This is a genomic window from Paenibacillus sp. FSL M7-1455 (assembly GCF_038004655.1).
Lineage (GTDB): Bacteria > Bacillota > Bacilli > Paenibacillales > Paenibacillaceae > Paenibacillus_AQ > Paenibacillus_AQ cookii.
In genome coordinates, this window is sequence record NZ_JBBORO010000001.1 from 4,492,672 (window position 1) to 4,550,342 (window position 57,671).

Here is a 57,671-nt window from a genome sequence, read left to right on the forward strand (position 1 = left end):
TCCTTGAAGTCGCCCGTTGCCATGCCGACAACCTGCTCTTCGAATCCAGGAATGAACGTGCCGCTTCCAAGCTCGAGGGAATAACGTTCTGCTTTGCCGCCTTCGAACGGATTGCCGTCCACGTAACCGTCAAAGTCGATAACGGCGATGTCGCCGTTTTGAGCCGCGCCTTCGTCGATCACGACGAGTTCCGCATGACGCTCTTGCAGGCGTTTCAATTCTTCGTTCACTTCTTCGTCGGTTACTTCGACTTTTTCCACAGGCACTTCTACGCCTTTGTATGCGCCAAGCGTAACTTCAGGTTTAACCGTTACTTTGGCTTTGAACTTGAAGGCTTGTCCTTTGGCGAATTGGTCGATTTCGACTTCAGGGCGGTCTACAGGGAAGATGTCCGTTTCGTTAACGGCTTCCGTGTAAACTTCCGGAAGAAGGATGTCGATGGCGTCTTGGTACAAAGCTTCCACGCCGTAGCGCGCTTCGAAAATCGGGCGCGGCACTTTGCCTTTGCGGAATCCAGGCACGCTCGCTTTTTTGACTACTTTATTAAAGGCTTTGTCAAGAGCCTCGGATACGCGTTCCGCTTCGACTTCGACTTCAAGAACGCCAAGGTTCTTCTCTATTTTTTCCCAGGTTGCTTTCATTTTATGCTTTCCCCTCCAAAAATATTTCACATGGTCATTGGTTTAACACGCACAGAATAACCACTATAGTATAAACAAGATTGTACCCTTTTTCAAGGGCATCCCTAAGGCAAAGTCTTCAGGCAGGGCTTCCTGTTTTTTCTATGTATCGGTTCCTGCGGCCGCAAACTGTCTCATCGTGCGATATGCCTGTTCAAAACGAAAGCGCATCGTGTCGGTCACGCCGTACAAATGCCTGATGTCCTCGTCGCTGCGGCTGCCCGTCAGCGTTTCGGATACGATCTGGTGCAGCGCGGCCGCCCAGATGTCGATCGTTTCGTCATCATGTTCGTCGACGATGGAATAGTAGTCGTCCGTTCCGTATATGGCCATAATAAACTGCGTCCACATCTCCTGCGCAAAATAATAGAGCGTGGGCTCCTGTACTTCCGTTTGTTCGGCTACCCGTTCCGTAATAAGCCCGATTTGTGGCGGAAACTCTTCGGGACTCAGCGGCACGGCTTCGAGGTCGATGTCGGCCCGCTCCTGCCCGCGGAGCAGTTCGATGCTTCCCTGCGTCCCGCGTTTGCGCAGCGTCTGCAGGACGCGGAATTGCAGCAGCGGATGCAAGGGCCGGCTCTGCAGCCAATCCACGAGCGCTTGGTCGATATCTGCGCCTTCGAGATAGGAAAGCTGCTCAAGGGCAAGCAGATTTTGCTCGCTGAACGGTTCCTGCTGGGCCGTATGCAGCAGCTTATCGGCATAAAAGCGGTCTTCCGCAAGCTTGGCCCGGACGTTCTGCCGTTTCATGTCGTCCTCGCTCGGTTCTTCTGCGGCCTCTTCCGCATCTCCGGGTCCTTTTTTTCCTTGCCCCGAATGGGGAAAGGCGGCTTCGAGCCATTCCAGCAGCGCGCGCCATTCGTCGTAATGCCGCTGATCCTGCCCCTGACACTGGAGCAGAAAACGCAAAAGATCCATGGCTTCCCCGTACCGTTCGTTTTCCAGCATGACCGTCAGCTGAATCTGATAGAAGTCGAGCGTCTTTGGAAAGAGGATGATGTTGTCTTTTACGGGGAATTCGGATTCGTTGATAGGGGATTCCTCCTTTCTGTCCGTTTAGCCTCAATTAATTGTTGATTATAGCATAACCCTGCCGCACATGAAAAAAACGGCCGGAAATCGATGCGATTTTTCATCATGCCGGGTAACAGGATGCCGGAATATAAAAGAATTGCGTTCCAAATCGATGCCGGGCTTAAGGTGCCGTTCTTTTTGGATGGACTGAACATATTATAGAACATAATGATCATGCCCTGTTATGGAAAAATCTCTTCTATAATGATTTTAACCCTAAATTTTTTTGCTAATTTATATCAATTTCATATTGTAAAACTCTCGTCCATATGTTATGATATTTCTTGCTTGAAATTTTTTATGTCCCAGTAGCTCAGCAGGATAGAGCAACGGCCTTCTAAGCCGTCGGTCGGGGGTTCGAATCCCTCCTGGGACGTACAAAGCCACTCATTGGAGTGGCTTTTTTTAGTTTCCGGGGGATTCGAACCCGGGTTCGTCGGAGCGTAATCTTCGTAAGCTTCCGCTTCGCAGTCAGCCCGGTGGGCTGTATCCCGACCTGGGACGATAGCCACTCATTGGAGTGGCTTTTTTCATTGAAAAGGACGCGCCATTCAATATTATTTGCGCAACTAGACAAGTGTCCATTATTCTAAGTGCCTTTGAGAATATAATGGATCAAATATCACTGCGTCAAAGGAGGAGGACCGCTTGAAGATACGCAAAGCGATCATTCCGGCAGCAGGTTTTGGAACGCGGTTTCTTCCGGCCACAAAAGCAATTCCCAAGGAAATGCTTCCGATCATCGATAAACCCACCATCCAATTTATCATCGAAGAAGCCGCCGCTTCCGGAATTGAGGAAATTTTGGTCGTCACCGGAAAAGGAAAGAAGGTCATTGAAGATCATTTCGACTTTGCCCATGAGCTCGAATATTATTTGGAGCAAAAAGGAAAATTCGAGGACCTTCGCAAGGTAAGGGAATTCATGGGGAAAGCAGACATTCACTATATCCGCCAATCGGAACGCAAAGGACTTGGGCATGCCATCAGCGTCGGCAGAAAATTTGTCGGAGATGAGCCTTTTGCCGTTATGCTCGGAGATACCTTCTTCGAGGCGGAGCCCCCGGCCTTAAAACAGCTCATCAAAGGATTTGAAAGGTTTCAAACCTCGATTTTGGGGGTGCAGACCGTGGCGGCAGACAAGGTTTCGAGCTACGGAATCGCGGATGCCAAGCCGTTGATCGAATCGTTTGCTTACGTGAACCGGTTAGTCGAAAAGCCTCCGGTCGGTACTACGCCCTCGCGGCTGGCCATTGTCGGCCGGTATATTTTAACCCCATCCATCTTTCATGTTTTGGAGATACAAGCGCCGGGAGTCGGAGGCGAAATCCAGCTCACCGACGCTTTGAACCGGCTGTTGGCCAAGGAGGCTTTATACACCTGCGAAATCGACGGCCGTTGGCATGACGTAGGGGATCCGCTTGGTTATGTAAAAGCGATATTGAACATGACGGGACAACGGGAAAACCTGAAGCATGACCTTCAGGACGAAATCACCCGGCTTTTGAAAGACAACCATCCGGAATAAACACCTGCGAAAAGCACTGATTAAAAATGATTTAGGGAGAGGTGAGGGACCAAATGATCGAATTGGCTTTAGCTTTTAATGATAAAGATGGAAGCTACTCGGAGCATGCCGGCGTGGTTCTCGCATCGGTTTTCCGCCATACGGGTTCTCCGGTCAACGTTCATATCCTCCACGACGAGACCTTAACGGAAGAAAACAAGAACCGGCTGACGGAGTTGGTTTCCGGATTCAACAACAATATTCATTTTTATCCGGTGACTATTCCTCCGGAAATGGCTGAGGCATTATCGGGAACAGGTTCGCTGGACCGGTGGACATGGGGAAGCTTGTACCGGCTGCTGTTGCCGTCCTTGATCCAAGCGGATAAGGTTATTTACCTGGACTGCGATGTTTTAGTGAATATGGACATTGCGGAGCTGTGGAATATTGATTTGAACGGCTATTATTTGGCGGCGGTCCGCGACCAGGGGATCCTGGGCATTGCAGGACTCGTCATGACCTACGGGCTAAATCCGGAAACCTATTTTAATTCCGGGGTCATTGTATTCGCGCTGAACAATATACGCCAAAAAATGAACTGGTATGAAGAGACGTTACATTTTTGGCGGAGCTATCCCGGAACGACCATGCCGGATCAGGATGCATTGAATCATGTGTTCGGAGGAAATTCCCTCCTGCTGGATGAGCGCTTTAACTCGTTCTGTCTCCCGGGCAGCGGGCAGGACTTAAACAACAAAATCGTCCACTTTGCCGGCGATACAAAAATGTGGGATCCCCTATCCGAAGGATATGGCCTGTATCAGGAGCTCCTCGGTCTGACCCCTTGGAAAACGCCGGTTGTCCCGCCGGCAACACCTAGAACAATCAAAAAAAGAAGGGTTGGCGCCCATGGAAGATATTACTTGGCAAAACCCGGAAACCGGAAGAAGCGTTTGGAAAGACGCCGACCGATGCAAAAAACCAAACGGGTAAGAAAAATCAAACCTGCGGGAACGAAACGTCTTAAAACGATACGCTTTTCCTTGAATGCCCAGGCTCCGGGTACACGCCGAAAATCGAAAAGAACGGCAATGGCTCCCCGGATCTACCACGGGCGTATTCGAAGCAAAAAACAAGGCCCGAACCATATTCTTTGGTCTTCCAAAATGCCTGCCCCTCCCTTCCTGGACTTGAGGTAACGATCATGTCAAAGGCCCGAAGCAGTGATGCATAGCAAGCCTTCCCTAAGCTGCTAACCGGGCCCGATCCAACATAAAAGCCGCTTCCGGTCGTACCGGAAACGGCTTCTCTTTTTGAAGGAAAAACGAAAAGTGTCCCGCATCATTCCTCCTCCGACGCCTGCCTTGCGTGGTGGTACAGCTGCTCGTAATAGCCGTGCATGGCGATCAGCTCCTCATGCGTGCCCTCCTCCACCGCCCGGCCGTTTTTCATGACCAGGATGCGGTCGGCGTGCATGACCGTCGATAACCGGTGCGCGATGATCAGCGTCGTCCGGCCTTCGGATACGGTTTGCAGGGCGTTTTGCACCAGCTGTTCGGTCTGGGAATCCAGATGCGCCGTGGCCTCGTCCAGAATGAGAATTTTCGGCTCAAAAACCATGATCCGGGCAAAGGAGATCAGCTGCCGCTCGCCGGCCGACAACCCGCTTCCCCTTTCGGACAGCTTCGAATCGTAACCTTGGGGCATCCGCATGATCATGTCGTGAACGCCGACCTGCCGGCAGGCCTCCATGACCTGCTCCCGGGTGATGTCATCTTGGAAAAGCCTTACGTTATCCAGCACGCTGCCCGAAAACAGAAACGGCTCCTGCTGGATCAAACCGACCAGACGGTGCAGCTGCCGCTGCGGGATGTCGCGGATATCGACGCCGTCGATCCGGATGCTGCCCCGGTTGACGTCGTAAAAACGGTTCAGCAGGCTGATCAGCGTGCTTTTGCCGGCCCCCGTCGTTCCGACGATGCCGACCATCTCGCCTGCGGTCAAATGAAGATCCAAGTCGGGAATCACCGGGTCCGCCGGGTTATATCCGAAAGTCACATGGTTAAAATCCACCTTGCCGAGCGCCGTACCGGCTTTCAAATCCGCTTTGCGCTCGGGCCGCGGATCTTTGACCTCCGGCTCGGTGCTGAATATTTTCCAAATCCGGTCCATGGACACCATCGTCGATTGAAACGTGTTCCATTGCATCGTAATCTGGTTGATCGGCTGGAAAAACTGGCGGATATAGCTTGTAAAAGCGTATAAAACGCCCACCTCGACCGCATGGTCGAACACGGCCATGCCGCCGAGCCAGACGACCAGCACCAAAGCCAGGTTGCCCAAAATATCGAAGGTCCGGTTAAAAAGGACGTTGGCCCGCACCTCTCGCATATTGCCTTCCCAATAGCTCTGATTATGCTCATCGAACCGGCGCGTCTGCTCTTCTTCCTGCCGGAAGGCCTGGATCAGCCCCATGCCGGACAGGTTTTCGGCGATAAAGCCGATCAGACGCGACAGGCGGCTGCGGGTCACCTGGTAAGCTTCGCGGAGATAGCGCCGGAACAGGAAGGCCACGAGGCCGATGACCGGAAGGATCGTCAGCGAATACCATGCCAGCGTCGCGTCGAGGCGGAACATGAAGTAAATGATGAGGACAAGCGTCATGCCGTCGCGGATCAGGCTGAGAAGCACCTGCGTGAAAAATTGGCTGATCGTCTCCGTATCGCTGGATACGTTCGTGACCAGACTGCCGCGGTGGACCTTATCGAAATACGACATCGACATTTTGGAGATATGATGGAACAAATCTTTCCGGAGTTTCGCCACGATGCTTTGTCCCGCAAACTGCAGCAGGTTGTTTTGCAAATAGGAAAACAAAAAGCTGACGATCGAGATTCCCAGGTATATGCTTGCCATCATCGCGATGTATCCGAATTCCGCCTGGCCTTTGGCCAAATGGTCGTCAATGACGATTTTGACGAGATACGGCTGCACCAAATCCGCCGAAATCCCCAGCAGGGCGCAAACGAAAATGGCGGCAAACGTCAGCTTATGCGGCCTGGCATATTTGAAGACATGTTTAAACGCATCCAGCGACTTGCCTTTCTGTTCATGGGAGGTCGTTCTGCCGGCCGTCGCGGCAGCCGAAGAATTAGGCATGCTGCAATCCCTCCTGCTGCATCCGGTACAAGGAGGCGTACAATCCGTCGCGGCGGGCCATCAGCTGCTCATGGCTGCCGCGCTGCACGATGCGCCCCTCGTCCAGTACGATGATTTCGTCCGCGTGCTGCACGCTGCTGATCCGGTGGGCGATGATCAGGGTCGTTTTCCCCCGCCGTTCCCGGATCAAATTCCTCAAAATCCCCGACTCGGTGAGCGTATCCACCGCGCTCATGCTGTCGTCGAGAATAAGCAGCTCCGGCTTTTTCATCAGGCCCCGCGCCAGGCTGGCCCGCTGCCTTTGTCCGCCCGAAAGGGTCAACCCGCGTTCGCCCAGTTTGGTCTGAAACCCCTCCTTGAATGTATTCACGCTGTCCAGCAGCAAAGCCTGATCCGCTGCGCTGCGGATTTGCTGCATATTCGCCGAGCGGTCGCTGAACGCGATGTTGTCCGCGATGTCGGTGCTGAACAAAAAGCCGTCCTGCGGAACATAGCCGATTTTGCGCCGGAGCGTGTCCAGGGATACTTCCCTGATATCCTCGCCGCTCACGCGGATGCTGCCTGCGGGAGGTTCGTAGATCCGAAGCAGCAGCTTGGCAAGGGTGGACTTGCCGCTGCCGGTCCGGCCGATCAGGCCGATCGTGCGTCCTTTGGGAATCGTAAAGCTGACATCCTTCAGCGCTTTGTCCGAAGCGCCGGGATACGCAAAATCCAAATGTCTGATTTCGATATCGCCGATGGAGCTGAGCTCGACCGCCGAATCATGGTCCCGGACGCTCGGCACCTCCGCCAGCAGGCGGTTCACCCGTTCCAGCGACGCGCCCGAACGCTGCATCATATTAATGACGTTGCCGATTTGCTGGAGCGGTCCCATCAGCATCCTTAAATAAAACGTCAGCGCCACGAAGCTGCCGAGCGACAGCTGATGCCGAATCGTCATGTACCCGCCGACCAGCAGCGACACGACCAGGGACAATGCCCCGAGAAACGGCAATATCGCCTGAAACAACGAAGACATCCGCACCAAGCGCAGCTGCGCTTCCCGGACGCCGTCCACGGTGCCGTCAAACCTCCGCTGGGCGGTCTCCTCGATGGCGAACGTTTTCGTGACCCGGATTCCGCCGATCTGCTCATCGGCCGATTCGGTCATCGTCGCCAGATTCTCCTGAACCCTCATCGACCGTTCCCGGATTCGCGGGCCGAAATAGATGACCAGAAACGGGATCGCCACCAGCGGACCGACGCTGACCAGGATCAACGTGATCGGTATGCCCGTAATGAGCATCATCGCCACGCAGGAAATCACCATAAACACCGCGTTGGTCGTTTGCGTCACGCCGAAGGAGATCGCCTCGCGCACCGAGGTGACGTCGTTCATCACGTAACTGAGCAGCTTCCCGGTTCCCTGCCTGGAGAAAAAATCCTCGCTCAACCTGGAAAACTGGGCAAAAATGCGTCCGCGGGTCATAAACTCGAACCGCCGTCCGAGCCTCATGATCGTATACTGCCCCAGCCCGAACATCACCCCGTAGGATACCGCGATGGCCAGCAGGATCAGGCTGTACTGAATGATTCCGTCCCGTCCCAGCGTCCCGTCCTTCAGTCCATCCGTTACCTTTCCCAGCATCTGGGGAAGCAAGGACTGGTCTACGTTGGATAAAATGATCAGAAGCACGGCGGTCAAGTAGAGCAGCTTGTTTTCCTTCAGATAGCGGGTGAGAAGTTCAAAGTTGTTCAAAATGATCGTCCCTCCTCATGCTGGATGTGTTATGTTCCCTTATCGATTCTTCACCTAAAATATAGCACAATTAAAAAAATCCGGGCCGCCGCCAAGCCGGCGACGCGGCCGCAAACCGTTGATGCGGCTCGGTTTTTTCGCGGCAAAAAAAATTTGCGGCTTATGAAAACGCTCTATTCTCGCTGTTCTTAGAAAAGGAAACGAGGGCACCGCTTGCATACGGCCGCAGCCGGAATTCGTGTGCGACTCAAATTGGATAGCGGCAACGAATAAACAAAAAAGGACCCGCGCTCCGCAGGAAAGGAAGTGGGCGCATGCCCATCCCTTCCATGCAGGGGAAGTCCTTTTTCCATCACAGGGTTTCAAGGTGACGATCGGGGATTACACCGCCGTTTTTTTGGCGACGGGAATCCAGATTTCGCTCCGGAATGCCGGCGAGGAAGTGTCCTTGCTTTCGTTCCACAGCAGTTCCGGGCCTTCAACGGCTTCATACCCCGAAGACGGGAACCATTCGGAATAAATCCGCCCCCATACCGATTGAAGCGTTTCGGGAAAAGGACCGACCGCTTCGAACACGGCCCACGTCATGGCCGGCACCTCCAGCATCGACAGATGCTCCGGGCATTCGGCGGTTGTGGCCGCCCCGATGTAATGATCAAGCTCGCCCTGCTCTTCCATGCGGCCCTCCGAAAAATTGGCGGAGGCGCTGATCAGCCCCTGAGGTTCAACGTTGGACAGCCTTTTCAGCAGGGTAATCGTCTTTTCGTCCAAGCCGGCCCACATGGAGGCGATTTCCGGATTGACGCCGCTGAATTGGATCGGGACCCTTTTCTTGAGCCCCACGATGCGAAACGCCTCTTTTTCCTCCAAACGATAGTTCATTTCTTCTCCTCCTTCAATGGATAAACGGAAGGTCATGGGGGGAAATGCTTTTAACGAACGTCCTTGATTTCGCGCTTCGGACGGCGTGATTCCATGCAGCTGCTGGAACGCCCTGGCGAACGAATCCGGCGAATGATACCCGTATTTGACGGCGGCATCGATCACCTTCATTGCTCCGGCGGCCAGGTCGATCGCGGCCAAAGTCAGGCGCCTGCGCCGAATGTATTCGGACAACGAAATCCCGGCCAGGAACGAAAACATTCTTTTAAAATGATATTCCGAGCACAACGCCAGCCGTGCCGCTTCTTGATAGTCGATCTCGCCGTCCAGGTTCTCTTCGATGTACCGGAGCGCCCGGTTCAAGTTTTGCAGCATATCCATTGGTTATGACCTCCTTTAATCTCATCCTAACAGGATCAAGAAACGGGCATCCGACAATCCATGCACCGTTTTGCAGGGGCTCCTGGTCAGCAGAGACCTGCGTTTGTCTCTAAAATAAACGGCAGCCCCTATGAAGATGTTACCTCTTCCGGGCTGCCGTCGTTCATTACTTATCTCCGATATAACGATTGCTTCCGGCTCCCCAACCCGCAAGCATATAGATGATGCCGGCCGCCATCAGCAAGATGATGGCTACCGTCCAGCTTCCGGTTACGTCGTGGACGAATCCGAACAGCAGCGGGCCGACCGCGGCCAATAAATAGCCGATCGATTGCGCCATTCCGGACAGCTCGGCTGCCTGCTGCGAATGGTGGGTGCGAAGCACGAAAAACATCGTGGCCAGGCCAAAAGCGGACCCCGTCGCCATGCCGATCGGAATGACGGCGGCAGGCACCAGCGCCGCGACGCCGGTCATAAGCAGCGAGAATCCGATCATGAAGCATAGGAACGTAAGGAACACAAGCAAACGCTGGTTCTTGAGTTTGGCTGCCAGTACGGGCACGATAAACGTAACCGGCACGCTGAACAACTGCAGCAGGGACAGCATCCAGCCTGCCGTCGAAGGACTCATGCCTCGTTCGGTCAAAATTTCGGGCAGCCAGGCGACCACGGAATAAAATACGAAAGATTGCAGTCCCATGACGATCGTGACCTGCCAAGCGAGCTTGGAGCCCCAAACGCCGCTTTTGCCCGAAACCTGCGCCTCGCCCGCCTGATGGCGGGAGCGCAGCTGCGGCAGCCAGACCAGCATCGCGACGGCGGAAAAGATGCCCCACATGACAAGCGATCCCCGCCACCCCGAATGCAGATGGGAAGCGACCGGGACGCTGATCCCCGAAGCCACCGCCGCAAAAATGTTCATCGATACCGAATAAATCCCCGTCATGACGCCCGTCCGCAGCGGGAAGTCCCGTTTGATCAAGCTTGGAAGCAGGACGTTGCTGAGCGCGATGCCGACGCCAAGCAAAATGGTCCCCGCAAACAACGCGGCCAGCGACGGGATAAAGCGTAATAACACGCCCGCAGTCACGGCGAACACGCCGAGAAACAACGTCCGCTCCATCCCCCAGCTGCGCGAAATTTTGGGCGCGAGCGGAGAAATGACCGCAAAGGCCAGCAGCGGAAACGTGGTCAGCAATCCGGCAAGCGTGTGGGACATGCCCATATCGCTGCGGATCGTTTCGATCAGCGGTCCCACCGCCGTGATCGGCGACCGGAGCGTCGTGGCGATCATGACGATCCCGAGCAGCAGCACCGCCGCCTTCACGCCGGTGGATGCGGCAGGATCGGTGTTTTGTTGAAATTTCGTTTCGGTTGCGTTATTCATGATGTGTTTTGTCTCCCCCTTGTATCTCTTTTAGCAATACGGTGCGCGAAGCGTCAAGATAGTCGCGGACCGCCTCCGCCGATCGGCTTTCGTCCTGTGCGACGATGGCTTCGATCAGCCGGGCGTTCAGCTCCGAATGAAGCTCCAACAAGCACAGGTGGCCGCTGCCGTAACTCACCACCTGCCGGACGGATTCGCTGATGGAATCGTACAGGTCGCTCAAAATCGGATTATGCGCGGCCGCGATCATCTCTTTGTGAAATTCGTAATCCGCCCGGATGTAACCTTCGATATCCCCGGCAGCTTCGGCACGGATGCATGCCTCATAAGCCGAACGGATTCGGACGATATCCTCGGGCGTACGCCGGAGCGCCGCCAAACGGGCTCCCTCCTGCTCCAAAGCCGACCGGACTTCGAGCGTATCGCTCAGCTTCGACCGTTCCAATCTCCGCGTCAATGCCGGCGCCAGGCTGCTGGCAGAGCACACATAGGTTCCATCCCCCTGCCTTGTCCGGAGCATGCCCGCATGGATCAGCGCGTGAATCGCTTCGCGGATCGTGTTCCGGCTGACGCCAAGCTCCTTGACGAGCTCGGGTTCCGCGGGAATGCGTTCGCCGACCGGCCATGTCCCGTCTTCGATAAGCTGCTCAAGCTGGGCGGCGATTTGTTCGACCAACGTTTGTTTCGTCGGGCGTTGAAGTGTCATCGGCAAATCCTCCAAACATCGGATGTTTGGTTCGATTATAACACTATTTTCATATCCATGCTATATTTCAGAAAAAATTTCAAAAATACGATGTAAATAACAAAAAAAAGACCGCTTTTCAAAGCAGCCTTTTTCAAAGAAATGGGTCCTATTATGCCTGGAATTCTCGGCGTTCCGCCGCCACTTTGTTTTTATGCAGGGCAGGAAGCTTGATGAACAGGAAATTGTAAATTTCGACAAGAGCGATCGCGCCGATGACGTCCATGATGACGTGCTGTTTGATAAACAAGGTCGATAAAATAATAAGCAGCGACATGCCGGTGATCAAAGAGACGTTTTTGCGGTTGCGCGCCGGGCTTTGCCATATCATCCGCATCACCATGTAGCTGGAGAAGCAGTGAATGCTCGGAAAACAGTTAAACGGTTGGTCCCGTTTGTAAATGAACCGCATAAGCATCGCAAACGGATCGTCTCCGACGACGACGGGCCGCGGCACGGTCGTTTGAAACACCAGATAAATGACGTAACACGTAAGGGCGCAGACCGTGTACAACAAGATGGAACGGTAAAACGACGGCCGGTCCTTGAAAAAGAAATACACGATGCACACATAGATGTAAAAAATCCAGACTCCGTACGGGAGCGCAAAATATTTAATGAACGGCGTTGCCTGGTCCAATGGCGTGACAAGCGAATAGACGTTGTCCGTCGGCTGGTTGACCAGTTGATAAAGGCTCCCGAGCACGGGAAAAACAAGCATCAATAAAAGAGGAGCCCAGTGTTGCATCGGCCTAGGGATCCAGTTTTTTAGCCAAGACATGGGATCAATACCTTTCCAATTTCGAAATCGGGTCATCGGACAACCGCTTTTATCCAAAACTCACTGATTCATTGTACTCCGCCATCCGCCATCATTCAACACCGATAAATGTAGATATTTCGTGAAGTTTTCGTGCTTTTCGGCGGTTCCGAAAGATTATCGCGCGCAAAACGCAAAAAAGCCCCCGTACCTTGCAGGCACGAAGGCTTCCTGAATGTTTCCTAACGTTTTAGTTTGCGGTTGTTGATCCACAGCGGAATGCGGAAAAGCAGGTTGATGAGCAAAACGACGACGACCAGCACGGCCGCGGACCGCTGCGCGATCGATGCGGCATCTTCCACGATCGCTTCCGACTGCACGTACCACAGATGGACGGCAAGCGTTTCGCCGGGCGCAAACAGGTTGAAATCCCACATTTCGCCCGACGTGCTGAGGCCCGACGTGAGCAGAATGACGGCCGATTCGCCGAAGGCGCGGCCCGCCACCAGGCAGATGCCCGTTATGATGCCCTGCAGCGCGATCGGCAGCACGACGGTGCGGATGCATTGGAACCGGGTCATTCCGAGCGCATAGGAAGCATTTTTAACGTCATGGGGCACGGCGCGGACCGCTTCTTCGGTCACCCTGGCCAGCATGGGCAAATTGAGGAAGGCAAGGCTGACCGCCCCGCCCAGGATCGTCAAGCCGATTTGGAAATACTCGGCGAAAATCGCGAGACCGAGCATGCCGAAAACGATCGACGGAACGGATGACAAGCTCTCCACGCAGATGCGGAGCACCTCGGTCAGCTTGTTTTCGGGCGCGTATTCGGCCATGTAAATGCCGGCTCCGACCCCGATGGGGATCGAAACGACCAGCGACAAAAACAAAATGTAGAAGGAGTTGAACAACACCGGGCCGATGCCGCCCCCCGGGTCGATATCCTCCGGCACTTTCGTCAAAAAATCCAGCGTCAGGCCGGGGAGCCCTTTGCCGAGAATCGTAAGCAACAGCCAGACAATCAGCAGCAGCACGAGCGCCCCCAATCCATAAAAGGCGGCCGTGGCAAGCTTGTTATACGCAAGCGACCCTTGCATTTTTCGGCTTTGGGCCGTCGGCGTCATGTTTGGTCACTTCCCTTCCGTCCAAGATAACGGATCAACAGGATGAGCAGGAACGAAATGGCCAGCAGCAGCAAAGCCATCATATGAAGCGCGTAGTTCCAGGTCGTATCGAATTCGACGTTGGAGATTTGCATGACGATGTTGCTCGTCAGGACGGATGCCGGAGTGAATAACGTCGTGGCAAGCTGCGCGGTATTCCCGATGACCATGACGACCGCCATCGTTTCCCCGATCGCCCGGGTCATCCCCATAATCACAGCCGCGACGATTCCCCGTCCCGCCGCCGGAATCACGCCCCTCATCGTCACCTGAAGGCGCGTCGATCCAAGCGCATACGCCGCTTCGCGGTACTTCTTCGGCACCATCGAAATCGCTTCGTCGCTGATCCGGCAAATGGTCGGAAGCACCATCAGCGCAAGCACCAGAGCCGCGGCAAGCAGCCCGTCGCCCAAATTTTCCCCGCTCATCCGGCGCAGGACCGGAATCAATACCGTGAGGCCGAGATAGCCGTAAACGATGGACGGAATGCCGACCAGCAGATCCAGCACCGGACGCATCATGTTCCGCAGCCATTTCGGAGCGATTTCGGCGATCAGCACGGCCATGCCGACCGCAACCGGCACCGCCATGGCCAACGTCAGCGCCGTCAAAGATAACGTATTGACGATGATGCCGGCCGCCCCGAAGCTTTCGTTTTCCGGCGTCCAATCGAACGACAGGAAAAAGTCGGCCAGGGAAATATGGGCGAAGGTCAATAACGCCGTTTTGCCGATAAAAAAGATGACGAGCCCGAGCACGAAGCAAAGGGCCAAAATGCTGAACAGGAAATAATACTTAAACAACCGATCCGCGAAACGGGCGCGAACGTAACGGCCGAACCGTCCGTCCGCCGGCTTCGCGAGCGAACCCGATTTATCGGGCATCGTTGGCCGGGCAGAGATGCTCACTCAGGTTTCCTCCCATAAAGCGGCCAGCCCCGTGATCAGGGCTGGCCGCTCGCTATTCCTTGTTAAGGCATCAATCACGTACCGCTTACGGTATTAGCGCATCGCCGAAATCGGAATGAATTTCAGCTTTTTGAGCGATCCCTGCTGAAACTTCGGGCTTTGCACGTATTCGATGAACGCTTTCGTCGCGCCTGTCGGTTGTCCTTTGGTCATGTAATAACCGTACGCCCAAATTTTGTACGTGCCGTTGATGACGTTGTCGGTCGTCGGGGCCACGCCGTTGAAGCTGACGGCTTTTAAGTCGCTGTTCACGTATACCAGGTCGATGTAGCCGATGGCGTTCGGCGTCGTCGCCACGGCTGTTTTCATGTCGCCGCTGGAGCCGACTTCCTTGTAGTTTTTGTCCTTTTTCACGATGTCGCCGCCTCCCAGCGCCTTGGCCTGGTAGTTGACGCGCGTGCCGGAGCCGAAAGCGCGGGTGATGACGACGATGTCCGCATTGTCTCCGCCGACTTCCTTCCAGTTGGTGATTTTGCCGGAATAAATGCCTTTCAGCTGCTCGGTCGTCAGGTTGTTGACCTTCACGTTTTTGTTCACGATCGTTGCGAACGGAATGACTGCAACTTTGTTGGCGACTTGGCCGTCAAATGCTTTGAAACCGGGGACGTCCATGCTGGCGTCCCAATCGCAGGCGCCGATGTCAGCGATGCCTTTTTTCACGGCCTGAGGTCCGGTCACGGAGCCTTTGCCGGAGGCGGCGATTCTGACTTTAGGGTTCAGCTTTTGAAATTCCTTGGCTGCTTGCAGCGTCAAAGGAAGAAGCGCCGTCGACCCGTTGATCGTAATTTTGCCCGACAATCCCGAAGCCGCCGAAGCGGAGCCGACGAGGGTGGATACGGCCACAAGCGAGGCTGCGGCCACAAGCGACATTTTTTTGAACCATTTCATACGTATAATCTCCTCTCGATATGACGCAAATTATTTGGTAAGCTGGTCGGTTTTACCGTTTTGAACCAGGATCACTTTGCCGTCCGCGACGACGGCCACGCGGGTGCCGTCTTCCGAAATGGCCAGGCCGGTAACGTCCGCCTGGGCGGCGTACACTTCGGTTTTGACGCCTGATACCAGGGCGTAGACCTTGCAGCTTCCGTCGGCAGCCACGCCGGCGGCAGCCAAATGGCCGCTTGGGCTCGAAGCGCTGAGCAAGAAGTCCGCGTCCGCGATCAAATCCCGGGTACCGCCGCTTGCGGAAACGACTTTGATCGTTCCTTTGGCATTCGCTTGTTCCGGATCGGCGCTCAAATACGCCAAGCTGCCATTGCCCAGGAAGGCGGGATACAGTTTGTTGTCCCCGGAGGCCGTCAGCGCTGCGGGTTTGGCGTCCTTCACGCCGAGATCCAACGTATAGATCTGCTCCCCGGCGCCGGAATAATCGATTTTGAGGGAATCTTCCGTGCTGTCTTTGTCGTTTTGCGCAACGCCCGTCGCGGTGACGATATAAGCGATTTTCTTCTCGTCGGCCGAAACGCGGACCTCGGATTTATTTTCGACCTTGTCAGCCAAAATTTCGGTGATTTGACCCGTGTCCACGGAGACGCACGAGATTTTTTCCTGTTTGTCGCCCTGAATGAAATAGATTTTTTTGCCGTCGGCCGTCCAGGCCAGATCCGTCTTCACGGAGGTGTCCGCACCCAGTTTGTACGGCTCTCCGCCGTTCAGGCTGACGAGGTACAGCTGTCCGGTTTCGTCGGTGTACGCGGCGAGGTCGCCGTTCGGAGAAATTGTCATATTCGACGCGTTCGGATTTGAAAATAATAAACGTGAGCTGTAGTCTGAGCCAAGGCTGTACAATTGGGCCGGATCGGCATCCTCCTTCACGGCGACGAGTCGGCCTTTGGCGTCGAAAGAAACGGAAGCGAAACTTCCCTCGATTCTCCCCGCCGTCAGGATTTGCAGCGAATCCCCGGCAGCGATGACTTCGCCTCCCAGAGCGGCTACGACGGGCTTCAGCTCAACGAAAGCACGATTGTCCTGAATGACAGGAGCGGCCGTAAAGGTCTGTGCTTCGCCGTCAAGCTTGAAGGTTTTGGAACCCGATTGCAGCTGCAGGGTATGCCCGTTTTTGCCGGTCTTTACCGTGATGAGGCCCTTGGTGGAAGTTGCGGCCGCGCCGTACATTTTAGCGAGATCGCCCAGCGCGATCAGCTTCCCGTTCCCGGCTTTCAGCATGGAGACGGTCATGTTTTGGCCGTTGACGCGGATGCTTTCGCTCGCTACCGCGAATTTGGCCGGTGAGACTTGGGATGCAGTACTTTGGTCCTGCGCCCGCAATGCTTTGGCCTCCGGCGCTCCCGCCGACAGCGCGGCCGTCACGAAAGCCGCTGCGGCAATGGTCTGCAGCATTTTATTGGTTTTCAAATCGCTCACCCTTTTCTTCCCTTTTTTCTTCGCTTCGGTGAATCTAGGTCTATTTTCATATAGATTTGTTAGATTGGTTTGTTTGGTATGTTATGGAAACATAAAATATTTACCGTTGTCATTTGGAAAAATAGGTATTATCCTAGTTAAAAATAAAGCTTTTCCAAGAAACATGGCTAATGATGGGACTTTATGTATTAACCCATTGTTAACTGAAGTGATGGAGGCCAAAAACGTGTATGTAATCGCATTTATTTTATCGCTTGTCATCGTGCTGGCATTGATTCCACCCCTGCGAAAGCTGGCCATCCGGGTCGATTTCGTTGACAGGCCGACAAGCCGGAAAATCCATAAAGAACCTGTCCCCCATTTGGCGAGCATCGCCATTTTCCTGGGATTCATGATTCCGTACCTCATCCTGAGCCGTCATTGGGATTCGGAAATGGCCGGCATCATCGCCGGTTCGCTCCTCATTCTCGGCATCGGCATGGTGGACGACTGGTACAAAACGCGCGGCAAAGACTTTCCGGCGCTGCCGAAAACGGTGGTGCAGGTGGGAGCGGCCGTGATCGTCTACTTTTCCGGCATCTCCTTCGTCGGGGTGACGATTCCGTTTGCCGGGCATATGATCGTATTCCCTGAGTGGCTCCAGTTCATCCTGACCATCCTTTGGATTTTCGGCGTTACGACCGTCATCAACTTTATGGACGGACTGGACGGGTTGTCGGGAGGCGTAGCCGGCATTTCCGCGCTGACCTTGTTTATCGTCGCGATTTCCAAAGGCCAGACGCAGTCGGCGATCATGGCGATCATCCTCGTGGGGGTGGCGCTCGGCTACTTGAAGTACAACAAGCCGCCGGCCAAAATTTATATGGGGGACGCGGGTGCCACGTTTATCGGCTTCATGCTCGGCATCATCGCGCTGGACGGTGCCTTCAAGCAGGTTACCGTCATCTCGATCCTGGTTCCGGTGCTGGCGCTCGGCGTGCCGATCTTCGACAACATTTACGTGATCATCAAACGTTATTTGAACGGAAAACCGGTATACAAGGCCGACCGAAGCCAGATTCACTACCGGCTGTTGTCCTGGGGGCTGAGCCCGAAGCAGGCCGTCTTGTTCATCTATTTGATCAGCGCCTGCCTGTCGCTTTCGTCCATCATTCTAATGCTGCTGAGCAAATCTTCGTAAACAGCCAAAAGCTCCATGCCTGCAAACAGGCATGGAGCTTTTTTTCGTGTTACGCAGGCGACCGCTTGCGCAGCATCGACCGGAAAATCGCCTTCAGCAGCGGCGGAACCGCCAGGAAGATAAACAATGTCCTCAACAGCCGATAGCAAATGACAACCGACAGATCGGCTCCGGCCTCTTTGCCGATGATGCTGCTGCACGTGTACGTCTCTTTTTTCGAAAACAATCCCGCCGTCGGCGCCTATGCCAAACAGCTCAGCTTTATGTTTTGAACGAATAGCCATAGCAAAATGACCCGAATACGAGGACCATGGACGGTTTGCCTCGATTCGGGTCATTTTAATGTTAACGGGATGCGCCCTTGACGGAAGGCTTCCCCACGGATTCGCCTTGGATGAGCGTTACGTAGATGCGCTCATGCTCGACTTTTTCGCCGGAAATGATTTTGATGAGCTGCTCCGACGCGAGCGCCCCCCATTTCCGTTTGGAATAGTCGATGGTGGCCAGCCTCGGCTGCATATACCGGGTCAGCTCGATATTATCGAAACCGATCAAATGGATCTGCTCGCCGATCCGGAACTCCGTATCGGCCAGCCGGTTGCACAGGCCGATCGCCATCTCGTCGTTCAGGCAAAACACCGCGACGGGTTCCGTATACTCCCGCATGATTTGTTCGGCGGCCTTCTCGCCCCCGCTTTTTTTGAAATCGCCTTGAATTTCGATCCATTCGATGTCGCTGCGCCGGTCCGCAACCATTTTGACGGCTTTCATGCGCTGGATCGAGTCGAAGGACCCTTCGGGCCCGGATACGATATAGATCTTTTTATGGCCTTGCTCCACCAAATATTCGGTGGCCAAGGTCGCCCCGGCCTTATTGTCGAGCAAAACCTGATTGATGTTCGGATGATCCAGCTCGCGGTCGAGCACGACGATTTTATGGTTGCGGTCCGCGTACTTCAGCAGTTCCTCGCTGGAGAACGTATGATCCAGTATGACCGCGCCGTCGATCAGGCGCTCCGGCAGCATGCGGTGGGACTGCTTGCCGCTGCAGACGATGAGGTCGTAACCCTGCGAGTTGCAGACCTCCTTCATGCCGTCCAGCAGTTCCCCGTACACATCCCCTTTGAAGTCCGTCAGGAATACGCCGAGAATTTTCGTCTCCCGTTTTTTCAGCGTTCTGGCAGCGGCGTTCGGAACATAGTTCAGCTCTTTGGCGATCGCCAGTATTTTCGCGCTGGTTTCGTCCGTCACCTTGCTGCTGCCGTTCAGGGCATAAGATACCGTTGAAATGGAGACTCCGGCTTTTTTAGCGATATCCTTTATACTTACCAATTTGTCCTCGCTCCTTATCGTTGTTCGCCGGGGAATTTTGCAGGCGAGGCGCTTGCTGGCGCCCCTTTCCCGCAAAATCCCGTTCATTCTTGGATGAATCGGATCCTATGGAAAATGGCGATCCGTTAAGATCGCCTAAAAATTTACATAAAAATTTCAACGACGTTATGATCGTCCTTCATCGCCTGCTCAAAGGCTTCCTTGTTGATGCGCAAGCCGCCCTCGCGGTAAGGATTGGCCACCCGCTCCGCCTGGAGCGGATTGCCGTTTAGCGTCACGCGGCTGACGGAAGCGCCGGTTATATGATAAACGAAGGTAACCTTGACCCCGTCGTATTCGAAATCGAAATGCATTCCGTTCAGCGACGCCGGCAGGACCGGGTCGATCGTCAGTCCGCCTTGGTCCTGGCGAATGCCGAGGGCGTTCGAAATCAGCTGGTTCATGTAAATCCCCGGACCGCTGGAATAAATCCGCCATCCGCCTTTCACCTGCACCTTGCCGCTGCGGAGGTCGTCAAACTGCGTCTGCGCCTCGTAGCGGTTGTTGAACTTGCCGTCCGAGCTGCTGAAATACGCGTTGCTCTGCCGCATTTCCGCATTCGGCACGACGTCGCGGATGCCGACCGGGTTAATGACGTTAAGCCCGTTCCATACGTCGTCCGCATGTCCCAGCTTCGCCATCGCTTCGATGAACCGGATGTGGGCATGGACATATTGAAGCCCGACCTCGCGTCCGAAATTCGAAGCCTGCTCCGCCCGTTTGAAATGCGTGCTGACGCCTCCGGCGTACTGGGCGGGACGGTTCATCAAACGAACGCCGTCAGGGAAGAACAGCTTTTCCTTGATCAATGCGTAATGCGATTTCGCGCGCTCCGGATCGAGCAGTTCCGCGATCATGCTGCGCGTCATCGGCAGCAGGCGGTATTGGATACCCGTTTCGGTGTCCGTCGGATGCAGCATCAGCTTGGCGTTAGCAGGGTCTTCCATATAGAGGAAGCCCGGAATAACGTCGGTTTGCAGCATATACCGGCGGTAATCGCGTTTGATGCCGTCCGCCATTTCCTGCAGCTCCGCCGCAAAGGACGGTTCTTCCGCCAGCAGCGCAGCGGACAGCTGGGTAAACGTCTGGTACGTCAGGGCCACCGTCCAGCTGCTGACCATGTATTTCTTGAGCTGGGCGTTCGCCGGCTGCAGCGTATCGTCCCAGTCCCCGTCGCCGTAAGACGACAAGTACGTATCATGCAGGAAGTGGCTGCGGATGTAGCCGATTTCCTTATGCACATGCTCGAGCAGCGTGTATGTTTGTTCCGTGAACTTGAAGCTTCCTTTAACGGTATAGGAAACCTTTTCCTTCAAAATACTGTAATCCCGCGTAGCCGTCAAATAATCGCTGAGCACCTTGAGCGGCCAGACGATAATGTCGCCGTGGCTTTCCTCCTGCTGCACCGGGGCATACCGGTCGAACATGAACCATTGCGGCCAGTTTCCGTCATCCTCGTATTGATGGGAATATACCGTAAGCAAAATATCCCGGACCTGACCGAATTTTTGCGTGGCCATGAAGTACTCCGACGGTCCCTGGCACACGTCGCGCGTTCCCCATGCCGCGCCGCCGTATTGCTCCAGGCCATGCGGAACCGAATAATGGACGAGCATGTTATGCGTGTACCACCAAGCCAGCGCGTTCACCTTGAAGAAGTCGGCGCCCTCGGCTCCGTCCCCGCCGGTAAGGCGGAATCCGTTCATGACCTCCCGATAGAATTCGCGATATTTGGCGATCTCTTCCTCGACGTTTTTGTCTTCGGCCGGCAAGTGTTCGCCGTTCAGCAAACCTTGCACCGTCAGGGTCCACTCGCGGGTTGCCTCGATTTGCATCGTGTAGAGCGACGCGCAGCCGGCCGGTACGCCTTCCGCAAGCACGGTCTCGTCGCCGATCTCGGCCGCGGCGCCATCCAGCCACATGCGGTATTGCAAGTTCGGGTAGGCTTCCTTGCGGAGGTCATCCTGCCCGCCGAAGAAGGTAAGGACGCCGTTTTCGTTCGTCATGCGAACCGGCGCTTCGTATTCGTTGACGTTCATCGTCACTTGGCTTGTCACGAGGAAACGGTACGCCTTTCCGCTTTCGGAACGAACGTTCAGCCGCACTTCCGGCGTGTCCACGGTCGTAAAGTTCGTAATGACCAGCATGTCGTCGGCCGTTTTGTAATACCAGCGCACATAGTTAAAACCGATTTCGAACAGCGATGGCATCGTCAGCAGCCGGTATTGCCCGTCCACTTCCACGTAAATCCGCTGTCCGGCCGTTTTCGGCACGTTTAGCGCGTTTCGGGCGTTGCTCATCATTTTGTTGAAGTTCGTGTTGCCCACGACCAGATGCGAGTTGAAAATGCCGTACATGTAAGACGTGGTCGTGATGACCGTCGCCCCGAATTCAACGTTGTTCCCGCTCATCAAAATATGGCCGTGCGGACGTTCAACCAGCAATTCTTTTTCTTTGCATACGATATGTTCGTAGGAATCCGTGAAAAACGAAAGGAGTTGTCCGCCTTCGCGTTCTTCCTGTTGTCTCTTATGTTCCGGGAAACGCGCATCGATTTCCTCCGCCGACATGGAGAGGGTTTGCAGCGGTTCGCCGATGGTTCCGTTAAACCGAACGGCGGGCAGCTGCCGCAGCGTTTCCTTGTCGCCTTCGACCAAATAAGCCTCCCAAGCCTGCCGAACCTCGGCTTTATACTCGAGCTCGGTTACCGCGGCCGGATGGTTTTCTTTGAACAGGCCGTAAAATACGAAACGCGCTTCGCCGTCAAGCGTCACCCGCTCGGATTGCAGCGCCGTGTACGCAAACTCGTATTGATAGATTTCATTGGCCAGCCCGGCCTTGCTCAGGCAGGAAGGCACGTTTGTTTCCTTGTAGGACAAACCGAAAAATTGGAAGCCGTCCGTCGAATAGCCGGCAGCGCGCGTCAAGGCGCCTTGCTGGATATATGGGAACGCTCCGCCGCTTTGCGGCATGTTTTGTCTGGAGCAAACGACGTAACCGAAATCATCGTCCTCGAAAACGGTATGGTCGATATATTGGGACAAATAGGCTTCGTTGCTGCGCACCGCCCCGATGTCGGCATTGCCGAGATCCTGTCCGTAGATGATGTCGATGCTTGCCCCTTCGCCCCGGGCCACCACGTCCCAGAACCAGACGCCGAGCGGAGACACGGCAAAAGTCACGCGGTATTCGACGCCGTCGGCGCTGCCTTCCCAAAGAATCCGGCGTTGCCCGGCGCTGACTTTGCTTTGGGAACGGATGCCGAGCAGAGGGTAAAACGAAATGCCCGACTCGCGGTGAATACGCAGGTACAGGTTATTCAAAGCTCCTTCGATCGGGCTTGCCACCAGTTGGTTTATCATGGTTTGGCCGCTTAGAGCCTGGTGCAAATCGCCGCTTTCCCAAAAGGTAAAGCTCAAATCACCCGCTTGGATGTTTAGCTTAGAGTTCGTAATCGTGGCTGTCATATGTTGTTAATTCCTCCTAACCCTTGAAATAAACCTGCGAGCGCGGTGTCCGGATCGTGCCGGAGAGGCCGTCAGGCCCCTCGCACGGTCCGCCTTCATTCACGTTCACCTGTTTCGATTAAACCAGCTTAAAGGACGCTTCCAGCGTGTCGCGGCTGTTCGCCCCCACGAATACCCGGAAGGAACCGGGATCGCTTGCGAAACCGAGATCGGAATGATGGTACCGCAGCTGCTCTTCCGTCAATGTGAAGGTTGCGGTTTGGCTCTCGCCCGGCTGAAGCTCCAATCGTTCGAATCCTTTAAGCTCGCGGAGCGGACGGACGACCTCTCCCGCCACGTCGCGAACGTACAATTGAACCGTTTCGATTCCGGCCCGTTCTCCCGTATTGGTTACCTTCACTTGCACCGTGATCGGTTCATCCGCCTTCATTTCCGGGCTCGACAGGGTCAAATCGCTGTATTCGAAGCTCGTGTACGAAAGGCCGAACCCGAACGGCAGCAGCGGATCGTTAGGGCTGTCGATATATTTGGATACGTAACGTTCGTCCGATTTGGAAGGATCCATCGGGCGTCCCGTATTAAAATGGTTGTAGTAAACAGGCACTTGGCCCACCGATTGCGGGAAGGACATCGTCAGACGCCCGGACGGGTTCACGCGGCCGGTCAAAATGTCGGCGATCGCCGCCCCGCCTTCGCTGCCCGGGAACCAGGCTTCAAGCACCGCATCGGCCTCGTCGAATATGCCGTGCAAATCAAGCGGACGGCCGTTGAAAATGACGGCTGCCATCGGCTTGCCAAGCTTCTTCAGCCATTTCACCAGCTCGAGCTGCGCCTGAGGCAGGCGGATGTTCGTTCTGGAGCCGCCTTCGCCGCTCATCGCGGATTCTTCGCCCAGGGCCAACACGACGATGTCGGCGCTGCGGGCCGTTTCGAGCGCCGCCTCCAGCTGCTCCGGCGTCATGCTGTCGATGCCGCAACCTTCGCTGACGACAAGGGTTCCGGTGAAACGTTCCTTGAGCGCCGAAGCGAGCGGAGCCGCATCTTCCTTCTCCCCTACGCAGGACCACCAGCCGAGAATATCGTTGCTCTCCGCGTACGGGCCGATCAATGCAACGCGGGCATCCTTTCGCAGCGGCAGCACGCCGTCGTTTTTGAGGAGAACGCTCGATTTGGCAGCCAGCTCATAGGAAACCCGGCGATGTTCCTCGCAGAAAAGAATTTCCTTCTCGCGCTCCGGGTCTGCCGCGCGAAGCGGATTCTCAAAAAGTCCGAGTTTGTCTTTCAGGCGCAGGATGCGCAATACGGCTTCGTCGATGAGCGCTTCGTCCACCTTGCCGCTCTCCACGAGCTCCGGCAAATGGCGGACGTAACAAGGGGTCATCATCTCAATGTCGACGCCGGCCCGGATCGCCCGGTATGCCGCTTCGCGGTCGTCTTCGGCCGCGCCGTGCGCGATCATCTCCCGAATGGACGCCCAGTCGGAGATCAGCACGCCGTCGAATCCCCATTCGTCGCGCAAAATGCCGCGCATCAGTTTTTCGTTGCCGGTCGCCGGAATGCCGTCCACCGTGTTAAACGATGTCATGACCATTTCGCAGCCTTCGTCAAGCGCCGCTTTATAGGCCGGCAAATATTGCTCGCGCAGCTGCCGCTCGGACATGTTGACCGTATTGTAGTCCCGTCCGCCCTCCGGCGCGCCGTAAGCCGCAAAGTGTTTCACGCAAGCCGCCAGTCGGTCGGTTTCCTCTTTCAGATTGCTTCCCTGATAACCTCTGACGAAGGCGCGGGCAAACATTCCGTTGAGATAAGGATCCTCTCCGGTCGTTTCCATGACTCTTCCCCAGCGCGGATCGCGCACCAGATCGACCATCGGCGCAAACGTCACGTGAATGCCGGATACGGCCGACTCTTTGGCGGCGATTTCCGCGCTTTTCTCCGCCAGCTCCAAATCCCAGGAGCAGCCGATGGCGAGCGGGATCGGGAAAATGGTTTTAAAACCATGCACGACGTCCGCCATAAACATCAGCGGGATTCCCAGCCGGCTTTTTTTCAGGTACGATTGCTGCACGTCGATGACCGCCTGCGCCCCGGAAAGGCCAAGCACGGAACCGCTGCCGGTAACCATCGGCTCGGTAATTCCCATTTCCTCCATCGGTCCGGTCACTTGACTTTCGTTGTCCGTGCCTTCGTGAAAATGGGCGGTAAGCTGAAGCAATTGAGCGATTTTCTCTTCCAGCGTCATTTGTTGTATAAGGCCTTTTAATTGCTGAATATCCATACAGTTCCCTCCACTACCTGCTCAAACATTCAAGCGGGTTTTTTCTCTTTTTTTGCTGTACAGGCGCCTGGGCCGAAAATTGCTTCATTATATATGAAAGATTTATAGAACGCCGCGAGCCGCTTGAAGACTCCGGCATTCTTTCTTCTTTCTCAGGAGCTTGCGCAACATCCGTCGCCCCGGAAGCGGGCAGGACGGATCGCTTTTTGTTTCCATCCGCTTGTGCAAACTCCTCAATCAGAAGAGAGGGGATAACTTCGTCTCTTTCACGAGGCCGGAAGCCTGCCGTCCCAGCTGGAAAATAGAGGTCTTTCCGGCCGTCATGAAGAGAAGAACCCGGCTGCACCCTAATGCTGCACACCGGGTTCACGGACGGGGGTTTGGGTAAAACCCCTCGCCCATCGTCCTTTTTAGAGATATCTTTACTTGGCGAATTTGCTGTTCAATTCATCCAGCACCGGTTGAACGAGGGATTGCTTGCTTTGCACCCATTTCTTCCAGTTGGTTTCCAGATCGCCGCTTTGCAGAATCAGGTTGGCATACTCGTTTTGATATTCGAACGTTGCTTGGCTTTTTGCCTTGGAATCATACAGCTGTACGTCCCAATCGTAAGTCGCCAGCTTGCCGCCTTCTTTGCCGAGTTTCGCTTTTTCTTGGAAAAGCTGCACGGCACGGTCGCGGTATTCCTTTTTGATCGCCGGGTTCACGACGCTGAAGTCGTCGCCCAGGACATACAGGCCTTCAAAACGTGCAGGATATTTGTCTTCGAGCGTCGTTCCTTCCGGAAGCAGGCTCACCAGCTCGTTTTTGTCGTCGTATTTCCAGTCTTTGCCCTCGAAGCCCATGTTGACGAGCAATTGTCCTTCTTTGCTTGTCGAGTAATCGAGGATGTCCATGATGCGTTCAAACTTCTCTTGGCTGATGTTCGGCGAGAAGATCAGGGACGACCAGAAATTAACCTGCTCCAGGTTGCGGTATTTGCCGTCATCGCCGAGAACGATGGCCGTGTGGACCAGATCGTCGCTGCTGACGCCCAGGTTTTTCTGCATGTTTTTGTCCAGATCTTGTCTGTACGATGCCAGGCCGCCGAGGGACATGATGCCGGCTACGCCTTTGACTCTGAAGTTGTCGGTGCCTTCGTTGTTTTTCCATGTGTAAAACTCAGGATTCAGCAGGCCTTCTTTATACGCCTTTTGCATCAGCTTCAGGCCGGTCAACGTTTCCGGATCCGCCGGACCCCAATGGAATTTGCCGTCTTCGCCTCTGTAGAATGCGGATTCCACGCGGGAGTGTTCGCTGTTGGCCATGATGATGTTCGTCAGGGCATCGTCCGCGTTATAAGACATCGGAACCAGCTTGGAGCCCAGTTTCCCCGGATCCTTCTCTTTGATCAGCTCGGCATAATGGATCAGCTCGCTTGTCGTGTATGCGTCCTTCAACTCGAATCCGACGGCTTTCGCCCAGTCCTTGCGCAGCGCGATGACGCCGATTTGGTTCACGAGCGGGTCGGCCGGTTTGTTTTGGTAGTAGACCGGTTTCGGCAGGATGTACGTGCCGCCCGTCAGCTCTTCCAGTTTGTCGCCAAGGCCCGTCAGCTTGTAGGCTGCGGCTACGTTCGGCCAGCGTTCCTTCCAGTCATCCGGAAATTTGTACAAAAGTCCTTGGTCCACGTAATTCATGAAATCGCCGTGCACGTAGTTCCAGCTTGCCACGTCAGGCAGGTCGCCGGAGTTGATCCACAGGCGGAGTTTTTCCGGCCAGGAATCCCATTGCACGTAGTTGTAATCCCACTCGACGTTGAACTTGTCCATCCAATATTTGTGGAATTCGTTGTCCAGCACGCCGTCCTTCACTTCGGTCGTCTGCGCGACGGAGATTTTCAGCTTGTCCTTGTAGTTGCCGTCCGCGTCTTTTTCGTTGCCGCCGGATGATGCCGAGTCTTTCGAGCAGGCAGTGACCGTCACCATAACCGCCGACAGCGCGACGGCCAGGAGAGGTTTAAGCAGCTTTTTGGTGTTCATGTTTTTCCCCCACTTTGATCAGATTTTTGCAGTTCAGGCTTTTGCAAAATTCGATTCCGGCCGCTCCAGAGTACAATATATGGAGGAATGAAACCGTTTCGCTCTATATATTGCTGATAGGAAGTGCTCTTTTTGAACTTTTGCAAAATCCTCAGTTAAAAATCTATTGTGTAATCAGGTCTTGATAGCCCCTGTCAACACCCCTTTGGCGAAGTGCTTTTGCAGCATCGGGAAGAAGCACATAATCGGCACCATCGATACGAAAACCGAAGCCATCTTCATTCCCGTGGAAAAACCGGATTTGTTCAGGGCGTCCACGCTGGACGCGTTCGAAACGTTTGTCGAGGATTCGACGATGATCGTTCTTAGGACGTTTTGCAGCGGCAGCATCTCCGCCTTTCGCAGGAAAATCATCGCGTCGTACCATCCGTTCCAGAAGGCGACGCCGTAGAACAGCGTAATCGTTGCCATGATCGGCGCGGCCAGCGGCAGCACGATGGAGAACAGGATCTTCCATTCCCCGGCTCCGTCGAGTCTGGCGGATTCCATCAGCGATTCCGGGAGGCCTTGGAAATAGTTCATCATCAGGATCATGTTGAAGGCGCTGAAGCTCCCCACCAGGATGACGGACCACAAGGTACCGGTCAGGTGAAGCGACTTCATGACCAGGTAAAGCGGTACGATGCCGCCGTTGAAAATCATGGTGAACAGGACCAGGAAAAAGATCAGCTTTTTGCCCGGAAACTTGTCCCGGCTAAGGCCGTAGGCCATCGTGCTTGTCAGGAACAAGCTGAGCGGCAGCCCGACGACGAGAATTTTGATCGTATTCCAGAAGCCCGTCAAAATCCTTCCGTCATTCAACAACGCCTTATAAGCGTCCAGCGTCGGATGCTTCGGAAACAGCATCATCGGGTTATCGGCGTATTCTTTTTGCGAAGCGAACGAAATCGCGATCACGTTGATGAACGGGATGAGGATCATCAAGGACAAAATGATCAGGACGACCAGCAGCGCATAGTCGAGAAAGGTCATTTTGCCGATCCGGTATTTATGCCGTTTTGCGGTAGCGGTACTCATCTGTTATTCACTCCTTTCCTAGCGGAACAAGCCGTCTCCGCCCATCATTTTTGCCACTCGGTCGGCGGCCAGCAACAGGATCATGTTCACCAGGGAACGGAACAAGCTGACGGCGGTCGAGAACGAGAAGTCCGTCGAGGACTGGAACGTAATGCGGTAAATGTATACGTCGAGCACCTGGGACACGTTTTGCGTGGCTGCGTTCGCCAAGTTGAAGATCTGGTCGAAGCCCGCGGACATCAAACCGCCCACGTTAAGAATGAACATGACGGTAACGGTCGGAAGAATGTTCGGCAGCGTAATTTTGAAAATTTGCTGCATCCGCGAAGCGCCGTCGATTTGGGCCGATTCGTACTGGTCCTGGTCGATGCCGGAAATAGCCGCCAGGAAGATGATCGCGCCCCAGCCGGTCGACTTCCAGATGTCGGTTAGAATCAGCATCGGCAGGAACATTTTTTCCGAACCCAGGAAGTTGATCGTCGGCAGCCCCATCAGCTGCAGCGCGCTGTTCAGCAATCCGTCATAGGACAGCACGTTGATGACGATCCCGGAAACGATGATCCAGGACAAAAACTGCGGAAACGTAAATACCGTTTGGAACAGCTTTTTGGTTTTGCGCATCCGCAGCTCGTTCAGCAGCAGCGCAAGAAGGATCGGGAACGGGAACGTGATGACCAGCTTGATGATGTTGACGTACAGCGTTCTCCACACGGCCTGCGCGAAGGTTGGATCGCGGAAGACGTATTTGAAGTTTTCGAAGCCGACCCAAGGGCTTCCCCAAATGCCCTCGTTGGCCTTGTAGTGCTTGAACGCCAGCGACAGGCCGCCCATCGGCAGGTAAGCGAACAAAATCAACCAAACCAGGCCGGGAATCAGCAGGGTATAGGTCATTCGGTGCTTCCAGATTTCCTTGTACCAAGGAGTCGCGGAACGCGCTCGTAATTTTTTGTCAGGCCCTAAGGCTGCGGGTTTCAATTTGCATCGCCTCACTCTACTTATTTCTTTTCGTTGAACAGGAAGTCGAAAGCCGTTTTCAGGTGCCTTTCCCAGAAAAGCCAATCATGGGCTCCCGGGCCTTCCACGTACGCGAATTCGAACGGCGTGTTCCGCATGTAATCGGCGAACTCCCGGTTCATCCCGATAAAAGGATCTTCGGTTCCGCAGCAGCAAAGGACCGAAGGGAGCGGCCCGCCTTCATCGATACGTTTCGCAGCCAGCGCGTACAAGTCCTGGTCCGGCTTGACCTGAAGGTCCGGTCCGAATACCGCCTGCATCTCCTTCGCCATCCCCGCTTCCATGTTCGGATCGCGGAGTCGCTTTTGGATATCGGTAACGCCGGATAAGGATACCGCTTTCGCATACCGGTCCGGATAGGTCAGGGCGCATTTCAAAGCACCGTACCCGCCCATCGACAAGCCGGCCACGTAGGTTTTCCCGGGATCCTCGTTCAGCCGGAGCAGCCGGCCGCAAAGGTCCGGAAGCTCCTGCGTCACGTAGCGGAAATACTCGAGACCGTATTCCATGTCCGTGTAGTAGCTTCGGTTGGCTTCCGGCATGATGACCGTGCAGCCGTATTTGGCCGCATACAGCTCGATCGTCGTCAGGCGGTGCCATGTACTGGCGTTGTCTCCGGCCCCGTGAAGAAGATAAAGCGTGCTGCTTGCCGGAACGCCGGCATCGACGGGCGAGATGACATGAATGTTGGTGGTCATCCGCAAGGCAGGCGAGCCGGTATCCATCGTTATATGCGCCATATGTAACCCCTTTCAATCGCGTCGTTTTATAACATACAGTTGCAAAATCGGCTTTATTGTCTTTCGTCTTTGATTAAACTTGCAAAATTCGACAAAAATCTCGGACGGCTTGGCGAAACGTTTCTTTTATGCTCAAACCTCTCCCACAAACGTCCAAATAATGCCTATTTCCCTGTAATGTTCGACCTTAGAGCCTCTGGCAATCCATCATTCCAGATATTTCATATAGACCGTTTTTTGGTTTGTAAGCGATTCATTCGAATCGTTTCGATAACATCATAATCCTCTTGTCACCTCATGTCAACTATCTTTTTCTAAAACCTCTTTCCATGACATGGAATGTTCATCATTCTACTAAAACGATCCATTTCTGGTCTTGATTTCAGCAGGAAAGCGATTGCCGAGGGAAGTTGACAGGGGCATTCTCTTGTAATAAATTCTAGTTTAAAAGAATATCATGGAAACGTTTCTATGAAGAAGAAAGAAGGCTTAACATGTCCATATCGTTATCCGGTTTCGTGGATCGCATATCGAGCCAACGTTTAAACGTGCTTTCGGCGCGCGTGCTTCAACATGGAGCGCCTGCCGCGGCATGGGACTTGACCCGGGATGAGCGCCGGCTGCAGCATTCGGTGAGCAAATCCTTTACATGCATGGCCGTCGGGCTCGCGATTGCCGAAGGCAAGCTGTCCCTTGACACGAAGCTGAAAGATTTTTTTCCGCAGCATGCCGGAGGGCATGTTGGCGCGCCCCCGGACATGCAGCCCGGGGAACTGACGCTTTACAATCTGCTTCGGATGTCTTCGGGCCATGATTCGCCCCCGCTGTGGGCCGAAGAAAGAGCGTCCCTCCAGGAAAAGGATTGGGTGAAATATTATATGTCCTTGCCGCTGGACAGGCCTCAAGGGGAAAAATTCACGTACAGCAGCGGCGACACGTTCGTGGTCTCCGCCCTGGTGCAAGCCGCTGTCGGCGAAACCGTCAAAGATTATTTGACGCCCCGCCTGTTCGAGCCGCTTTGCATAAAGGACGTCAGTTGGGAGACTTCCCCGCTTGGCGTAACGCTCGGATGCGCGGGACTTTCCATCAGCAACGAGGAGCTCAGCCGGTTCGGGCAGCTTCTTTTGCAAAAAGGGATGTGGGAAGGCAAGCAGCTGGTGCCCGCGGAATGGATCGAATTTGCGACCCGCAAGCAGATCGACAACGAGGGCAGCCCGGATTGGAGCCAGGGTTACGGCTGCCAGTTCTGGATGTGCAGGCATGACGCTTACCGTGCCGACGGCGCGCACGGGCAGCTGTGCGTGGTCATCCCCGGCAAAAACGCCGTGATCGCGGTCAACAGCGAGGAAGACGACATTCAAGGGATTCTTGATGCGGTTTGGGCGGAGATTTTGCCGCAGCTGTAATGGAAAAACGAGAATTTTGCAGCGGATTGCAAAGGAGCCAGCCGGATTTTCGGCTGGCTCCTTTGCGGATGCGGCAATAGATAAGCGGGATATGGTATAATATGGGACGTACATACACGCCTTGAGTGGGCGCACCCTCCCGAAAGGGGGTGGTGCGATGAACATTTCGTTCGGTGAAGTGCTTACCTTCGGATTATTCCTGTTGGCTTTGCTGATTTACATCGATAAACGAAAGTAACCCACTCCTAAGGTTCGCGCCTAAGTGGGTTACTTCACGTATCATTGACATGATCTGGAGGGGAATCCCGCTCAAGATGTTTGTACAAGGGGCAGCCTGGGCCGGCTGCTCCTCGCTTATTGTTATCTTAGCATATGGGGAATTATACCTCAAGGAATAGGAACCGCTGCTTCGAGTTGGCACCCGTCCCAGGTCGGGATACACCCCTCCGGGCTGACTGCGAAGCTTATGCTCCCGATGTTGATGCTTCGACGAACCCTGTTGGGTTCTCATCCCTTTATAAATTAAAAAACCACTCTCACGAGTGGCTTTGTACGTCCCAGGAGGGATTCGAACCCCCGACCGACGGCTTAGAAGGCCGTTGCTCTATCCTGCTGAGCTACTGGGACTTGTTATGTAATAGAAAAGCGATGCGTTTATTATTATAGCGCATTTTCCGGAAAATTCAAAGGGAAATTTTTAAAAATGAATCATCGCCATCTTCGCGGGGTAATATGATAACAGCAAACCCACGTCAAAGGAGTTTTTGCAATGCGTCAATTGCTGTCGGCCTTATCGTATTTCAGCATCTTTTTCGCACCGTTTCTCCTCCCCCTGATCATCTGGATCGCATGCAGGGAAGATTCGTATGTCGCCATGCATTCGAAACGGGCGCTGATCTCGCACATCCTTCCTTTCGTCGCGGCCTTACCGCTGCTTTTTCTTACGTTCGGCGCGGAGCATTTAGGCTCGGTGCTTGGATATATCATTTTGTTCATCATCATCTACTTCGGAACGTTCATCTACAACATCGTCAAAGGCATTCAAGTCCTTCGCGAATACGCGTAGCCGAAAAATTCCTTCCATTATATGTAACATTATCCAACCCAAAAACCTCCGATCGCCCGGAGGTTTTTGCGTTTTCAGGGGTACCTACTTATTGCCAAATCGTCTTGGGTTTTGCGGAACAGCCAAATTTCTGTCGTTTTTACTCAGGACTTCGTCAGCAAATTCAGTCTGGTGGGCATACTTGTTGCCTTTCGTCTTTTTGTACGTCGTTGCCACTTTCGCTCACCCCCCTAAGCATAGTATGGGATGCGATGCAAGCCGCTATGACCTTCAATATCTGGCTCGCCTTACAGCTCTTCTTGGGCAAGCGGCAGCGAAAAGAACCGTTCCATCCCGCGACATCATCCCGCTTCTTGTGACAAGTTCTGGCGGCGACCTGCGCCCGGACAGACATTTTATGCCCTTCTTCGGCATATAACTGTATCACTTTCAGAAAATGAGGAATTTGCAAAAGAAAGGATGATCCGTCATGTGCGGAATAACCGGTTTTATTGAATGGAGCGGCGATTTGACGCAGCATTCGCAGACTCTCGTAAAAATGACGGAAACCTTGACACCAAGGGGACCGGATGCCTCGGGAACCTGGATTTCGGGCCCCTGCGCCTTCGGGCATCGGAGGCTCAGCGTCATCGATCCGGAAAACGGGGCACAGCCCATGCTTGTATACGATGATGAGGATTTATACACCATAGTATATAACGGGGAATTGTACAACGCTGCCGAGCTCAAGCAGGAACTGCGAAAAAGAGGACATCACTTCCGGACGAATTGCGACACGGAAGTTCTTTTGGTCTCCTACATCGAATGGGGGCCTGCTTGCGTCGACAAGTTTAACGGCATTTTTGCTTTTGCCATCTGGGACAGCGTGCGGGAACAGGTCTTCATGGCCCGCGACCGGCTGGGCGTCAAGCCCTTTTTCTACAGCCTGATCGGCGGCACCTTCATCTTCGGCTCCGAACCCAAAGCGCTGCTTCAGCATCCCAAAGTCGAACCGGTCGTCGGGCCGGAAGGTTTGGCGGAAATTTTCATCATCGGACCGGCGCGTACGCCGGGGCAAGGCGTATACCGCGACATCCAGGAGCTGCGCGCGGGGCACGCGATGATATTCAGCCGCCAAGGCTTACGCACGTATCCGTACTGGAAGCTGGACAGTTACCGGCACGAAGAAGATACCGAAACGACCGCCGCGCGGCTGCGCGAGCTCCTTCAAGATACGCTGGAGCGGCAGCTTGTCTCCGACGTGCCGGTATGCACGCTGCTTTCCGGCGGCCTCGATTCCAGCGCGCTGACGGCGCTTGCCGTGCAGTATTACAACCGGACGGGGCAAGGACGGATGGATACCTATTCGGTGGACTACGTCGGCAACGACAAACATTTCAAATCCCACGCCTTTCAGCCGGGAGCCGATGCTCCGTGGATTCAGCGCATGGTTGAAGAGCTCGGTACAAGGCATCATTTCATCGAATTCGACACGCCGGAGCTGATCGAGTCGCTGAACAACTCCACCTTGACGCGGGATTTGCCCGGCATGGCGGACGTGGACGGTTCCCTGTACCTGTTTTGCCGGGAAATCAAAAAAGGCGCCACCGTCGCCGTCTCCGGGGAAGCCGCGGACGAAATTTTCGGCGGATACCCGTGGTTTCACCGCGATGACATGCTGAATTCGGGCACTTTTCCGTGGGCCGTCGCCTCCGACATGCGCGCAAGCCTGCTTTCCCCCGAAATCCGCGAGTGGACGCGGCCGCTCGAATACCTCGGAGACCGTTACGCCGAAGCCGTGCGGGAAGTGCCCAAGCTGCGCGGCGAAACCGGCAAACAGGCGCAAATGCGCGTGATGTCCTATTTGAACATTACCCGCTTCATGCCGACGCTGCTTGACCGCAAAGACCGCATGAGCATGGGGGTTGGCTTGGAGGTCCGCGTACCGTATTGCGACCACCGGCTGGTTCAATATGTGTGGAATATCCCGTGGGACATGAAAATGACCGGAGGCCGCGAAAAAGGCATTTTGCGCAAAGCGCTGGAAGGCGTTCTGCCGGAAGACGTGCTGTACCGCAAAAAAAGCCCATACCCGAAAACCCATAACCCCGATTTCCTGGCCGCCGTCAAACAGCAGGTGCTCGACATTCTCGACGACCCGTCATCGCCGATCCTTCCCCTCATCGACCGGAATAAAATCCGCGAAATCGCCGCTTCCCCCGAAGCGTCAACGCATTTGCCCTGGTTCGGCCAGCTGATGTCCGGCCCGCAATTGTTCGCTTATTTGGCCCAAGTCAACCATTGGCTGAAAACCTATCATGTATCGATCAAATAAATAACGCCGACGCCACCAGGCTTCATTCGACCATCGTATCCGTTTGGGATCGGAGGTTACGCCTCCATGGCAATCCATGCAAAAAAAGCCCGTTCGCCGGAACGGGCTTTTTTGCCGTTTTGCCGTTTCTAAGATGTGAAAGTGACTTGCATAGGAAAGAAAAGCTTTAACCGATAACCCCTTTGGACAAAATCAAATTGCCGTAAAGCGCCTTTTCCCCGGTGGCCACCACCGCATAAGCCTTTTTGGCGCGTTCGTAAAATTCGAAACGTTCGATTTCAGCAAATTCGATGCCCTGTTCGACCCGATCCACCAGTCCCCGGTACACGTCCCACACGGGGGTTTCCACCGGATCGCCGGGGGTCACCTGCATCAGCATGACCGGATGGGTCAAATAGCGGTTCAGCGGAAAAAGCTCAAGCGTCGCCGCCAGCAGCTCGGGAATGCCGTGCCCGTCCGCGCGGACCAGGCGTTTGGCCGTCGAGACGGCGGGAAAATTCGCGTCCGCAAACACAATTTCGTCGCCGTGTCCCATCTCGCATAAAACTTTCAGCAGCTCGGGGGAAAGCAGCGGGGATATCCCTTTCAGCATGAGGAAGCCTCCTTTATGTCCTTCACATCACATCCCCTACTAATTACGACATCGAACCGGGCAATCCTCCCCGGATGGAACAATATTGCCGGCGGTATTTCAGCGGGGACATGCCCGTCACTTCCTTGAATACCCTTCCGAAATGCGTCAGGCTCTCGAAACCGACCTGGCCGGCCACCGCCGCCACTTTGTCGTTCCCCGTCATCAGCAGCCCCTTCGCTTCCTTGATGCGCACATGGTTCACGTATTCGGTAAAGGTATATCCCGTGCTTTGGCGGAACGTTTTGCAAAAATAAGACGGACTGATGCCGTAACGCCGCGCCATGTCCGCGATCGTCAGCTTGTCCTGATAATGGCGGTTGATATAATCGACGATCTCGAACGTTTTATTGCGGACGGAATGGACCAGCGGCTGCTCCCCGGATACGGCGTTCGTTTTTCGGCGGATGAGCAGCAGCAGCTGATACAGCAGCGTCTTCAAGCAGGACTCGTATCCTTCGGGCTTTTCCGTAAATTCACGGATCATGTGGTCAAAAAGACGTTCAACCAGCCCCCGCTCCTGCACGGAAAGCTTAATGAACGGCAGTCCGCGGCTAAAAACCGACATGACGTCGACGGGCATTCCTCCCGCAAACAGATCATCCAAAAACTCCTTTTTGAACTCCAGCGTTACCCGCTCGAAGCTTGCCCCGCCGGCATTCACCAGTTTATGAATCTCGTTCATATCGATGACGAACAGCGCGCCGCTGACGGCCTGATAGGCCCGATCGCCGATGAAATAACAGATGTCGCCGGAAACCAGGTAAAAAATTTCGTATCCGTTATGGTAATGCCGGGACGGCATGCTGGAGCGCTTTTTCCGTTCCCTGTCGATGTAAAACCGCGAAGCTTCGTAAAATTCCATGTCGGCCGCTGCCCCCCTTTCCCGCGTCGATGACAAGATATGTAGAAAAAACCTAATCAAGGCGAAGATTTGTAATGAAAATGATCGTATCATGCGCTATGGTAGGTGGCAAGACGAACAAACCCAGGAACGGAGGTATCATCATGAAATTCGACCTTCATACGCATCACGCCCGGTGCGGACATGCCCATGGGCATATTCGCGATTACATCGCGGCTGCCGTCGGCAACGGTTTATCCTGCATCGGCATCTCGGACCATACGCCGTTTTTCGCCGAAAAGGAAGATCACCCTGCCCCGGAAGCATCCATGGCAACATCGGAGTTTCCCGCATACGTTCGCGAAGTGCTGGAGCTGAAACGGGAATTTGCCGGGCAAATCGAGGTGCTTCTCGGCGTAGAAGCCGACTTTATTCCCGGCTCGGTGGACGTATACCGGAAGGTGCTGAACGATTATTCCCTGGATTACATCATCGGCTCCGTCCATGATTTCGCCGGGGTCAGCCTGTACGATGCCGAACATTGGGAGTGGCTGACGGAAGCGGGCAAGCTTGAACTGAAAAACAGCTACTACGACTACATCTCCCGCTCAGCCCAAACGGGATTGTACGATATTTTGGGACATGTGGACGCCTTGAACCGGTACTTCCCGGGGTATTCCAACCTGTATACGGAAGCCGCCGAACACACGCTGCGCACCATCGCCGCCCACGACGTCGCCATGGAGATCAATTCGTCGGACGACCTGTGGGTTCCGGGCCCCGACCTGCTGGAACGGGCGTTTTATTACGGCGTCAAAGTCACCTTCGGTTCCGACGCCCATGAACCGGCGCGCGTCGGCGAACATTTTGAAGCCGTCGCCCGGCAGCTCTACGACATCGGTTACCGGGAATGGGCCGTGTTCAAAAAACGCAAGCGCATCATGCTGCCGTTGGAACGGTAAGCGAAAACCGAAAAGGCGTGCCCCTGCGGCACGCCTTGCCCATTCCAGCCGTATTAAATGCGCACGTCGGCCACGACCGGATAATGGTCCGACGGCATTTTCCCGTTCCGATGATCCGCGATCGCCCCGTAATTCAACACGCGCACCGGGCCGGCTACGAAAATAAAATCGATCGGGCTTTCAAATTCGATCCCATGTTCAGCCAGCGGCTGCAAAAACTTGGGAAACATGCGGGCGGCCACTTCCCTGGAATCGAACCCCTGAAACGTAAACGCAGGCCCGAAATGCCGATAATCCGCCTCTTTGCTTGCATCCCGCAGCATAGCCGGTTCCGTCTGCCCCTGGCCGGTGAGGACGCGGTATGGCACCGAATCGGAAGTCACGTTGAAGTCGCCCGTCAGCACGGCCGGCCGATCCGCCGCCAGCTCCTTGATCCGGTCCACGATCAAATGGGCGCTTCGTTCGACGGCCACCTTGCCGATATGGTCAAAGTGGGTATTCAAATGCAGGAAGGTCTTGCCGCTATAACCATCCTGAAATTCAGCCCATGTCACGATCCTTCTGCAAGCGGCGTCCCAGCCAAGCGAACCCGGTTCCTCCGGACGCTCCGACAGCCAGAAGGTATCCTGGCGCAGCGGCTTGAGCCTTTGTTTGCGATAAAAGATGCAGGAAAACTCGCCGTCTTTGTCGCCGTCCTCCCTGCCTACGCCAATCCAGCCGTATTCGGGCAGCAGCGCCTGCAAATCCTCCAGCTGTTCGTACAGCACCTCCTGCATGCCCACCAGATCCGGCCGGTGAAAACGGATGATCCCCGCCACCAGCTCCTTGCGGCTGCCCCATACGTTTTCGCCTTCCCTATCGTACGCGTTTTTGATGTTATAGGACATGCAGCGCAGGTCAAGTTCCAGGTTCGCTTTCTCTGCAGACATTCCCCTCACTCCAATCGATGTCAATTTTTGATTCCAATCTTCCCCATCATAGGGACATTAGCTTTTGGCGTCAACCAGCCGGAAACGTTCGCATACGAGCGGAATGTCGTCCGAGAATGCCAAACCAAGCCGGTTCAGCTCTTTCGTAAAAAATTGTTCATGGACCTCCCGCCAGTACCGGTAAGACCGATCCCCTTCGCCTTCCGCCACGGCAAAATCCTCCGGAACTTCGTTCATCGGCATCACGTTGACTTCGACCGTTTGGATGATGGCGACGGGCAGATCCTTGGCATTCAAAATAATGCTGTAATCGCCGACCGCGGGAAGCGGCTCCCCTTCGGCTTCATAACAGGCGAGCGCGGAACAGGTTGCCGTTTTGATCCCGTCGACGACCAGCCGGGCCAGCTGATCCGGGTCGGCCCCGAACGGCCAGGCGCTTACCGATTCCGGTTTTTCCCCGCCCCGCTTGTCCCAATATTCATTCCAATACGCTTGCGCTTCTTCGTTCATGCTTCTTAAACCTCCCCTGCTTTGAAAAAGCTCTTGTAACCCAATCAAATCATATCTTGCCGGCCATGTCCATGCGAAAAAAACCACGGCAGCCGCATATCCGGCTCGCCGTGGTTCATTGTGTGCTAAAGCTTATATGACGCCGACTTAAACCTTCGATTCCCGCTCCTGCAGCATGCCGATCAATTTCCGCAAAGCGGCCCCCCGGTGGCTGATTGCCTGCTTTTCCTCCACGGAAAGCTCAGCCATCGTTTTTTCGTATTCCGGCAGGTAAAAAAGCGGGTCATACCCGAATCCGCCGCATCCGGCAGGCTCGTCCGTAATCCAGCCGTTGACGTCCCCGCTCGCTTCGAGGTGGGCGCCGGTTGCCGGGTCGTACAGGACGAGGGTACAGACGAAACGTGCCGTGCTGAGCAGCGGCTGCTGCGTATCGTCGCCCATTTTTTTCTCCTCCAACATCCGCAGCAGCTTTTCGTTATTTTCCTGATCCGTCGCATGTTCCCCGGCAAAACGCGCCGAATAGACGCCCGGGCGCCCGTCCAGCTCGTCCACGCACAGGCCGGAGTCGTCCGCGAGTACCGGCAGGCCCAGCGCGTCCCCGACCGTCTTCGCTTTTTTCAGCGCGTTGTCGGCAAAGGTTTCGCCGTCCTCCACGACCTCCGGCAGCTCCGGATAGTCGAACATGCTTTGGACTTTTTTGCCGAGTTTCGCGAAAGCATGCTCAAATTCCTTGACCTTCCCCTGGTTCCGGGTCGCGACGATAATCAGATCTTGATCCAGCTTCATTCCTAAACCTCTCTTCCCGATTGGCCCGAGCCAATCATGAGGGCGATCGGTCCAAGCGCTTCCTTTTGTTTCTCGATCAACTGCAATATCCCCCGTTCCCCAAGCTCCAGCAGCTGGTTAAGCTCCTGGCGGGTGAACGGGCTTTCCTCGCCGGTCCCCTGCAGCTCGACAAAAGCGCCGCCGCCCGTCATCACGATGTTCATGTCCACCTTGGCCGTCGAGTCTTCCTCATAATTCAGATCCAACATCGGCTCGCCGTTGACGATGCCGACGCTGACCGAAGCCAAAAAATCCGTAATCGGAAACGCCGGCAGCCTGTGCTGCTCCGCGATCTTGCTTACGGCGATGGCCAGCGCCACGAAGGAGCCGGTGATGGAAGTCGTCCGGGTGCCGCCGTCGGCCTGAATCACGTCGCAATCCAGCGTAATGGTCCGCTCGCCGAGCGCGCGAAGATCAACGACGGAGCGAAGGGCCCGGCCGATCAGCCGCTGAATTTCCATCGTCCGGCCGGTGAGCTTGCCGCGGGCGCTTTCCCGCTGGTTCCGGGATTGCGTCGCGCGGGGGAGCATCGAATATTCCGCCGTTACCCAGCCTTTGCCTTGTCCCTTCAAAAACGGGGGCACCTTCTCGTCTACCGTTGCGGTACATAATACTTTCGTGTCTCCCATTTCGATGAACACGGAGCCTTCGGCGTACTTGTTCACGTTTACTGTTAAATTCATCGGCCTCAGCTGGCTTTCGCCGCGTCCGTTTGATCTCATGTTTTCTGCCTCCTACATTTGCGCGTCCTGTGATATAGAACGGGCTGAAGACGGCTTTTCGGCCGTTTTTCAGCCCATCTATACGATAGCAAGTTTTATTTTATCAAAGTGTCGGCATAAAAGCACCCCGGAAAGGCGCTTACAGCGGAATCTCATTGATGTACTCGGGTTTGGAAACGGGCTTGCTGTAATCCCGGGTATCGCTGATGCCTGTAATGCGGGTCTGTCCGTTCATGTCGATTTTGACCTTGGCGTTGTTGGCGTTTTCGGACACGGTCAGCACGACGGATTGGAGCAGCTCATCCGGAATCGGATCCTCTTTTTCGAACATGTCGTCCTTCAGCGAAACGGTCACCGTGCCGTCTTTTTCAGTTTTCACCGAATCCACGGAAGTGCCTTGCGTCATGACCATCTCGAGGCCGTCGTTTTGCTGCGGGCCGGCAATCAGCTCATGCAGCGCCGCGCTTACCTTGTCTTGCCCGGGCTGCACGAGCCGCGTGACGGGGACGTAATAAGAATAGGTGCCGTCCGGCGTAATGGTCGAAAAATAGACCGTCACCGGCGTCGAATTCGTCAGGCTGGCGCCGTCGGATTTTTGCAGATTGATGCCGAAGCTCCGCGTGAGCGGCTGATTGAGTGGCGTTTTGTTCTGCGGCATTTCCGTCAACCGCTGGCCTTCGACCCACAGCTCCACTTTTTGCACGCCCGGGAATCCGGTTGCCGTCCAAACGACGGCCTCCAATATTTTGCGCTCATCCTGCGGATTATATTGGTTAAACGCGCCGTTGAATTCCACGACCGCCGTTTTCTGCTCCTTGTCCACCGACAATTGCGTAATCTCCGTCCCTTTCGGCAGGATGCCCGCAAATCCCTTAGGCACGTATTTGGAATAGGCTCCTCCCGAGACAAGCGCCGTAAGCGCCTGCTTCAGGCCGTCCTGGTCTTTGGCTTCGGGAATCCCGAGCGACACGGGGGCGAGCAGCCCTTTATCGTTGGCCAAATATACCGTCGTTTTGGGACCGGTTTGCTCCCCGTTGTTCGTCGAGGCCGGGCCGTTCGCCATGTTCAGCATTTGCTGCTCGATGTCGACCGGCGGCTTGTCGATGTCCATGGAAGATTGTGAACCAAAGAGGCTGCATCCGGACAACAACACAGGTACAGCCAGCAATCCGGCAACCGAAATGCCGCGAATTTTTTTAGCCTTCGTCATATTGATGGTTCCTCCTAATCATTTTGTACAGTTTGTACTACCATGTATACGAGCCCCTGCCGCAAAAAATAACAGCCGGTCCAAATAAAAATCCGCGGCAAAACGGGGCCTTCCTCTAAGGATTTGCGAGTGCCCCGACAAAGGCCGGAAAAGTATAAAAAAAGCCCGGGACCGAATACATAATTGGTTAAAACTGGACAAACCCTAGGGGAGGGACGTACAATCGAACTATTACGATGAGCATATTGCGGGGGGATAAGATGAGTGATCCGAACAACGAAAAAATACCTTACAGCCTGAACAGCCGGAAGGTAGCCAGCGCTACCCGGGAATGGCTGCATAAAAGGGGCGTCAAAGTGGAAGAAATCGCGGAGCTTGTCATGCTCCTGCAAAACAAATATTACCCTGATCTGACGATGCAGGAATGCTTGGACAACGTGGAAAAGGTTCTTGCCAAACGCGAGGTGCAAAACGCGGTGCTGACCGGCATCCAGCTGGACGTGCTCGCCGAAGAAGGCAAGCTGATTTCCCCGCTGCAGGAAATGCTGGTCAATGACGAAGGTTTGTACGGAGTGGACGAAATATTGGCATTTTCCATCGTTAACGTGTACGGCAGCATCGGTTTCACCAACTACGGTTACATCGACAAACTGAAGCCGGGCATCCTGGAACGTTTGAACGACAAAAGCACCGGCGAAACGAACACGTTCCTGGATGACATCGTCGGCGCGATTGCCGCGGCGGCAAGCAGCCGGATCGCGCACCGGAAACAGGCCGAACGCGAACGCCAAAACGGAGAGCCCGAACCGGAGCTTCCCGAGGATTAAAACCAAGCCGGCGCTGCCGGAGCGAACGAGAAAGAGCCGTCCCGAAAGGTCTTGGACCCCGGGGCGGCTCCTTTCGATGCATGGATCACGCAAGGCGGAAATAGACCCTGCCGCCTTCGCACGTCCATGATTCGATCCGTCCTCTGCGTTCAAGCTCCCGGGCATGCGCCAACGTTTCGCACATCGCAAAACGCATCTGGTGAATGCCGAGCTTCGTGCCAAACAACGAAACGCAAAGCCCGAACCCCGTGGCGGGAGCTTCCTCCAGCAGACGCTCCATCTTGGCAAGCCTCTCTTCATGATGCAGCAGCAGCGCCTCCAACCGCTCTTCGAAATGCGTAAAAGGGTTGCGGTGCCCCGGGTAAGCGGTTGAGACCTCCAATGTTTTCAGCTTCAACAGCCCTTGCATAAACGATTGAAGCGGCTCCGGATCGCTGCCCGGCATCAGGCTGACGTTGGGGGAAATTTGCGGCAGAACGGCATCCCCGCAAAGAAGATGGCCGGTCTCCGGGTGGTAAAAGGAAAGATGCCCCGGAGCATGGCCCGCCGTTTCCATCGGCAGCCACCGGCGCCCGCCCATGGCCAAAGGCCGATTTGCATCGATAAAAGCGACCTCCGGTATCGGGGTAACCTGCGGGATAAATCCGTTCAGATGGGCTTCCAGCTGGCCGGCCCATTCTTCCGGCATGCCGTGGCCGCGGAACAGCGCCGGCAAATCCCGGTTCATCGTCGAACCCGGTCCCCACATCAGCTGCGCCTCCCGGTAAGAACGTTCCGACATCCATACCCGGCAACCGGACTGCTCCTGCAGCCACCCGGCACAGCCGAGATGATCCGGATGGTGATGCGTCAGCACGATTTGCCGGATGTCGGCCGGCCCGATCCCCAGCTCCGCAAAGGCTTTTTTCCATTCTTCCTCGTTCCCGGGGGTCCGCGGCCCCGGATCGACGATCGTCACCCCATCAGGTCCGGGCAACAAATAACTGTTTACCCATCGCAGCGGAAAGGACATCGTTATTTTGACTTGAATGATTCCGTTTAAATGATCCGTTATCTCCGGCATGTTCACTTTGGATTAAACCTCTTTCCACGCTTGCTTGGAGCTTTGCGGGCGGTGTCCGACGAAGATCATCCGCTCGGATGTTCGCTCCTCGTAGCCTTCGTCTTCGTCGTATCCGCCATGGACTTCGTCCACGGCCAGACCGGCATCCGCGAGCATTTGCTTCATCTGCTCCAGCGTATACAGCTTGACGCGTTCGTGGTACTGGCGCTGTTCGCCATCCCCTTGCAGGGGAGTAATCGTGATGTCTTTGATGACGAAATCGCGTTCGATGCGGCGTTTTTCGACGATCCGCTGCCCCTCCGCCTCCCGCCGTGATTCCGGCACCAGATGGGAGCGGACATACGGGGAATTCATAAAATCAATGATGAACCGGCCTCCGGGCTTCAGCATCCGGTAAATTTCCCGCAGCACTTTCAGCTGCTCCCCGTCCTCGCGGAAGTAGCCGAAGGACGTAAACAAATTCAGCACCGCGTCAAAGCCTCCGTCAAGCGGAAGGCTGCGCATATCGGCCTGATGCCACTCGACGCGCCCGCGGTCGTCGGATTTCCGCGCTTCGCGGAGCAGCACGTCCGACAGGTCGACGCCGCTCACGCGGTAGCCGCTGTCCGCCAAAGCAAGCGCATGGCGGCCGGTTCCGCAGCATAAATCAAGCACCCGGGCGCCTGAAGGCAAATTCAGCCAGGAGATCATTTTTTTGACCTCCCGGGCCGCGCCCTCCGCATCCCGGTGTTTATAAACGAGCAGATAGTCTTCTCCGAAACTTTTTTCGTACCAGTCTTTGATCATGGCGGCCTCCTGAGACGATAGCGGTTTATGTATTACTTAACCGCGGTTGATCCTATTGTACCCAGGCGGCCGGATCTTCAAAAAATGGCTCCCGCTTGCATCCTACCATTCAGCTTAATGCATCTACCCGATCTTGCCAAGGCAAAAACGGCTCGTTCTGCTGGCCGTTCGAGCATCGGGCGACAAAAATCGTTATAGATACATATCGATGAATTTTCGGAGGGATATTTATTCGAACGAAAAAATGTTGGCTGCCCCTTTTGATTTTTTGCGCGCTTCTGTTCGCCGGATGCGCCGACCGCAATACGTGGAACGGACCGCTTTACGAAGGAAAGCCCTTAACCATCGGCGTCATCGGATAAGCGCCTGAGGTGAGGGAAACAAACGTCTCTTTTGTGCCTTTAGGGCTGGAGGAGATGGCCAAAAATCCGGAGAAGCTGTCATCGCGGTTCGACGCCGTCTTTATTACGAAGGATTATTTTCGCGAGGCGTATGCCCCGCAGTATAAGAAAGCATATCAAGAAGCAGGCCTCCCCTTTATCTTCATTCAGATCGACAAACTGCTTCCGATGTACATGGAAGAGGACGTATCTTACGATGACGCTCCAAGCGCAAACGACCTTCGGTTTGCCGCCGGCAATTACCGATCGCCAACAGGAGAAGAGACGCAGGTGCTATTCGCCTTTATAACGACACCGAAAACGAAACGAATATCAAAAGCGCGTACTCCAAAATTTTTAAAACGATCGAATCCAAAAGCATTTGGGAGTAATCCCTTCCAAAGCACAAAACGCCCGGATCCCTCCGGGCGTTTTGACTTAAGCTCTCTATTCGTTGTTACCCCTGCGTGCCGGCCGTTTCCAGCTTTTGCTTGCGCATGCTCGAAAGTTTTTTGCCCCAGGTTAGAGACAACACGAGGCTCAGCACCAAAATGACGGCCCCGAAGGAATACGGCAGATTCATGTGAACGTCGAACAAAATGCCGGCGAGCGCCGGCCCAAAAATATTGCCAAGGCTCATGTAGGCGTTGTTCATCCCCATGACGAATCCCTGCTCCTCAGGCCCGGCCATTTTGGACAAAGCGGTGTTGATCGCCGGTCTCATGATGGACGTAAACGTGAAGAAGATGAGGATCAGCAGCATGTTGTACCAGAAATTGCCCGAAAGCAGCATCAATACCATCATCAATGCCGACACCAGGAAGGACACGTTGATCAGCTTGTTTTCGCCGAAACGAAGCAGCAGCTTGTTGATCACCGCGCCTTGAATGACGACGCCGACGAGCGATCCGACCGTGATGATGACGGAAATTTCCTTCGTGGTATACGCATATTTGTTGTCGACGTACAGGCTGAAGACCGCCTCAAAATTGACGAGACCGAAGGTCAGCGTAAATACGAGAATCAAGTAGATAAAATACGGCGCCTTCACGGAAGCGACCAGTTGTTTCAAGATGCTTTCGCGTTTTTGCTGCGACGCTTTGGCTGCCTGACGGCGTTCCGCCGACAGCGTTTCTTTCAGCATGAAAAAAGACAGGACGGTGGCGACCGCCGCCACGAGAGCCGAAATGTAAAACGGCGCGCGCAGGCCGAGATCCGCCAAAAAACCGCCGATGCCCGGGCCGATCACGAAGCCGAGCGACATCGCTGCCCCAAGCAGCCCCAAACCTTTGCCGCGCGTCTCCTCCGTCGTGCTGTCCGCGACGTAAGCCATCATGGCCGGAATCATCATCGCGGCGCCGATGCCGCCCAAAAAGCGGGATGCGTAAAGCATCCACATGACGTTGGCGACGGCAAACATAAATTGGGAGACCGTAAACAAGCCCAAACCCAATACGATCATCAGCTTGCGGCCGTATTTGTCGGCCCATTCGCCGGCCAGCGGCGAAAACAGAAACTGCGTGAGTCCCGAGGCGGCGATCAAATATCCCGCGGCCGTTCCCCCGGCGTGGAAATCCTCCAGCAGTTTGGGCAAAATCGGAATGACCAGCCCGATGCCCAGCATGGCTATAAACATATTAATCATCAGTACGTACAACGACCTGTTTATTTTTGAACCGGATGACATGAAGTATAGTTCTCCTTTTCCTCGTTACGGATTTTTCTTTCTACATCCTTGCATCTCTAATCTAAATAACGTTTGATGCCGGGCAGCGCGGCCAAGCGGCCGGCAAGCTCCGTCAGCGCCCCGACCTGCAGCAGGTTATGCAGCATCCCCTGCACGATAATGCGCCGCGGCGAGGAGCTTTTCAGCTCATGGTCGAGCATCAGGATCGAATTGCGGATATCCTGTTCTTTTTTTCCCGATTCCCCTAGGCAATCGGCTTTGCGGTACAACCGGCAAATCAGGTTTTCCACATTGTCCGTCTCGGGCTCCGGCATTTCGCACAGCAAATATTCGGGGTAGTTATGCACGCCAAGGATCGGTTTGACGCCGTTATCGCCCATCAACCCTTCCGCCATATATCCCAGCAGCTTCAATATATAACGGGACAGCTCGGTAATGTCGATCGCCACGTTTTCCAAAATGATCAGCACGCTGAACTGCTCCAGCAGAGCGAACATCGAAAAGACCAATTCCACCGCATACGGCTCGATCTCCGGCCCGTACACCCGTTTGAACATCTGCTCGAAGTGCCGGATCATCCGCGCGCGCATCGCGCCCGACGCTTTCACGACCTCTTCGGTATACGCATTCGGGTTTTCCGTGATCAGCATCCGGATCAAATCCCGGTTCGCCAAGGATTCGCGAAGCTGCAGCTCGATCTGCTGTCTCAGGCTGTCCGCCGAATCGCCGTGTTCCCGGTTCATGCTGGCCTGAAGTTTGACGTAAAGCCGGTCGTTGATCATATGGAAAATGGACAGCAATAGCTGGTCTTTCGATTTGTAGTGCTGGTACAGCGTCGCTTTGGACATGCCGCAACCCTCGGCGATATCCTGCATGGTTGAACCGTTGAATCCCTTCCGGGCGAAAATATGGATGGCTGCATCCATAATCTCCTGTTTACGGTCAATGGACATGGCTTGATTTCACTTCCTCTTGGTTTCTTGCCACCCTCGAAAAAACTATACGGTTTTGCAACTGAACGATATAGTTTTATCGAGATTTTAACCGTTCGCTTCCTCCCCGTCAAGAGAAAGTTTTCAATTTCGACAAGGGTTAAAAGCGACCCGATTTCTGGCAGAAAATAGCGGAAAATAATCCGTTTGCGGCCACACCTTCCGACAAACGTTTTGAGAGACAAATGATATATTGAAAGTGCACTTACGATTCAAGTGTATAAAATGGAGGGATTAATCAATGGAAAACTTTGAACAAGAACTGCTGCTGTCCGACGAAGAGGTAGAGTCTCAAATCGAAGACGTCGAGGAAGACGACGAAGAAGAGGAAGAAGAATCCGAAATCGAATTCGATTCCGACGATGAGGACGAAGATTCCGAAGAAGATTCCGAGGAAGACGAAGACCAGTAACCCTAATGCCAATCCCTTCAACCAGAACGGCAGAACTTATCAAACCAACCTGTTCAGCCATGAACAGGTTTTTTCACGGAAAAATTCCGATAAGGGATCTTGGCCACGGCCCTTTGCGGGTGCATTGCGCGGGAGCCCGGGCACTTGAAAAAGGCGCCCGTCCCGCCGATGGGACAAGCGCCTGCCATGATTCAATCTTGATTATTTGCTGAGCGTTTCGGTCAAAACCGGCACGATTTGCGATTTGCGGGATACGACGCCTTTCAGCACGGCCGTATTGTTTTCCAGCTTCACGTTGTACGCCGTTTCCACGGCGGAAGCGGCTTTGCCGAGCGCCAGGGCGACGGAGTCGTTGTTCAGGATGTCGGTGACGACAAAGACGAACAGATCGAGGCCTTTTTGGGCGATGATGCCGTTCAGGGCGTCTTCCAGCTCGGCTTGGCGGCCAAGGACATCGTTCGTGTCCACGACGTTCACCTGAGCGATTTCCACCTTGTGGCTGCCCATTTGGAATTCTTTCGCATCGAGGGAGATGAGTTCGGCAATCGTTTTGCTGCTCATGTCCGCACCGGCTTTCAGCATGTCAAGGCCGTATTCTTCCAGTTTGACGCCGGCGATGTCGGCAAGCTCGCGGGCAGCAGCCACGTCTTCGTCCGTGCAGGTCGGCGATTTCAGCAGGAGCGTATCGGATATGATCGCCGATACCATCAGTCCCGCGATTTCTTTCGGAACCGCGACATTTTTTTCCTTGAACAGCTTGTTCAGGATGGTGGCCGTGCAGCCGACAGGCTCCGCGCGGTAATAAAGCGGATGGCTTGTCTCGAAGTTCGCGATGCGGTGGTGGTCGATGACTTCCGTCACGCGTACTTGGTCGATGTCGTCGGCGCTTTGCTGGCGTTCGTTATGGTCGACGAGAATGACTTCGCCGGCTTCGCCCGCCACTTTGTCCACAAGGCGCGGAGCTTCGACCTTGAACGTATCGAGCGCGTACTGGGTTTCGCCGTTCACATTGCCCAAACGCACGGCTTCCGTGTCGAATCCGAGCTGGTTTTTCAAATAGGAGTAAACAATCGCTGAAGTAATCGTGTCCGTATCCGGATTTTTATGTCCGAAAATCAAAGTTTTGGCCATGAGTTTCATTGCTCCTTATTGATTATTGATGTAATAAAGCACAGACATTCCAGAAATGTCTTCGTTTCTACATTCGATTATAGCGGTAATTCGTTAATATTCCAATTCCTTTACAGAGATTTATTTCAAATCGGCGGGTCAGGCTTCGGGAACGGTCTTTTTCGGAATATCGCTTAACGGCACGCCTTCCTTATAATAAAGCGAATGCTGCAGCAAAACGAAAAAAATATGCGCGCGGTCGAAGCCGCGGCGCTTCAAATGCCCGTCGATCATCTTGGCGATGGCGTCATGCTTTTCCTGTTCTCTCGGAAACATATAGATTTCAACCGACTGCGGGCTGTTTGTGATTTTTTCCACATGCAAAAGCTCGATTTTGACGATCTCCTGCGGAATGTTGGCGATGGCTGCCATTTCTTCGACGATCATGGGCGAGAGGGCCTCCACCACGTTTTTTTCGAACCCCGTAAATCTGACAAAAGGCACTGCATTTCCCTTCTTTCCTGAAGTTGGTGTTACTGCGCATTAGGCACTATATACCGTAACACAAAAACACCGGAGGAGTCACCTCCCGCACGGGGGGACCCCTCCTTGCCAACGTTATTCCATAATTTTGGACGGGTTGGCCACCACGTCGATTTTCTCCTGCACGCGTTCCCGGTCGCCGAGAAACGTCCGGTTCAGCGGCTTTAAATCGTCATCCAGCTCATACAGGATCGGCACGGCGGTCGGAATGTTCAGGTCGACGATCTCCTCGTCGCCGATGTTTTCCAGCACTTTCATGAGCGCCCGCAGGCTGTTGCCGTGGGCCACGACAAGCACGTGCTCCCCGGCTTTGATGCGCGGGACGATCTCCGCTTCCCAATAGGGCACGACCCTGGCGATCGTATCCTTGAGGCTTTCCCCGAGCGGAATTTCCTTGTCGGTGAGTTTCCCGTATCGCCGGTCGTTTTTCGGATAACGTTCGTCTTCGGCGGTGATTTTCAGCGGGGGCACGTCATAACTTCTGCGCCACAGCCGCACCTGCTCCTCCCCGTATTTCTGGGCGGTTTCGTCCTTGTTCAACCCCTGAAGCGCGCCGTAATGCCGTTCATTGAGCTTCCAGCTTTTGCGGACGGGAACCCAAAGCAGATCGTTTGCCTCCAATATGTAATCCAGCGTTTTAATGGCTCTTTTGAGAACCGACGTAAATGCAATGTCGATTTCGTACGGAAGTTCTTTGAGCAGTTCCCCCGCTTTGATCGCCTCGCGGACGCCTTTTTCCGTCAGGTCGACGTCCGTCCAACCCGTGAACCGGTTTTCCCGGTTCCATTCGCTTTCCCCGTGCCTTACCAATACGACTTTGTACATCTCAAGCATGCCTCCCTTGCTGACGCAGCGGTGATTCGCTGCAATGGGCCGTGAGGGGCCATCTTCATTATTTAACCATTATTCGGTTCTTTGATTCATGCGGGCGACGTAATTCTCGGAGGCGAGAAAATGGATCTTGCGCGCCTTTTCGTCATATTCGTAAATGAGAATCGTCCCGTGATTGCTCGAATCGGGATTGTTGTCGATGACGGCGAAACGGTTGGCGCCGAGGGATACGATTTGCTCCCCGTTCGTCGTGATGTTCATCTCGTCGGGAAAGCTGGGAATTTCGATGCCATGCGCGTAGGTTTCCATGCTTCCCGTAAAATGGGACGTAGCGTCCGGCTGCGGCTTGACGATCATAATGACCAGGCAAATGACGACAATCATCATGATGCCGCTTAATACCAACATAAATACATTGTTTTTCTGATCCAAATCGCTTCTTCCTTCCTATCCAAAAAATCCGTTTAAAAAAGGTTATTTCCTCCCGCGGGACCCTCGGTTGCCCTGGATGCCCGCCTACCGTAAAATTGAATGGAGGTTACATATCGTAAGGAGGAACATCAGATGAGAGACGCTTACTTATTCGCGCTGATGGAGAAAAACCGCAACACGATCATCAGCAAGGTTGAACAACTTCCGGAAGACAAACGCACGCTTGTCCCGCAAGGCTTCAACAACAACATTCATTGGCAGCTCGGGCATCTGCTGACCGTCACAAGCGGCATTTTGTTCCGTTTTGCCGGCAAGGATGCCGTCGTGCCTGAAAATTACCAATCCTTTTTCGGCAATGGAACGAAACCGGCCGATTGGAACGGCGAACCTCCCGCTTGGGATACGCTGGTTCAAGAGCTGACGGCACAATGCAAGCTTGTGGCCGACACCTTCGAAGGGAAACTTGACGAGCCGCTGGCGGTCAAAGAAAATTTCGCCAAAGCCGAAACCGTCCGCGAAGCGTTCATCGTGAACCTCGGGCACGAAAACTACCATTACGGCATGATCAACGCCATGCTCCGAGTGCTTGCGTAATTCGCGTGACGCCATCCTGCCGGCATCCGAACAACGTCCGCTGAAATCATATAAAAGACTAAAATACCCTGGCTTTCCAAAAAGCAGGGTATTTTTGGTATCCATATTATTACATAACACGTCTTTTTAGTAAATCGTTTTTTTACAGTATTTTCTATTTTTTCTTTATGTTTCGGGGGATTTCTGATCTTGCTTTAAATATTGAGAATCGTCTTATCGCAGCTTGCGGCGGTATTAAACGGCGCTAGCCCATTTTTTGGCCGCAACGACACCATTGCCCCGGACCTTACATAATATGAGTTGACTGTATCCCTTTACCTTGTTATACCATACAAACCCGAGCAAGGAGGGGTGACACCATTGAAGGGGAACGATCATAAGAGCAAATTTTTATTGACTCACCGTGAACGTGAAGTGTTCGAACTGCTTGTTCAGGATAAAACGACCCGTGACATCGCCGGTCAACTGTTTATCAGTGAGAAAACGGTGCGGAACCATATCTCCAACGTTATGCAGAAACTGAACGTGAAAGGCCGTTCTCAAGCCGTCGTCGAGCTGATCAAGCTCGGGGAATTAAAGATCTGATCGAGCCCTCAAATGCCTTGGCCTTCTGTAGCATGTCTTCCTTTTGGGGAAGGAATGACAGGAGGTTCTTTATTTTGTCGTTCCCATTCGATACAAGGCTGCGGGACCAGCCCAAAAGCAGGGATTCGTTCTTGCCTTTGATGGGAACGACCATAAGCGGAATGGGCCGAAAGGGATCCGCTCAAACGTCGAAAAAACGAACATCATCCGGTTCATTTCACGCAAGGAAGGGTGCCGCAAGGGCACCCTTTTTTTGTGCTGCAATTACTGTCTTACGATGAGAATGTCTTGAGGCGGTCTGCCTGTTCTTTGGATTTCGGCAATCTCGGCGTTCGTCAGGTTGCGGCCGACCAAAATGAGCGAAGACGTGACGTTATCAAAGTTGAAGGAACCCAGATTGGCTACGTTTTGGCTGCCGCGGAACACGCGGAATGCTCCCCGGAAATTCACCTGCGAGAACAAAACAAGCGTAACTTGAGCAGGCTGCACACGGTTTCTTAGACGGAAGCTGGAAAGCACGTTGTCAAAACGAAATGCTCCAAGATCCCGGATTGCCACTCCTCCACGTCTCAATACAATTCTGCGGCCCGAAAAATTGATGCCGGACCAAAGGGCAAGGCGTACATCACGGTTTGCCAAATATATCAACTCCTTTTCAAAGATTGATATATTCTATGCCGGCTTCATAAATCGGTATAAGACAAACGATCCAGTGAAAATGATGGTTTTTTCATATTTTTAACTCTGTTTTCATAGAATATGCCGTGATCGAGCGGGCTTCTCTCCCGGGAGCCGGGAGTTTAAACCGCTGCGCGCCTGCCGAGAATAGACTCTGAAGGAGGTGCACGGCATTGCTGTTTTGGCTGATCGCCGGCTTTATTGCGGTTCCGTTTGTTATGGCGGTCCTGGCTGCGTTAAACCGCGGGTTCCGTTGGATATGGGGTTTGCTTGCGCTGCTATCTTTTTATATCACCGGTTCCATCCTCGCGGCCGATGTGTACCGGAACATCCTCCATGGGACCGTTCTGACCACGGACGTCCACCATTTGCTGCTTAACCCGTGGTTTCTCGTTGCGGGCGCTTATCTCGGGTTATACGTCCCCTACCGGATGCTTGCCGGGTTATGGGTCCATATGCGCCGCCGATGATCGGCTCCCGCCCGCCCTGACTGCGCGTTTGCAGTGAGGGCGTTTTTTTTGCCGGCCTGCCGCATGTTTGTTTAGCCAAAAAATATGTATTGACAGCAATCCCGCGCCTCTATATTATTAATCCATGCATATGACTGAGAATCATTATCAATTATAACCGACATCAAAACTTCCATATAAAAGGAGCTGCTTTTTCTTGAAGTACAACGTCATTCTTCCAACCGGCATTCTCGCCGCTTCCCTTCTCTTCAGCGGATGCGGGCAGCAAAAAAACCAGGACGCCGATGCCGCGTCCGCGACGCCTGCTCCGCCTGCGGCCGCTGAAACGAAAACGGCCCCTGCGGCCGACTTTTCCGCCAGCGTCGAACAATACCGGACTTTTGCGGTGGAACAGTGCGATCTTTTCGTCAAGGAGACCGAAAAATTCACGGCAGCGGTCAAAGCCGGCAAGCTGGAAGAGGCGAAAAAGCTGTACGCCCCTGCGCGCGCTTATTATGAACGGATCGAACCGGTAGCCGAAGCGCTCGGCGATTTGGACCCGAATATCGATGCGCGGGTGAATGACGTCGACGCCGCCGACTGGCGCGGTTTCCACCGGATCGAAAAGGCGCTGTGGGAAGACAAAACGACGGCCGGAACGGAAGGGTTCGCCGACCAGCTGCTGAAGGACGCCCAATTGCTGCGCGCCAAAATCGAAACGATCGATCTGGATGCCAGCCTGATGGTCACCGGCGCGGTGGAGCTTCTGAACGAAGTGTCCTCCTCCAAGGTCACCGGCGAGGAAGAGCTTTATTCGCATACCGACCTGTACGATTTTGCCGCCAACGTCGAAGGCGCGCAGAAAATCTATGAAATATTGAAGCCCGAACTGGCGAAAAAAGACGCGGAGCTGGAAAAAGAAATCGAAACGCGTTTTGCCGCCTTGCAGAAAGAGCTGAATGCGTTCAAAAAAGGCGACGGTTACGTCGATTACACGGCATTAAAACAGGACGAAATCCGCAAGCTCAGCCAGAACCTTGACGCATTGGCCGAACCGTTGTCCAACATGGGCAAGATTTTGGGAGTGTAGCGACATGCCGGAAAAGCACCAGCCATCAAACGACGATTCTATCCTAAAAAAACCGATGACCCGCCGCGATGTCCTTCGTTTGGCGGGTACCGGCGGTCTTGGCCTTCTTCTCGGCGGCGGCGCGATCGGAACGCTGCTGACGACGGAGAACAAGCGCAAGACGAAAGCCGCCGGATCCGTCTCCACGGAGGAGGACTCCATTCCTTTTTACGGAGCGCACCAAGCCGGCATCATCACGCCTGCGCAAAACTTCGTCTGCTTTGCAGCCTTTGACGTGACCGCTAGCGGCGCGCCATCGCTGAAAAAGCTGTTCCAGGCCTGGACCGCCGCCGCCGCGGCGATGGCCGTAGGCCGACCGGTGGGCGAGGAAAGCGGCAATGGCAACCTTCCGCCGACCGACACCGGCGAATCGGCCGGGCTCAGCCCTTCCCGGCTTACGATCACGTTCGGCGCCGGGCCTTCGCTGTTTGACGACCGGTTCGGCCTGGCCGCGAAAAAGCCGCCGACCTTCAAAGAACTGCCCGCATTTAACGGGGATCAGCTTGAACCCGAGTGGTGCGGTGGCGACATTGGCGTGCAGGTATGCGCGGACGATATGCAGGTCGCATTCCATGCTGTGCGCAACCTGGCCAGAATCGCGCGCGGAAAAGCGGTCCTGCGCTGGGTGCAGGAAGGCTTTCAGCGGACGAACCAGGCCGACCCGTCGGGAAGCACGCCGCGCAACCTGCTCGGCTTCAAGGACGGAACCGCCAATCCCCAAGTGGCAAACGAAAAGGAAATGAACCGGATCGTATGGGCGCAAAGCGGCGACGGAGCCCCATGGATGGCCGGAGGAAGTTATATGGCCGTCCGCCGGATCCGCATGCGCATCGAGGTATGGGACCGATCCACCTTGAAAGACCAGGAGGAGACGTTTGGCCGTTACCGTTCCAGCGGGGCTCCGCTTGGCGCGAAAAACGAATTCGATCCGGTCGATCTGAATGCCGCGGACGAAAGCGGCAAACCGTACATCCCCCGGGATTCCCATGTCGCGCTGGCGCGGGGCGACGGCTCCGTTCAGATTCTCCGCCGCTCCTACTCTTATTCCGGAGGCATGGACATCAAAACCGGTCAGCTCGACGCCGGGCTTTTGTTTATCAGCTATCAGCGGGACCTGTTCAAGCAATTCGTCCCCCTGCAGCAAAAACTGGCGAAAAGCGACCGCTTGAACGAATACATTCTGCACGTGGGCAGCGCCGCGTTCGCCTGCTTCCCCGGAGCCGCCCAAGGAGGGTATATCGGGGATACCTTGTTTTAACAATTGATTTTGAAGGAGACTAATGCCAATGCGGTCCATACGCCATGACGACCAGACGAACATAAAACGCAGCCGCCGAAGCAAACCCGGCATGACGGCCATTTTGGCGCTCGCCATCCTGATGTTTTTCCATCTGGCGGCGGCCCCGGCATTTGCCGAAACCGGTCAATCCTCCTCCCTGGACCGGCTCCTCCCCGCCGTCGGCAGCGCGCTGGTGGAAAGCGGTCAACAACAGTGGAAAGAAGCAGCCGCAGATTTGGAACAGTTTAAAACGGATTGGACCGCCTTGAAGCAAAACGGCGGCAAAGATTTGGCCGGACAAACGGCACGGGTCGATGCGGCCCTGGCCGAGGCCGAGTCGAAGCTCCGGCAGGAGGATGCCGGGGCCAAGCAGGCGTTGTCGGCACTAGCCAAAGCCGTCAACGCTTACGTCGAGGCCGCTTCCGGCCAGCGGCAAGGCGGCCGCCAAACTTCCGGCGGTGCGGAATCGGCCGCAAAGCTGCTTCCTTTTGCCAAGGAAAGCCTTGCCGCCATGGAGCAAAAGGATTGGGCCAAAGCCAAGTCGAGCTATCAAAACATCGTCGATGCCTGGCCAAAAAGCGAGACGCCGATCCGCAGCGACAACTTTGCCGTCTACGGGCAGCTTGAAACCCAAATCAGCCTGGTGCGCATCGCGCTGCAAGCGGATCCCGTCCGCGAAGACCAGGCCGTCCAGCAAATGAACAAGCTGGTTGCGCTGTTGACGGATTATGCAAACGGAAAAGTCCAGCTGGCCGGCGACGGCAACGAAAGCATCCATTCGTTGTCCGACCTGCTGGGCGTGCTGGAGACGGCACGCAAGCAAACCGCGGACGGCCAAACCGCCCAAGCCGCGGACAGCATGAACCAATTCATCGCGTCTTGGCCCGCCGTGGAAGGCGAGGTCCGGGTGTCGTCCCCGTCTTTGTATACCCAAGTGGAAAATCAGATGTCCGAGGTGTCCGGTTACCTTCTTTCGACGCCTCCGCGCAGTCAGGAAGCGCTCCAAATTATCGAAGACATGCAGTCCTCCCTGGCGGAAGTTGCCGGCAACCACAGCTATACCGCCTGGGACGCCGCGCTCGTCCTGCTCCGCGAAGGGCTGGAAGCCATTCTCGTCATTGCCGCGCTGCTTTCCTACCTGAAACGAAGCGATCACGCCGAAGGGCGGAAATTCATCTGGTCGGGCGCGGGAACCGGTTTGGCGCTGTCGCTGCTGCTCGCCGGCGTGTTGACCTATACGATATCCAAAGCCGCTTCCGGCAGCGCCCGTGAGCTGATCGAAGGCATTACCGGACTGGTCGCCGTCGTCATGATGATCACCGTCGGGCAATGGCTGCACAACAAATCGAACACCAAAGCCTGGAACCGCTATGTCGGCAAGCAAATGGACCAGGCGCTGGCGAAAGGCAGCCTCTGGTCCCTGTTTGCCGTAGCCCTGCTGGCCATTGTAAGGGAGGGTGCCGAAACGACGATTTTTTACGTCGGCATGGCACCGTCGATGCCGATGTTTCAGCTGATCCTCGGCGTCGTCATAGCGCTGGCCATCCTCGCGGTAGTGGGTTATGCCATCATCGCGCTCAGCGCTGCGCTGCCGATCCGGGCCTTTTTCCTGGTCGCGACGCTGCTGATTTATTACCTCGTGTTCCGCTTTCTTGGGGACAGCATTCATTCGCTGCAGGTCGCAGGCAGGCTGGCGGCCCATTCGGATCCGTCGCTGCCTTCCGTTTCCTGGCTCGGCATGTATCCGACGTGGGAAACGTTCATCCCGCAAATGGTCACTTTGGCCTACATCATCTGGCAGGTGCTGCGGCAGGAAATCGGCAGATCGAAAAATTCCCGCGTCAGCGCCGGAAACGTTCAATAACAACAACATTACCCGCTTTATTGCCCGAGTTCCGCGCGAACGCGGGTTTTTTCTTTTTCTTAAACAATACCGGCCCTGAAAAATCCCGTTCCCCCTTGTCACCGGAAGACTTTTGACCTATGATGGGAGGGAGATAAAAATAATTTTCTTGCAATCCAAAATAAATATTAAAATAATTTTCACACCTCATCTTCGGATGAAGTCGTAAAGGGAGGTCCTTTCGTGGCTCCGTTCTTATATGCGCTGGCGCAGGAAAAGGATAAGCTGTCCCCGCAGGAACGCCGGATCGCCGATTTTATTCTCTCTTCCCCGGCCCAGGTGGTCCATATGGGGATCAAGGAATTGGCCGAGCAATGCGGAACCAGTCCGGCCACGGTCACCCGTTTCTGCAAGGTGTTCCATCTTAAGGGATACCCCGATTTGAAGGTCAAGCTGTCGGCGGAACTCGCCCACACGGGGCTGCAGGAACGAAACCAGGCTTCCTCTTACCAGGACATCGTGGCCAACAATCCGTTATCCAAAATCGTGGAAGCGATGGAAGCCAACCATTTGACCTCCATCCGGGATACGACGCAGCTTCTGGACATGAACCGGCTATCGCAAGCCATTCGGCTGCTGTGCGATGCGCAGCGGATCGATTTGTACGGCGTGGC

52 protein-coding genes and 2 tRNA genes (2 of these 54 only partly in view) are annotated in these 57,671 nt (G+C 54.6%); 17 read left to right on the top strand and 37 right to left on the bottom strand.

Translation table 11 applies throughout. From position 1 onward, the window contains the following. Positions 1-641 carry the start of a trigger factor gene (gene tig / locus NYE48_RS20715; RefSeq protein ID WP_036712978.1) on the bottom strand. It extends 685 nt beyond the left edge of the window, so the window shows 641 of its 1,326 coding nt (coding positions 1-641); it begins with the start codon at positions 639-641; its stop codon lies off the left edge, out of view. Between the two features lie 141 nt (positions 642-782). Then, complete coding sequence (locus NYE48_RS20720) at positions 783-1,628, bottom strand: hypothetical protein (RefSeq protein WP_036712976.1); 846 nt, start codon at positions 1,626-1,628, stop codon at positions 783-785. 428 nt (positions 1,629-2,056) lie between these two features. On the opposite strand from NYE48_RS20720, the gene NYE48_RS20725 reads away from it, so the two are divergent. The 3 genes from NYE48_RS20725 to NYE48_RS20735 all read left to right on the top strand — a co-directional run bounded on the left by NYE48_RS20725 (position 2,057) and on the right by NYE48_RS20735 (position 4,459). Further along, positions 2,057-2,130 (top strand) — tRNA-Arg (locus NYE48_RS20725). 272 nt (positions 2,131-2,402) lie between these two features. Further along, the gene (gene galU / locus NYE48_RS20730; protein WP_340999831.1) at positions 2,403-3,281 is read left to right on the top strand and encodes a UTP--glucose-1-phosphate uridylyltransferase GalU; all 879 of its coding nucleotides are present in this window, start codon (positions 2,403-2,405) and stop codon (positions 3,279-3,281) included. Positions 3,282-3,334: 53 nt separating this feature from the next. Next, positions 3,335-4,459 carry a glycosyltransferase family 8 protein gene (locus NYE48_RS20735; RefSeq protein WP_340999832.1) on the top strand — a complete coding sequence of 375 codons (1,125 nt, stop codon included), beginning with the start codon at positions 3,335-3,337 and terminating at the stop codon, positions 4,457-4,459. A gap of 142 nt (positions 4,460-4,601) precedes the next feature. On the opposite strand, the gene NYE48_RS20740 is transcribed toward NYE48_RS20735, so the two are convergent. The 10 genes from NYE48_RS20740 to NYE48_RS20785 form a co-directional block, all read right to left on the bottom strand. Further along, a complete protein-coding gene (locus NYE48_RS20740; RefSeq protein ID WP_340999833.1) occupies positions 4,602-6,419 on the bottom strand; it encodes an ABC transporter ATP-binding protein in 1,818 nt (605 codons plus the stop codon). Then, a complete protein-coding gene (locus NYE48_RS20745; protein WP_340999834.1) occupies positions 6,412-8,157 on the bottom strand; it encodes an ABC transporter ATP-binding protein in 1,746 nt (581 codons plus the stop codon). Before NYE48_RS20745 ends, NYE48_RS20740 begins: the two co-directional genes overlap by 8 nt. A 381-nt stretch (positions 8,158-8,538) precedes the next feature. Then, positions 8,539-9,420, bottom strand: a complete 882-nt coding sequence (locus NYE48_RS20750; RefSeq protein WP_340999835.1) for an AraC family transcriptional regulator — start codon at positions 9,418-9,420, stop codon at positions 8,539-8,541. Between the two features lie 166 nt (positions 9,421-9,586). Continuing rightward, positions 9,587-10,807, bottom strand: a complete 1,221-nt coding sequence (locus tag NYE48_RS20755; protein WP_340999836.1) for a CynX/NimT family MFS transporter — start codon at positions 10,805-10,807, stop codon at positions 9,587-9,589. Beyond that, the gene (locus tag NYE48_RS20760; RefSeq protein ID WP_036713585.1) at positions 10,800-11,513 is read right to left on the bottom strand and encodes a FadR/GntR family transcriptional regulator; all 714 of its coding nucleotides are present in this window, start codon (positions 11,511-11,513) and stop codon (positions 10,800-10,802) included. The genes NYE48_RS20755 and NYE48_RS20760 overlap by 8 nt, the downstream gene beginning before the upstream one ends. A 151-nt stretch (positions 11,514-11,664) precedes the next feature. Further along, positions 11,665-12,300, bottom strand: a complete 636-nt coding sequence (locus tag NYE48_RS20765) for a phosphatase PAP2 family protein (protein ID WP_340999838.1) — start codon at positions 12,298-12,300, stop codon at positions 11,665-11,667. Positions 12,301-12,554: 254 nt separating this feature from the next. Then, complete coding sequence (gene pstA / locus NYE48_RS20770) at positions 12,555-13,436, bottom strand: phosphate ABC transporter permease PstA (RefSeq protein WP_340999839.1); 882 nt, start codon at positions 13,434-13,436, stop codon at positions 12,555-12,557. Continuing rightward, positions 13,433-14,383, bottom strand: coding sequence for a phosphate ABC transporter permease subunit PstC (gene pstC / locus NYE48_RS20775; RefSeq protein ID WP_340999840.1), 951 nt, complete (start codon positions 14,381-14,383; stop codon positions 13,433-13,435). The genes pstA and pstC overlap by 4 nt, the downstream gene beginning before the upstream one ends. 93 nt (positions 14,384-14,476) lie before the next feature. After that, positions 14,477-15,331: a phosphate ABC transporter substrate-binding protein gene (locus tag NYE48_RS20780; protein WP_340999841.1), complete on the bottom strand. Its 855-nt coding sequence runs from the start codon at positions 15,329-15,331 to the stop codon at positions 14,477-14,479. Positions 15,332-15,361: 30 nt separating this feature from the next. Next, positions 15,362-16,810, bottom strand: a complete 1,449-nt coding sequence (locus NYE48_RS20785; protein ID WP_340999842.1) for a stalk domain-containing protein — start codon at positions 16,808-16,810, stop codon at positions 15,362-15,364. 211 nt (positions 16,811-17,021) lie between these two features. Here NYE48_RS20785 and NYE48_RS20790 point away from each other — a divergent pair, with 211 nt between their 5' ends. Next, entirely contained in the window at positions 17,022-17,990 is a 969-nt protein-coding gene (locus NYE48_RS20790; RefSeq protein WP_036713579.1) for an MraY family glycosyltransferase, read from the top strand. Positions 17,991-18,039: 49 nt separating this feature from the next. Here the strand turns inward: NYE48_RS20790 and NYE48_RS20795 are convergent, their stop codons facing one another. The 8 genes from NYE48_RS20795 to NYE48_RS20830 form a co-directional block, all read right to left on the bottom strand. Then, positions 18,040-18,216, bottom strand: a complete 177-nt coding sequence (locus tag NYE48_RS20795) for a hypothetical protein (protein ID WP_340999843.1) — start codon at positions 18,214-18,216, stop codon at positions 18,040-18,042. A 119-nt stretch (positions 18,217-18,335) separates the two neighbouring features. Beyond that, positions 18,336-19,322 carry a LacI family DNA-binding transcriptional regulator gene (locus NYE48_RS20800; RefSeq protein ID WP_036713594.1) on the bottom strand — a complete coding sequence of 329 codons (987 nt, stop codon included), beginning with the start codon at positions 19,320-19,322 and terminating at the stop codon, positions 18,336-18,338. A gap of 143 nt (positions 19,323-19,465) precedes the next feature. Further along, on the bottom strand, positions 19,466-22,828 hold the full coding sequence (locus NYE48_RS20805) for a GH36-type glycosyl hydrolase domain-containing protein (protein ID WP_340999844.1): 3,363 nt from the start codon (positions 22,826-22,828) through the stop codon (positions 19,466-19,468). Between the two features lie 118 nt (positions 22,829-22,946). Next, on the bottom strand, positions 22,947-25,106 hold the full coding sequence (locus NYE48_RS20810; RefSeq protein WP_212948026.1) for a glycoside hydrolase family 3 N-terminal domain-containing protein: 2,160 nt from the start codon (positions 25,104-25,106) through the stop codon (positions 22,947-22,949). A 422-nt stretch (positions 25,107-25,528) separates the two neighbouring features. Next, positions 25,529-27,127 (bottom strand): extracellular solute-binding protein, encoded by a 1,599-nt coding sequence (locus tag NYE48_RS20815; RefSeq protein WP_036713575.1) that lies wholly within the window; start codon positions 27,125-27,127, stop codon positions 25,529-25,531. A gap of 174 nt (positions 27,128-27,301) precedes the next feature. After that, the gene (locus NYE48_RS20820; protein WP_212948027.1) at positions 27,302-28,204 is read right to left on the bottom strand and encodes a carbohydrate ABC transporter permease; all 903 of its coding nucleotides are present in this window, start codon (positions 28,202-28,204) and stop codon (positions 27,302-27,304) included. 18 nt (positions 28,205-28,222) lie between these two features. After that, positions 28,223-29,179: an ABC transporter permease gene (locus NYE48_RS20825; protein WP_036713572.1), complete on the bottom strand. Its 957-nt coding sequence runs from the start codon at positions 29,177-29,179 to the stop codon at positions 28,223-28,225. Positions 29,180-29,199: 20 nt separating this feature from the next. Next, entirely contained in the window at positions 29,200-29,958 is a 759-nt protein-coding gene (locus NYE48_RS20830) for an alpha/beta hydrolase (protein WP_036713570.1), read from the bottom strand. Between the two features lie 494 nt (positions 29,959-30,452). On the opposite strand from NYE48_RS20830, the gene NYE48_RS20835 reads away from it, so the two are divergent. Beyond that, positions 30,453-31,364, top strand: coding sequence for a serine hydrolase domain-containing protein (locus NYE48_RS20835; protein ID WP_036713568.1), 912 nt, complete (start codon positions 30,453-30,455; stop codon positions 31,362-31,364). A 553-nt stretch (positions 31,365-31,917) separates the two neighbouring features. Here the strand turns inward: NYE48_RS20835 and NYE48_RS20840 are convergent. Beyond that, a tRNA-Arg gene (locus NYE48_RS20840) sits at positions 31,918-31,991 on the bottom strand. A gap of 142 nt (positions 31,992-32,133) precedes the next feature. Between NYE48_RS20840 and NYE48_RS20845 the strand changes: the two genes are divergently transcribed. Together NYE48_RS20845 and asnB are read left to right on the top strand one after the other, a co-directional pair. Next, complete coding sequence (locus tag NYE48_RS20845; protein ID WP_036713566.1) at positions 32,134-32,430, top strand: DUF4870 domain-containing protein; 297 nt, start codon at positions 32,134-32,136, stop codon at positions 32,428-32,430. Positions 32,431-32,899: 469 nt separating this feature from the next. After that, positions 32,900-34,744 carry an asparagine synthase (glutamine-hydrolyzing) gene (asnB, locus tag NYE48_RS20850; RefSeq protein ID WP_340999845.1) on the top strand — a complete coding sequence of 615 codons (1,845 nt, stop codon included), beginning with the start codon at positions 32,900-32,902 and terminating at the stop codon, positions 34,742-34,744. A gap of 166 nt (positions 34,745-34,910) precedes the next feature. Here the strand turns inward: asnB and fucU are convergent, their stop codons facing one another. Together fucU and NYE48_RS20860 are read right to left on the bottom strand one after the other, a co-directional pair. Beyond that, on the bottom strand, positions 34,911-35,336 hold the full coding sequence (fucU, locus tag NYE48_RS20855; RefSeq protein ID WP_036713563.1) for an L-fucose mutarotase: 426 nt from the start codon (positions 35,334-35,336) through the stop codon (positions 34,911-34,913). Between the two features lie 43 nt (positions 35,337-35,379). After that, a complete protein-coding gene (locus tag NYE48_RS20860; protein ID WP_340999846.1) occupies positions 35,380-36,240 on the bottom strand; it encodes an AraC family transcriptional regulator in 861 nt (286 codons plus the stop codon). 143 nt (positions 36,241-36,383) lie between these two features. On the opposite strand from NYE48_RS20860, the gene NYE48_RS20865 reads away from it, so the two are divergent. Beyond that, entirely contained in the window at positions 36,384-37,181 is a 798-nt protein-coding gene (locus NYE48_RS20865; protein WP_212948033.1) for a histidinol-phosphatase, read from the top strand. A gap of 53 nt (positions 37,182-37,234) precedes the next feature. Here NYE48_RS20865 and NYE48_RS20870 read toward each other — a convergent pair whose 3' ends face one another. The 5 genes from NYE48_RS20870 to NYE48_RS20890 form a co-directional block, all read right to left on the bottom strand. Continuing rightward, positions 37,235-38,110, bottom strand: coding sequence for an endonuclease/exonuclease/phosphatase family protein (locus NYE48_RS20870; RefSeq protein ID WP_036713560.1), 876 nt, complete (start codon positions 38,108-38,110; stop codon positions 37,235-37,237). 57 nt (positions 38,111-38,167) lie between these two features. After that, positions 38,168-38,620, bottom strand: a complete 453-nt coding sequence (locus tag NYE48_RS20875) for an ASCH domain-containing protein (protein ID WP_212948034.1) — start codon at positions 38,618-38,620, stop codon at positions 38,168-38,170. A 147-nt stretch (positions 38,621-38,767) separates the two neighbouring features. Beyond that, positions 38,768-39,406, bottom strand: coding sequence for an XTP/dITP diphosphatase (locus NYE48_RS20880; RefSeq protein WP_212948036.1), 639 nt, complete (start codon positions 39,404-39,406; stop codon positions 38,768-38,770). Positions 39,407-39,408: 2 nt separating this feature from the next. After that, positions 39,409-40,167 (bottom strand): ribonuclease PH, encoded by a 759-nt coding sequence (gene rph / locus NYE48_RS20885; protein ID WP_036713558.1) that lies wholly within the window; start codon positions 40,165-40,167, stop codon positions 39,409-39,411. A 139-nt stretch (positions 40,168-40,306) separates the two neighbouring features. Next, positions 40,307-41,377, bottom strand: a complete 1,071-nt coding sequence (locus NYE48_RS20890) for a GerMN domain-containing protein (RefSeq protein WP_036713557.1) — start codon at positions 41,375-41,377, stop codon at positions 40,307-40,309. 260 nt (positions 41,378-41,637) lie between these two features. Here NYE48_RS20890 and NYE48_RS20895 point away from each other — a divergent pair, with 260 nt between their 5' ends. Beyond that, positions 41,638-42,204 carry a phosphatidylglycerophosphatase A family protein gene (locus NYE48_RS20895; protein ID WP_036713556.1) on the top strand — a complete coding sequence of 189 codons (567 nt, stop codon included), beginning with the start codon at positions 41,638-41,640 and terminating at the stop codon, positions 42,202-42,204. An 85-nt stretch (positions 42,205-42,289) separates the two neighbouring features. Here the strand turns inward: NYE48_RS20895 and NYE48_RS20900 are convergent, their stop codons facing one another. The 4 genes from NYE48_RS20900 to NYE48_RS20915 form a co-directional block, all read right to left on the bottom strand. Next, the gene (locus NYE48_RS20900) at positions 42,290-43,273 is read right to left on the bottom strand and encodes an MBL fold metallo-hydrolase (protein WP_445324031.1); all 984 of its coding nucleotides are present in this window, start codon (positions 43,271-43,273) and stop codon (positions 42,290-42,292) included. Between the two features lie 6 nt (positions 43,274-43,279). Then, on the bottom strand, positions 43,280-44,050 hold the full coding sequence (locus NYE48_RS20905; RefSeq protein ID WP_036713592.1) for a class I SAM-dependent methyltransferase: 771 nt from the start codon (positions 44,048-44,050) through the stop codon (positions 43,280-43,282). An 840-nt stretch (positions 44,051-44,890) separates the two neighbouring features. Then, the gene (locus NYE48_RS20910) at positions 44,891-46,120 is read right to left on the bottom strand and encodes an MFS transporter (protein ID WP_036713555.1); all 1,230 of its coding nucleotides are present in this window, start codon (positions 46,118-46,120) and stop codon (positions 44,891-44,893) included. Between the two features lie 56 nt (positions 46,121-46,176). Continuing rightward, the gene (locus tag NYE48_RS20915) at positions 46,177-47,073 is read right to left on the bottom strand and encodes a TetR/AcrR family transcriptional regulator (protein ID WP_212948040.1); all 897 of its coding nucleotides are present in this window, start codon (positions 47,071-47,073) and stop codon (positions 46,177-46,179) included. Between the two features lie 280 nt (positions 47,074-47,353). Here NYE48_RS20915 and NYE48_RS20920 point away from each other — a divergent pair, with 280 nt between their 5' ends. Next, entirely contained in the window at positions 47,354-47,524 is a 171-nt protein-coding gene (locus tag NYE48_RS20920) for a hypothetical protein (RefSeq protein ID WP_197070033.1), read from the top strand. Positions 47,525-47,725: 201 nt separating this feature from the next. Here NYE48_RS20920 and NYE48_RS20925 read toward each other — a convergent pair whose 3' ends face one another. The 4 genes from NYE48_RS20925 to NYE48_RS20940 form a co-directional block, all read right to left on the bottom strand. Next, positions 47,726-48,655: a manganese-dependent inorganic pyrophosphatase gene (locus tag NYE48_RS20925; RefSeq protein WP_212948042.1), complete on the bottom strand. Its 930-nt coding sequence runs from the start codon at positions 48,653-48,655 to the stop codon at positions 47,726-47,728. A gap of 138 nt (positions 48,656-48,793) precedes the next feature. Next, positions 48,794-49,138 (bottom strand): DUF1904 family protein, encoded by a 345-nt coding sequence (locus NYE48_RS20930; RefSeq protein WP_340999847.1) that lies wholly within the window; start codon positions 49,136-49,138, stop codon positions 48,794-48,796. Between the two features lie 114 nt (positions 49,139-49,252). Further along, positions 49,253-50,002, bottom strand: coding sequence for a 2,3-diphosphoglycerate-dependent phosphoglycerate mutase (gpmA, locus tag NYE48_RS20935; RefSeq protein WP_036713551.1), 750 nt, complete (start codon positions 50,000-50,002; stop codon positions 49,253-49,255). A gap of 78 nt (positions 50,003-50,080) precedes the next feature. Then, positions 50,081-50,440, bottom strand: coding sequence for a hypothetical protein (locus NYE48_RS20940; RefSeq protein WP_340999848.1), 360 nt, complete (start codon positions 50,438-50,440; stop codon positions 50,081-50,083). A 132-nt stretch (positions 50,441-50,572) separates the two neighbouring features. Between NYE48_RS20940 and NYE48_RS20945 the strand changes: the two genes are divergently transcribed. Together NYE48_RS20945 and NYE48_RS20950 are read left to right on the top strand one after the other, a co-directional pair. Beyond that, positions 50,573-51,034 (top strand): DinB family protein, encoded by a 462-nt coding sequence (locus NYE48_RS20945; RefSeq protein WP_340999849.1) that lies wholly within the window; start codon positions 50,573-50,575, stop codon positions 51,032-51,034. 360 nt (positions 51,035-51,394) lie between these two features. Then, complete coding sequence (locus NYE48_RS20950; protein WP_036649309.1) at positions 51,395-51,619, top strand: helix-turn-helix domain-containing protein; 225 nt, start codon at positions 51,395-51,397, stop codon at positions 51,617-51,619. A gap of 264 nt (positions 51,620-51,883) precedes the next feature. Here NYE48_RS20950 and NYE48_RS20955 read toward each other — a convergent pair whose 3' ends face one another. Then, a complete protein-coding gene (locus NYE48_RS20955; RefSeq protein ID WP_340999850.1) occupies positions 51,884-52,258 on the bottom strand; it encodes a hypothetical protein in 375 nt (124 codons plus the stop codon). A 212-nt stretch (positions 52,259-52,470) separates the two neighbouring features. Between NYE48_RS20955 and NYE48_RS20960 the strand changes: the two genes are divergently transcribed. The 5 genes from NYE48_RS20960 to NYE48_RS20980 all read left to right on the top strand — a co-directional run. Beyond that, complete coding sequence (locus NYE48_RS20960) at positions 52,471-52,767, top strand: transposase (RefSeq protein ID WP_340999851.1); 297 nt, start codon at positions 52,471-52,473, stop codon at positions 52,765-52,767. A gap of 196 nt (positions 52,768-52,963) precedes the next feature. Next, positions 52,964-53,836, top strand: coding sequence for an iron uptake system protein EfeO (efeO, locus tag NYE48_RS20965; protein ID WP_052147320.1), 873 nt, complete (start codon positions 52,964-52,966; stop codon positions 53,834-53,836). 4 nt (positions 53,837-53,840) lie between these two features. Further along, entirely contained in the window at positions 53,841-55,133 is a 1,293-nt protein-coding gene (efeB, locus tag NYE48_RS20970; RefSeq protein ID WP_340999852.1) for an iron uptake transporter deferrochelatase/peroxidase subunit, read from the top strand. 28 nt (positions 55,134-55,161) lie between these two features. Beyond that, on the top strand, positions 55,162-57,018 hold the full coding sequence (locus NYE48_RS20975; RefSeq protein WP_340999853.1) for an FTR1 family iron permease: 1,857 nt from the start codon (positions 55,162-55,164) through the stop codon (positions 57,016-57,018). A gap of 222 nt (positions 57,019-57,240) precedes the next feature. Further along, positions 57,241-57,671, top strand: the 5' end (the start) of a protein-coding gene (locus NYE48_RS20980; RefSeq protein ID WP_340999854.1) for a MurR/RpiR family transcriptional regulator. It continues 454 nt past the right edge of the window; 431 of the gene's 885 nt are visible here — the first part of the coding sequence; it begins with the start codon at positions 57,241-57,243; its stop codon lies off the right edge, out of view.

Bases quoted from the DNA above. Each gene is read 5' to 3' on its own strand.
- NYE48_RS20720 (WP_036712976.1), bottom strand. From the start codon at position 1,628: ATGCTGGAAAACGAACGGTACGGGGAAGCCATGGATCTTTTGCGTTTT.
- NYE48_RS20735 (WP_340999832.1), top strand. From the start codon at position 3,335: ATGATCGAATTGGCTTTAGCTTTTAATGATAAAGATGGAAGCTACTCG.
- NYE48_RS20740 (WP_340999833.1), bottom strand. From the start codon at position 6,419: ATGCCTAATTCTTCGGCTGCCGCGACGGCCGGCAGAACGACCTCCCAT.
- NYE48_RS20750 (WP_340999835.1), bottom strand. From the start codon at position 9,420: ATGGATATGCTGCAAAACTTGAACCGGGCGCTCCGGTACATCGAAGAG.
- NYE48_RS20755 (WP_340999836.1), bottom strand. From the start codon at position 10,807: ATGAATAACGCAACCGAAACGAAATTTCAACAAAACACCGATCCTGCC.
- NYE48_RS20760 (WP_036713585.1), bottom strand. From the start codon at position 11,513: ATGACACTTCAACGCCCGACGAAACAAACGTTGGTCGAACAAATCGCC.
- NYE48_RS20765 (WP_340999838.1), bottom strand. From the start codon at position 12,300: ATGCAACACTGGGCTCCTCTTTTATTGATGCTTGTTTTTCCCGTGCTC.
- pstA (WP_340999839.1), bottom strand. From the start codon at position 13,436: ATGACGCCGACGGCCCAAAGCCGAAAAATGCAAGGGTCGCTTGCGTAT.
- NYE48_RS20780 (WP_340999841.1), bottom strand. From the start codon at position 15,331: ATGAAATGGTTCAAAAAAATGTCGCTTGTGGCCGCAGCCTCGCTTGTG.
- NYE48_RS20790 (WP_036713579.1), top strand. From the start codon at position 17,022: ATGGAGGCCAAAAACGTGTATGTAATCGCATTTATTTTATCGCTTGTC.
- NYE48_RS20805 (WP_340999844.1), bottom strand. From the start codon at position 22,828: ATGACAGCCACGATTACGAACTCTAAGCTAAACATCCAAGCGGGTGAT.
- NYE48_RS20810 (WP_212948026.1), bottom strand. From the start codon at position 25,106: ATGGATATTCAGCAATTAAAAGGCCTTATACAACAAATGACGCTGGAA.
- NYE48_RS20815 (WP_036713575.1), bottom strand. From the start codon at position 27,127: ATGAACACCAAAAAGCTGCTTAAACCTCTCCTGGCCGTCGCGCTGTCG.
- NYE48_RS20820 (WP_212948027.1), bottom strand. From the start codon at position 28,204: ATGAGTACCGCTACCGCAAAACGGCATAAATACCGGATCGGCAAAATG.
- NYE48_RS20830 (WP_036713570.1), bottom strand. From the start codon at position 29,958: ATGGCGCATATAACGATGGATACCGGCTCGCCTGCCTTGCGGATGACC.
- NYE48_RS20835 (WP_036713568.1), top strand. From the start codon at position 30,453: ATGTCCATATCGTTATCCGGTTTCGTGGATCGCATATCGAGCCAACGT.
- NYE48_RS20845 (WP_036713566.1), top strand. From the start codon at position 32,134: ATGCGTCAATTGCTGTCGGCCTTATCGTATTTCAGCATCTTTTTCGCA.
- asnB (WP_340999845.1), top strand. From the start codon at position 32,900: ATGTGCGGAATAACCGGTTTTATTGAATGGAGCGGCGATTTGACGCAG.
- fucU (WP_036713563.1), bottom strand. From the start codon at position 35,336: ATGCTGAAAGGGATATCCCCGCTGCTTTCCCCCGAGCTGCTGAAAGTT.
- NYE48_RS20860 (WP_340999846.1), bottom strand. From the start codon at position 36,240: ATGGAATTTTACGAAGCTTCGCGGTTTTACATCGACAGGGAACGGAAA.
- NYE48_RS20865 (WP_212948033.1), top strand. From the start codon at position 36,384: ATGAAATTCGACCTTCATACGCATCACGCCCGGTGCGGACATGCCCAT.
- NYE48_RS20870 (WP_036713560.1), bottom strand. From the start codon at position 38,110: ATGTCTGCAGAGAAAGCGAACCTGGAACTTGACCTGCGCTGCATGTCC.
- NYE48_RS20875 (WP_212948034.1), bottom strand. From the start codon at position 38,620: ATGAACGAAGAAGCGCAAGCGTATTGGAATGAATATTGGGACAAGCGG.
- NYE48_RS20880 (WP_212948036.1), bottom strand. From the start codon at position 39,406: ATGAAGCTGGATCAAGATCTGATTATCGTCGCGACCCGGAACCAGGGG.
- rph (WP_036713558.1), bottom strand. From the start codon at position 40,167: ATGAGATCAAACGGACGCGGCGAAAGCCAGCTGAGGCCGATGAATTTA.
- NYE48_RS20890 (WP_036713557.1), bottom strand. From the start codon at position 41,377: ATGACGAAGGCTAAAAAAATTCGCGGCATTTCGGTTGCCGGATTGCTG.
- NYE48_RS20895 (WP_036713556.1), top strand. From the start codon at position 41,638: ATGAGTGATCCGAACAACGAAAAAATACCTTACAGCCTGAACAGCCGG.
- NYE48_RS20910 (WP_036713555.1), bottom strand. From the start codon at position 46,120: ATGTCATCCGGTTCAAAAATAAACAGGTCGTTGTACGTACTGATGATT.
- NYE48_RS20915 (WP_212948040.1), bottom strand. From the start codon at position 47,073: ATGTCCATTGACCGTAAACAGGAGATTATGGATGCAGCCATCCATATT.
- NYE48_RS20920 (WP_197070033.1), top strand. From the start codon at position 47,354: ATGGAAAACTTTGAACAAGAACTGCTGCTGTCCGACGAAGAGGTAGAG.
- NYE48_RS20925 (WP_212948042.1), bottom strand. From the start codon at position 48,655: ATGGCCAAAACTTTGATTTTCGGACATAAAAATCCGGATACGGACACG.
- gpmA (WP_036713551.1), bottom strand. From the start codon at position 50,002: ATGTACAAAGTCGTATTGGTAAGGCACGGGGAAAGCGAATGGAACCGG.
- NYE48_RS20945 (WP_340999849.1), top strand. From the start codon at position 50,573: ATGAGAGACGCTTACTTATTCGCGCTGATGGAGAAAAACCGCAACACG.
- efeB (WP_340999852.1), top strand. From the start codon at position 53,841: ATGCCGGAAAAGCACCAGCCATCAAACGACGATTCTATCCTAAAAAAA.
- NYE48_RS20975 (WP_340999853.1), top strand. From the start codon at position 55,162: ATGCGGTCCATACGCCATGACGACCAGACGAACATAAAACGCAGCCGC.